Source organism: Kitasatospora sp. NPDC022856, from assembly GCF_055561235.1.
The window spans coordinates 1-52,332 of the sequence record NZ_JBVHHE010000040.1 but is presented as its reverse complement, the minus strand read 5'-3'; the positions used below and the strand labels follow the sequence as shown (position 1 = coordinate 52,332).

The 52,332-nt window shown below is 74.7% G+C and carries 42 protein-coding genes and 2 pseudogenes; 20 read left to right on the top strand and 24 right to left on the bottom strand.

Annotation, left to right across the window (positions count from 1 at the left end; translation table 11 throughout):
* Positions 1-420 precede the first annotated feature (420 nt).
* From ACZ34W_RS32445 to ACZ34W_RS32435, 3 genes are all read left to right on the top strand, one after another.
* Positions 421-1,647 carry a PP2C family protein-serine/threonine phosphatase gene (locus ACZ34W_RS32445; protein ID WP_465609199.1) on the top strand — a complete coding sequence of 409 codons (1,227 nt, stop codon included), beginning with the start codon at positions 421-423 and terminating at the stop codon, positions 1,645-1,647.
* 320 nt (positions 1,648-1,967) lie between these two features.
* Positions 1,968-2,153, top strand: a complete 186-nt coding sequence (locus ACZ34W_RS32440) for an RICIN domain-containing protein (protein WP_465609203.1) — start codon at positions 1,968-1,970, stop codon at positions 2,151-2,153.
* A gap of 172 nt (positions 2,154-2,325) precedes the next feature.
* A complete protein-coding gene (locus ACZ34W_RS32435; RefSeq protein WP_465609197.1) occupies positions 2,326-3,738 on the top strand; it encodes a DUF2252 domain-containing protein in 1,413 nt (470 codons plus the stop codon).
* Between the two features lie 42 nt (positions 3,739-3,780).
* Here ACZ34W_RS32435 and ACZ34W_RS32430 read toward each other — a convergent pair whose 3' ends face one another.
* Complete coding sequence (locus tag ACZ34W_RS32430; protein ID WP_465609201.1) at positions 3,781-5,763, bottom strand: serine/threonine-protein kinase; 1,983 nt, start codon at positions 5,761-5,763, stop codon at positions 3,781-3,783.
* A 268-nt stretch (positions 5,764-6,031) separates the two neighbouring features.
* Here ACZ34W_RS32430 and ACZ34W_RS32425 point away from each other — a divergent pair, with 268 nt between their 5' ends.
* Positions 6,032-7,216 (top strand): cytochrome P450 family protein, encoded by a 1,185-nt coding sequence (locus ACZ34W_RS32425; RefSeq protein ID WP_465609195.1) that lies wholly within the window; start codon positions 6,032-6,034, stop codon positions 7,214-7,216.
* 209 nt (positions 7,217-7,425) lie between these two features.
* Entirely contained in the window at positions 7,426-7,803 is a 378-nt protein-coding gene (locus ACZ34W_RS32420; RefSeq protein ID WP_329485546.1) for a hypothetical protein, read from the top strand.
* Between the two features lie 201 nt (positions 7,804-8,004).
* Here the strand turns inward: ACZ34W_RS32420 and ACZ34W_RS32415 are convergent, their stop codons facing one another.
* Complete coding sequence (locus tag ACZ34W_RS32415; RefSeq protein WP_465609194.1) at positions 8,005-8,595, bottom strand: TetR/AcrR family transcriptional regulator; 591 nt, start codon at positions 8,593-8,595, stop codon at positions 8,005-8,007.
* Positions 8,596-8,732: 137 nt separating this feature from the next.
* On the opposite strand from ACZ34W_RS32415, the gene ACZ34W_RS32410 reads away from it, so the two are divergent.
* Complete coding sequence (locus ACZ34W_RS32410) at positions 8,733-9,464, top strand: SDR family oxidoreductase (RefSeq protein ID WP_465609193.1); 732 nt, start codon at positions 8,733-8,735, stop codon at positions 9,462-9,464.
* A gap of 91 nt (positions 9,465-9,555) precedes the next feature.
* Here ACZ34W_RS32410 and ACZ34W_RS32405 read toward each other — a convergent pair whose 3' ends face one another.
* Positions 9,556-10,878: an ALF repeat-containing protein gene (locus tag ACZ34W_RS32405; protein ID WP_465609192.1), complete on the bottom strand. Its 1,323-nt coding sequence runs from the start codon at positions 10,876-10,878 to the stop codon at positions 9,556-9,558.
* A 450-nt stretch (positions 10,879-11,328) separates the two neighbouring features.
* Here ACZ34W_RS32405 and ACZ34W_RS32400 point away from each other — a divergent pair, with 450 nt between their 5' ends.
* Both ACZ34W_RS32400 and ACZ34W_RS32395 read left to right on the top strand, forming a co-directional pair.
* The gene (locus tag ACZ34W_RS32400; protein WP_329485550.1) at positions 11,329-11,835 is read left to right on the top strand and encodes a carboxymuconolactone decarboxylase family protein; all 507 of its coding nucleotides are present in this window, start codon (positions 11,329-11,331) and stop codon (positions 11,833-11,835) included.
* Between the two features lie 125 nt (positions 11,836-11,960).
* Positions 11,961-12,779, top strand: a complete 819-nt coding sequence (locus ACZ34W_RS32395) for a polysaccharide deacetylase family protein (protein ID WP_465609191.1) — start codon at positions 11,961-11,963, stop codon at positions 12,777-12,779.
* 10 nt (positions 12,780-12,789) lie between these two features.
* On the opposite strand, the gene ACZ34W_RS32390 is transcribed toward ACZ34W_RS32395, so the two are convergent.
* The 6 genes from ACZ34W_RS32390 to ACZ34W_RS32365 all read right to left on the bottom strand — a co-directional run bounded on the left by ACZ34W_RS32390 (position 12,790) and on the right by ACZ34W_RS32365 (position 21,387).
* Entirely contained in the window at positions 12,790-14,862 is a 2,073-nt protein-coding gene (locus tag ACZ34W_RS32390) for an N-acetylmuramoyl-L-alanine amidase (RefSeq protein ID WP_465609190.1), read from the bottom strand.
* A gap of 5 nt (positions 14,863-14,867) precedes the next feature.
* A complete protein-coding gene (locus ACZ34W_RS32385; protein ID WP_465609189.1) occupies positions 14,868-15,938 on the bottom strand; it encodes a polysaccharide deacetylase family protein in 1,071 nt (356 codons plus the stop codon).
* A 233-nt stretch (positions 15,939-16,171) separates the two neighbouring features.
* Complete coding sequence (locus ACZ34W_RS32380; protein ID WP_465609188.1) at positions 16,172-17,137, bottom strand: hypothetical protein; 966 nt, start codon at positions 17,135-17,137, stop codon at positions 16,172-16,174.
* 416 nt (positions 17,138-17,553) lie between these two features.
* Positions 17,554-18,342: a hypothetical protein gene (locus tag ACZ34W_RS32375; protein WP_465609187.1), complete on the bottom strand. Its 789-nt coding sequence runs from the start codon at positions 18,340-18,342 to the stop codon at positions 17,554-17,556.
* Positions 18,343-18,482: 140 nt separating this feature from the next.
* The gene (locus ACZ34W_RS32370; protein WP_465609185.1) at positions 18,483-19,835 is read right to left on the bottom strand and encodes a carotenoid oxygenase family protein; all 1,353 of its coding nucleotides are present in this window, start codon (positions 19,833-19,835) and stop codon (positions 18,483-18,485) included.
* Positions 19,836-19,920: 85 nt separating this feature from the next.
* On the bottom strand, positions 19,921-21,387 hold the full coding sequence (locus ACZ34W_RS32365) for an MFS transporter (protein WP_465609183.1): 1,467 nt from the start codon (positions 21,385-21,387) through the stop codon (positions 19,921-19,923).
* 723 nt (positions 21,388-22,110) lie between these two features.
* Here ACZ34W_RS32365 and ACZ34W_RS32360 point away from each other — a divergent pair.
* The 6 genes from ACZ34W_RS32360 to ACZ34W_RS32335 all read left to right on the top strand — a co-directional run bounded on the left by ACZ34W_RS32360 (position 22,111) and on the right by ACZ34W_RS32335 (position 29,292).
* On the top strand, positions 22,111-23,088 hold the full coding sequence (locus ACZ34W_RS32360; RefSeq protein ID WP_465609181.1) for a glycosyltransferase family 2 protein: 978 nt from the start codon (positions 22,111-22,113) through the stop codon (positions 23,086-23,088).
* Positions 23,085-24,548, top strand: coding sequence for an NAD(P)/FAD-dependent oxidoreductase (locus tag ACZ34W_RS32355; RefSeq protein ID WP_465609179.1), 1,464 nt, complete (start codon positions 23,085-23,087; stop codon positions 24,546-24,548). Before ACZ34W_RS32360 ends, ACZ34W_RS32355 begins: the two co-directional genes overlap by 4 nt.
* Complete coding sequence (locus ACZ34W_RS32350; RefSeq protein WP_465609177.1) at positions 24,541-25,959, top strand: aspartate aminotransferase family protein; 1,419 nt, start codon at positions 24,541-24,543, stop codon at positions 25,957-25,959. Before ACZ34W_RS32355 ends, ACZ34W_RS32350 begins: the two co-directional genes overlap by 8 nt.
* Complete coding sequence (locus tag ACZ34W_RS32345; protein ID WP_329485564.1) at positions 25,959-26,465, top strand: hypothetical protein; 507 nt, start codon at positions 25,959-25,961, stop codon at positions 26,463-26,465. Before ACZ34W_RS32350 ends, ACZ34W_RS32345 begins: the two co-directional genes overlap by 1 nt.
* Entirely contained in the window at positions 26,462-27,958 is a 1,497-nt protein-coding gene (locus tag ACZ34W_RS32340; protein ID WP_465609175.1) for a GMC family oxidoreductase N-terminal domain-containing protein, read from the top strand. The genes ACZ34W_RS32345 and ACZ34W_RS32340 overlap by 4 nt, the downstream gene beginning before the upstream one ends.
* Before the next feature lie 107 nt (positions 27,959-28,065).
* The gene (locus tag ACZ34W_RS32335; RefSeq protein WP_465609174.1) at positions 28,066-29,292 is read left to right on the top strand and encodes an MFS transporter; all 1,227 of its coding nucleotides are present in this window, start codon (positions 28,066-28,068) and stop codon (positions 29,290-29,292) included.
* A gap of 50 nt (positions 29,293-29,342) precedes the next feature.
* Here ACZ34W_RS32335 and ACZ34W_RS32330 read toward each other — a convergent pair whose 3' ends face one another.
* From ACZ34W_RS32330 to ACZ34W_RS32305, 6 genes are all read right to left on the bottom strand, one after another.
* A complete protein-coding gene (locus ACZ34W_RS32330) occupies positions 29,343-29,468 on the bottom strand; it encodes a hypothetical protein (RefSeq protein ID WP_465609173.1) in 126 nt (41 codons plus the stop codon).
* A gap of 91 nt (positions 29,469-29,559) precedes the next feature.
* A complete protein-coding gene (locus ACZ34W_RS32325) occupies positions 29,560-31,107 on the bottom strand; it encodes an MFS transporter (RefSeq protein ID WP_465609171.1) in 1,548 nt (515 codons plus the stop codon).
* A gap of 249 nt (positions 31,108-31,356) precedes the next feature.
* On the bottom strand, positions 31,357-32,058 hold the full coding sequence (locus ACZ34W_RS32320) for a hypothetical protein (RefSeq protein WP_465609169.1): 702 nt from the start codon (positions 32,056-32,058) through the stop codon (positions 31,357-31,359).
* A gap of 141 nt (positions 32,059-32,199) precedes the next feature.
* Complete coding sequence (locus ACZ34W_RS32315; protein WP_465609167.1) at positions 32,200-32,841, bottom strand: hypothetical protein; 642 nt, start codon at positions 32,839-32,841, stop codon at positions 32,200-32,202.
* Entirely contained in the window at positions 32,838-33,440 is a 603-nt protein-coding gene (locus ACZ34W_RS32310) for a hypothetical protein (protein ID WP_465609165.1), read from the bottom strand. The genes ACZ34W_RS32315 and ACZ34W_RS32310 overlap by 4 nt, the downstream gene beginning before the upstream one ends.
* A gap of 283 nt (positions 33,441-33,723) precedes the next feature.
* A complete protein-coding gene (locus ACZ34W_RS32305) occupies positions 33,724-34,329 on the bottom strand; it encodes a hypothetical protein (RefSeq protein WP_465609163.1) in 606 nt (201 codons plus the stop codon).
* A 170-nt stretch (positions 34,330-34,499) separates the two neighbouring features.
* Here ACZ34W_RS32305 and ACZ34W_RS32300 point away from each other — a divergent pair, with 170 nt between their 5' ends.
* A complete protein-coding gene (locus ACZ34W_RS32300; protein ID WP_465609161.1) occupies positions 34,500-35,159 on the top strand; it encodes a class I SAM-dependent methyltransferase in 660 nt (219 codons plus the stop codon).
* 290 nt (positions 35,160-35,449) lie between these two features.
* A complete protein-coding gene (locus tag ACZ34W_RS32295; protein WP_465609159.1) occupies positions 35,450-36,442 on the top strand; it encodes an aldo/keto reductase in 993 nt (330 codons plus the stop codon).
* Here the strand turns inward: ACZ34W_RS32295 and ACZ34W_RS32290 are convergent.
* The 5 genes and pseudogenes from ACZ34W_RS32290 to ACZ34W_RS32270 all read right to left on the bottom strand — a co-directional run bounded on the left by ACZ34W_RS32290 (position 36,432) and on the right by ACZ34W_RS32270 (position 41,756).
* The gene (locus tag ACZ34W_RS32290; protein WP_465609157.1) at positions 36,432-37,409 is read right to left on the bottom strand and encodes a DUF916 domain-containing protein; all 978 of its coding nucleotides are present in this window, start codon (positions 37,407-37,409) and stop codon (positions 36,432-36,434) included. The two genes, ACZ34W_RS32295 and ACZ34W_RS32290, sit on opposite strands and share 11 nt — an antisense overlap.
* 62 nt (positions 37,410-37,471) lie before the next feature.
* Positions 37,472-37,987, bottom strand: a pseudogene (locus ACZ34W_RS32285) (WxL domain-containing protein); the annotation flags it as partial.
* 18 nt (positions 37,988-38,005) lie between these two features.
* A pseudogene (locus ACZ34W_RS32280) lies at positions 38,006-39,457 on the bottom strand (RICIN domain-containing protein); the annotation flags it as partial.
* Positions 39,458-39,708: 251 nt separating this feature from the next.
* Positions 39,709-41,268: a helix-turn-helix transcriptional regulator gene (locus ACZ34W_RS32275; protein ID WP_465609155.1), complete on the bottom strand. Its 1,560-nt coding sequence runs from the start codon at positions 41,266-41,268 to the stop codon at positions 39,709-39,711.
* A 107-nt stretch (positions 41,269-41,375) separates the two neighbouring features.
* Positions 41,376-41,756 carry a hypothetical protein gene (locus ACZ34W_RS32270; RefSeq protein WP_465609153.1) on the bottom strand — a complete coding sequence of 127 codons (381 nt, stop codon included), beginning with the start codon at positions 41,754-41,756 and terminating at the stop codon, positions 41,376-41,378.
* Between the two features lie 362 nt (positions 41,757-42,118).
* On the opposite strand from ACZ34W_RS32270, the gene ACZ34W_RS32265 reads away from it, so the two are divergent.
* On the top strand, positions 42,119-43,678 hold the full coding sequence (locus ACZ34W_RS32265; protein WP_465609151.1) for a peptidoglycan-binding domain-containing protein: 1,560 nt from the start codon (positions 42,119-42,121) through the stop codon (positions 43,676-43,678).
* Positions 43,679-43,708: 30 nt separating this feature from the next.
* On the opposite strand, the gene ACZ34W_RS32260 is transcribed toward ACZ34W_RS32265, so the two are convergent.
* The 3 genes from ACZ34W_RS32260 to ACZ34W_RS32250 all read right to left on the bottom strand — a co-directional run bounded on the left by ACZ34W_RS32260 (position 43,709) and on the right by ACZ34W_RS32250 (position 46,852).
* Complete coding sequence (locus ACZ34W_RS32260; RefSeq protein ID WP_465609149.1) at positions 43,709-44,845, bottom strand: heparin lyase I family protein; 1,137 nt, start codon at positions 44,843-44,845, stop codon at positions 43,709-43,711.
* Between the two features lie 177 nt (positions 44,846-45,022).
* Complete coding sequence (locus tag ACZ34W_RS32255) at positions 45,023-46,342, bottom strand: LPXTG cell wall anchor domain-containing protein (RefSeq protein WP_465609147.1); 1,320 nt, start codon at positions 46,340-46,342, stop codon at positions 45,023-45,025.
* A gap of 141 nt (positions 46,343-46,483) precedes the next feature.
* The gene (locus ACZ34W_RS32250) at positions 46,484-46,852 is read right to left on the bottom strand and encodes a winged helix-turn-helix transcriptional regulator (protein WP_442906754.1); all 369 of its coding nucleotides are present in this window, start codon (positions 46,850-46,852) and stop codon (positions 46,484-46,486) included.
* A gap of 155 nt (positions 46,853-47,007) precedes the next feature.
* On the opposite strand from ACZ34W_RS32250, the gene ACZ34W_RS32245 reads away from it, so the two are divergent.
* Both ACZ34W_RS32245 and ACZ34W_RS32240 read left to right on the top strand, forming a co-directional pair.
* Positions 47,008-47,976 carry an NADP-dependent oxidoreductase gene (locus ACZ34W_RS32245; RefSeq protein ID WP_465609145.1) on the top strand — a complete coding sequence of 323 codons (969 nt, stop codon included), beginning with the start codon at positions 47,008-47,010 and terminating at the stop codon, positions 47,974-47,976.
* 52 nt (positions 47,977-48,028) lie between these two features.
* Positions 48,029-48,349, top strand: a complete 321-nt coding sequence (locus ACZ34W_RS32240; protein WP_465609143.1) for an NIPSNAP family protein — start codon at positions 48,029-48,031, stop codon at positions 48,347-48,349.
* 42 nt (positions 48,350-48,391) lie between these two features.
* On the opposite strand, the gene ACZ34W_RS32235 is transcribed toward ACZ34W_RS32240, so the two are convergent.
* Positions 48,392-50,155 carry a sigma-70 family RNA polymerase sigma factor gene (locus tag ACZ34W_RS32235; RefSeq protein ID WP_465609141.1) on the bottom strand — a complete coding sequence of 588 codons (1,764 nt, stop codon included), beginning with the start codon at positions 50,153-50,155 and terminating at the stop codon, positions 48,392-48,394.
* 501 nt (positions 50,156-50,656) lie between these two features.
* On the opposite strand from ACZ34W_RS32235, the gene ACZ34W_RS32230 reads away from it, so the two are divergent.
* Positions 50,657-50,887, top strand: a complete 231-nt coding sequence (locus tag ACZ34W_RS32230) for a hypothetical protein (RefSeq protein WP_465609139.1) — start codon at positions 50,657-50,659, stop codon at positions 50,885-50,887.
* The last annotated feature ends 1,445 nt before the right edge of the window (positions 50,888-52,332 follow it).

Here is a 52,332-nt window from a genome sequence, read left to right as displayed (position 1 = left end):
GGTCATCGATCCGCCGGGCGACGACGGCCGGATCCACCCGCTGAGCGGCTTCAGGTCCGGGGTTCTGGTCCACATCGACTCCTCGGTGCCAGGGGTCACGCTCCGTGGTCATCAGCGACCTGGTCGCCCCCCTCGGGCGTGGGTGCCGGGCGGTTCCCCGCCCGGCCTTCCCCTCCAGCGTTGCCCCGACGGCGGGCGGCCGCCATAGGGGCCGCCCGGCCCGGCTGGCGTGGCGCGCCCGAATCACTGATGGTGGCAGGGGGAGTGCCACAGCTGTCGGAGGCGTGCGATGGACCAGGAACTCGGCCGGCGGAGCCGGCCCGTCACGGGCTGCCACGGCCGCGGCCGGTCCGTCGGAGCCCTCCTCGGACGGGTGGGCCGGGGGGCGGATGGCTCCGCACCCGGCCCCCGTGCGGAGCCATGAGCCTCCCGGCCGTCGACTACCGCGCGGTGTTCCAGGCCCTGCCCGGCATGGTCGCCCTCCTCACCCCGGACCTGGTGTACGTCGACGTCAACGAGGACTTCGTACGGATGTCCGGCCGTACCCGCGAGCAGCTCGTCGGCCGGTACCTCTTCGACGTCTTCCCCGACAATCCGAACGATCCGGACGCCACCGGCAGCCGCAACCTAGGGGTCTCCCTGCAGCGGGTCCTGGCGAGCGGCGAACGCGACACCATGGCCCTCCAGCGCTACGACGTCCAGTCCGCCGGCAGCGCCGGCGAGTGGGAGGAGCGCTACTGGAGCCCGGTCAACGCTCCCGTCCTGACCCCGGGCGGCGAAGTGGTGCTGCTCGTCCACCGGGTGGAGGAGATCACCGAACTCATCCGGGCCCACGGTCTGCCCGAGGGCAACCGCGCCCGCGTCCTGGAGGCGGAGCTCTACACCCGCGCGCGCGAACTGCAGGAGGTCAACGAACGCCTGCGCGAGGCCCACGACCGCGAACGGGAGGTCGCGCTCGCGCTCCAGGAGGCCATGCTCCCGGGCCCCCGACCGCTTGAGCACCACCTCGCCGCGGTCCGCTACCGGCCCGCCGTCGGGGCGCTGAACGTGTGCGGCGACTGGTACGACCTCGTCGAGCTGCCGGCCAACCGCGTGGCGGTCGCCGTCGGCGACGTGGTGGGCCACGGCCTCACCGCGGCGGGCGTCATGGGCCAGCTCCGCAGCGCCCTCAGCGCGGCCTCCCGGGTCGCCGTCGGGCCCGCCCAGGCGCTGGAGGTCCTGGGCCTCTACGCCCGCTTCGTCGACGGCGCCGAATCCACCACCGTCGCCACAGCCTTCATCGACTGCGACGCCCACACCGTCACCTACAGCAGCGCGGGCCACCCGCCGCCCGTCCTGCTGCACGGCGAGGGCACCGTCGAGTTCCTCGACCGGGCCACCGACCCGCCGCTCGGCGCCCGCCCCGAGCACCAGGCCCGGCCCCAGGCCGTCGCCGGCTTCACCCACGGCGACACGCTCGTCCTCTACACCGACGGCCTCGTCGAACGGCGGCGCGAGGACATCGACACCGGCCTGAACCGGCTCGCCGACGCGCTCATCCGCCACCGCCGGTTCGATCCCGACGCCCTCGCCGACCTCGTCCTCACCGAGCTGCTCCCGCCCGGCGGCGCGACCGACGACACAGCGCTCGTCATCGTCCGCCTCTGACCCCCGGCCGGCGGGGGGCGGCCTGTTCGGCCATCGGCCCGGTGAACTCCCCGCCCCGGTGGCCACCCCGGGCGACACCCTGACCACCTGGAAGACCACCACCCGTGTCGCGGGCCAGTACAACGCCGCCTACGACCTCTGGTACGCGGACACGGCCGGCGGGTGCGGTCCGACCACCTCGCACGAGCTGATGATCTGGCTCGACCGGCAGGGCGGCCCCGTCCCGCTCGGCACCGCCACCCAGCGTCACCCTCGGCGGCCGGACGTACCAGGTCTACCAGTACCAGAACGCCACCAACGGCAAGCAGGTCAGCAGCTACCTGCTCGCCGGTTCGAGCAACTACGCCACGGCGCAGCAGTGGCTGCCGTCGCCGACCGGCTACCTGCTGAACCCCGCGTCCGGGAAGTGCCTGGACGACCCGCAGTCCACCGCCGTCCAGGGCGTTCCGCTGAACCTGTGGACCTGCAACGGGACCGGCGCCCAGGTCTGGTACTCGGCGGTCTGACCCGGCCGGGCCACGCTCGGCCCGATCCGGCTCACCGCGAGCCGGATCGGGCCGGGGCGGCCATGATCGGAGCAGGGCCGCCGACGCCTGCTTCCCTCCCCCGGGGAGCGGGCCGGCGCTCCTCCGCAGGTGGGCGGCCGGGAGCGCGGCCGCGGTCGGACAGGAGGACCGGATGGGCCAGGACCAGGCGCGTCCCGTGCGGCGCGCGACCCCCGAGGAGCGGGCGGCGGCCGGTCGGGCGGCACGCCGGACGACACCGCGTTCCGCCCACGCCGAGTACCGGCCGGGCCCGGAGCGGCCCGACCCGCTCACGATCCTGGCGGCCCAGTCGGCGCTGCGCGTGCCGGAGCTGGTGCCGATCCGGTACGCCCGGATGGCCGAGTCCCCGTTCCGTTTCTACCGGGGCGCGGCCGCGGTCATGGCGTCCGACCTCGCGGGCACCTCCGACTCGGGCATCCGGGTCCAGCTCTGCGGCGACGCCCACATGCTGAACTTCCGGCTGCTCGCCTCGCCGGAGCGGCGGCTGGTCTTCGACATCAACGACTTCGACGAGACGCTGCCCGGCCCGTGGGAGTGGGACGTGAAGCGGCTGGCGTCGAGCCTGGTGATCGCGGGCCGGGCGAACGGCTTCGACGGGGCGCAGCGCGCGGACATCGTCGCCACGGCGGTCCGCTCGTACCGGGAGGCGATGCGGCGGTTCGCGGGGATGCGCAACCTGGACGTCTGGTACGCCCAGCTGGACTCGCAGCGGCTGCGGGAGCTGGCGGTGGGCCGGGTCTCCAAACGGGCCCGCCGGGGGCTCGACGAGGCGATGTCGAAGGCCCGCACCCGCGACAGCCTCCAGGCCTTCGGCAAGCTCACCGAGGTGACGGACGGCCTGGTCCGGATCGCCGCCGACCCGCCGCTGCTCGTCCCGATCGCCGACCTCCTGCCGGAGGTGGAGCGGACCGCGCTGATGGAACTGTTCCACGGCCTGGTGCGGCGTTACGCGAGCACCATGCCCGCCGACCGGCGCACCCTGCTCTCGGCTTTCCAGCTGGTGGACGCGGCCCGCAAGGTCGTCGGTGTCGGCAGCGTCGGCACCCGGTGCTGGATCTTCCTGCTCCTCGGCCGGGACGGCGAGGACCCGCTGTTCCTCCAGGCCAAGGAGGCCGGCGAATCGGTGCTGGCGCCGTACGTCGGCGCGAGCCGGTACGAGAACCAGGGCGAGCGGGTGGTCTCCGGCCAGCGGCTGATGCAGGCCACCAGCGACATCTTCCTGGGCTGGGAGCGGGTCGAGGGCATCGACGGCAGGCGGCGGGACTTCTACATCCGTCAGCTCCGCGACTGGAAGGGCATCGTCGTGCCCGAGCGGATGGTGCCGCGCGGCATGCGGGCCTTCGGCGAACTGTGCGGCGCCACGCTGGCCCGGGCGCACGCCCGGTCGGGCGACCGCATCGCCATCGCCGCCTACCTGGGGAAGCGGGACGCCTTCGACCGGGCCCTGGTGGAGTTCGCCGAGGCGTACGCGGACCGGAACGAGCGGGACCACCGGGCGCTGGTCGAGGCGGTCGCGGCGGGCCGGCTCCCGGCCGAGGCCGGCTGAGCCGTCGCGGCCCGCCGGGTCGCGCCGACCGGGGCCCGCTGATCAGCCCTCGGCCGACCGCGAACGGCCCTCGGCCCGGAGCCCCTCCCCGAGGGCGCGCAGGAGCGCCTCCCGGTCCACCGCGACCGGTTCGGGGCCCGGCCGGGCGGGATCACCGACCCGGTGGACCGGCATCCGGGCCCGGACGAGGGTCCGGCCGTCACCCGTCGGGGGGAGCTGGACGATTTCCAGCTCGGCCGCGACGACCTCCTCTCCCTCCCGCCCGGGCCGTAGTCCGACACAGAGGTGGAAGTCGAGCGACTCGTCGTCGGCGATGTCGACGGGGTACTCGGTGACCCCGGGGCCGACGGGCTGCCCGCGCTCCGACAGGTCCTCGAACTGCGGGGAGACCTGCTTGAGGTAACGCACCCCGCCACCGTCGTACGTGGTGATCCGCAGGGCGAGGTCGCGCAGCCCGGCCCGGCGGGTCCGGTCCACCAGGGAGGCCAGCTCCCGGTGGAGGCCCGGTGTCCCCGTGGGCGACGCGGGGGCGGGCACGATGTCGAGGGTGCCTCCCAACGCGGAGGTGACGGACCGGACCTGGGCCACCGACCACCGCTCGCCGATGCCCCGGGCGTGGCACGGGAAGCGGCCCGCGCAGGAGGCGAGGGCGGCGGCCAGGTCGTCGGCGCTCTCGGCCGCCGCCTCCAGGTCGGTCAGCAGGATCGCGGTGCGCGCCGCGTCGGCGTGGCCGGCGAACAGGCGGTCGGCCAGCCGGATCCAGCGGCCGAACGCCGCCGCGCCGACCGGCTCCAGCCCGGCCAGCGCCGCCCGCGCCCCGGCCTTGGCGGCCGCGGTCGCCCGGACCAGCCGCTGGGTGTCGGGGTAGAGCATCCGCGCGTACGCCGACCCCGCGACGACGGCGAAGGAGGCGTCCTCGTCCAGGCCGTCGATGACGGCCGCGACCGCCGCCCCGACCGCTCGGAAGTCCGCCTCGGGCAGCTCCGGCGACAGTCCGACCAGGAGGACGAGCGCGCGGGGCACGCCGGCCGCCGCACGGTCGGCGGCCCCGCTCGGGCCGGTCACCGTCAGGATCGTGTGCGCCTCCGTGGCGCCCGGGGCGAGGAACTCGTTGCGGTGCAGCTCCAGCCCGAGACCGCCGGAGTGCACCACGGCGGGAACAGCGGCCGGAACGGCGGGCGTCCGCGGCTCCGGCGCGGACCGGCGGCGGCCGACCGCCCGGCGCCGCGCCACGACGGCTCCCGCGTCGGCCGGGCGGTCCGCCGGATCCTTGGCGAGCAGCTCCGCGACCAGCTCGTCGAGCTCGTCGGGGACCTCGGGCCGCAGCGGGGCGAGACGCGGGGCCGGGGTCTGGAGGTGCTGGACCATCAGGGTCCAGAGGCCGCCGCGCGCCGGGAACGGCGGCCGTCCGGTGAGCAGCGCGAAGAGCACACAGCCCAGCGCGTAGAGATCGGCCCGTCCGTCGACCCGGGGACTGCGCCACTGCTCGGGGGCCATGTACTCGGGCGTGCCCATCACGCTGCCCTCCCGGGTGAGACCCGAGTCGGCCCGGACGTACCCGGCGAGTCCGAAGTCGCACACCTTGAGCGTGCCGTCGGGGAGCAGCATGAGGTTGGCGGGTTTGACGTCCCGGTGGACGATGCCCAGCCGGTGCGCGTAGGACAGGGCGCCCGCGAGTTGCGCGGTCAGCTCCACCGCCTCGTCGACGGGCAGCCCCGACGGCCGCCCGTGCAGGACCTCCCCGAGGTCGCGGCCCCGGAGCAGTTCCATCACCAGGTAGAGCCGGCCGCCCTGTTCGCCGCTGTCGAAGATCTGGGTGATGCCCGGGTGCTGGAACCGCGCTGTGACCTGCGCCTCGCGATGGAACCGCTGCGCGGCCACCGCGCCGACCGCCGACTGCGGGGCGAGGAACTTGATCGCGACCCCGCGGTCCAGCCGGGGATCGTGGGCCCGCCAGACCTCGCCCATCCCGCCGCGCCCGAGCAGTACCTCCAACCGGTACCGGTCGGCGATCCGCGTCCCCACAGCGTTCAAGGCGCCTCGCAATCCCCCGTGTCGCACGGCCCCCGCCGCTTCCGCCACTCTACGAGACCGGTCCGACGGCTGTGCATCGCGCGGGGCCCCGCGTCTGGGCCGTCCCGACCGGCGGCCGACCGGCGGCGCCCGCGCGGGTAGCATCCGAGCCGAGGCCGTCCGGCCACGACCGGTAGCCCAGCAGTGCGCCACCTCCGACACCGTCCGCTCCGTCGCCGCCGCCCGGCGGCGGCCCGCTCGACACCGCCCAGGGACCGACATGGCCTCCCCCTTCGCCGATCCGGCGTTCTACCGCGACCGCTACCCCGCCTACGCCGCCCTGCGCGAGGCCGCACCGGTCCTGCGCATCCCGATGGAGGGCGGCGGCCCCGGCACCGCGACCGTCGTCACCGGCTACCACGCGGCCCGCCAGGCCCTCACCGCCCCGCTGTCGAAGGACACCGGCGCGTACTTCGCCGACAAGCCGTCCAAGCGGTCCCTGCACCCGGCCGTCGCCCGCACCATGCTCGCCACCGATCCCCCGGAGCACACCCGGCTCCGCCGCCTGGTCACCAGGGCGTTCACCACCGCCGTGGTCGACGGACTCCGCCCGTACGTCCGCTCACTCGCCGAAGAACTCGTCGACCGCTGGGCACCCGGTAGCGAGGTCGACCTCGTCGAGGACCTCGCCGGGCCCCTCCCGGTCACCGTCATCTGCCAACTCCTGGGCGTCCCGCCGGAGGACCGCCCGGCCGTCCGCGGCTGGTCCACCGACCTGTTCGCCACCGGCGACCACGAGCGGATCGACTCGGCCTCGCACGCGCTGGCCGACTACCTGGCGGAGCTGATCGCCACCAAGCGGTCCGGGCCGGACGGTTCGCTGCTCTCCGAGCTGATCGCGGTCCGCGACAGCGACGCCGGCCGCCTCGGCGAGGAGGAGTTGCTGTCGCTGGCCGTGCTGCTGCTGGTGGCCGGGCACGAGACCACCACCGCGGCGATCGGCAACGCCGTCCTCGCGCTGCTCCGGCACCCGGACGACCTGCGACGCCTCGTGGCCGACCCGCACCGCATCCCGGCCGCGGTCGACGAACTGCTGCGCTACGACGCGCCGGTGAGCATCGCGACCTGGCGCTGGGCCCCCGAGGCGGTGCGCCTGGGCGACAGCGAGGTCCCCGCCGGCTCCCCGGTGTTCGTCTGCCCCGGCGCGGCCAACCGCGACCCAGCGCGGTTCGCCGACCCCGACCGGCTCGACCTCGACCGGCCCGACGCGGCCGGCCACCTGGCCTTCGGGCACGGGATCCACCGCTGCGTCGGCGCACCGCTCGCCCACGCCGAGATCGAGGTCGTCCTGCGGGTCCTCCTGGAGCGATTCCCGACCCTGCGGCTGGCCGTCCCGCCCGACCGAATCACCTGGCGCCACTCCCGGCTGGTGCGCGGCCTCGTCGCCCTGCCGGTCCGCCTGTAGGCGCCGCCGCGCTGTCCGCCGCTGCGGTGTGCCGGGGGCGCACGGCACCGCGCACGGCGGGGCACCGGCGCGGGGCCGGGAAGTCGCGAACGCTCTGTGTTCATCCCAAGGTGGGGTTTGGCTCAACTCCCCTGCCCGGTAGGACCGATAGCCCTGGTGGCGAAGGTTCCGCCGCCGGCGGGCCCGCCACCACCGAAGGGGAGACGACCATGGTGCGTAGGACGCACGTGCTGGGAGCCGGACTGCTGGCGGTCGCGCTGGCGGCGGGCACGGGGTGGGTCGCGCAGGCGAACGACGACGGCGCCGCCGGGCAGGAGCGCCAGGCATCGGTGAAGGCCGTCGACGCCATCGACGGCTACCAGGTGGTCAAGCTGGGCAACGCCAACGTCGGCAACTTCCAGCGCCGGACGGTCAATTGTCCCGCCGGCAAGCGGGCGATCGGCGGTGGCGCGGAGGCCCAGGGCAACGAGGCGGTCCTGGTCGGCAGCTTCCCGACGGACGGCGCCAACGGCTGGGTAGGCATCGGCCGCCAGCCCGGCAGCAGCAGCGTGGGCATCAGCGTCTACGTGATCTGCGCGAACGGCTGACCTGCGGCACCCGACAGCTGGACCGGCGGACCGGCCGGTCCGCTGCGGCACGTGGCTCCGGTCCCCGGGAATCGTCCCGGGGACCGGAGCCACGTCGTCGGTGCCGGCCGGTACACCGGCGGGCGTCAGCCACGGGGCACCCGTCCGTCGGACCGCCGGGGATGAACCCCGTTGCGAGCCCGGGGCGTTGGGAGTTCGCCGTCAGTCGCCGGACGGCGGAGCCGGGGCCGCCTTCAGTCCGTCCAGGGTGAGATCGAGGAGGCGTTCGGCCTGCTCGCGCTGGTCCGGTCCGGCGGAGGTGAGGGCGATCCCGGCGAGCGCGGCGAACATGTCGCTCGCGCTGATGTCGGCCCGGATCGTTCCGGCCGCGCGGGCGGCGTCCATCAGGGCAACGAGGGCGCCCTGGATCAGCTCGCGGCTGTCGGCATAGGGATTGCCGCCCGAAGCGACGACCGCCCGCAGGGCGTCGGCCATGCCGAACTTGGCGGTGGCGTAGTCGATGAAGCGGCGGGTCCACGCGCGCAGGGCCTCGGCGGGCGGCATGGTCGCCAGGAGCCCGGGGACGGCGTCGCAGAGCCGGGCCACCTCGTTGCGGTAGGCCGCCTCGACCAGCGCCTCCCTGGTCGGGAAGTTGCGGTACAGGGTGCCGGTTCCGACCCCCGCCTCGGCGGCGATTCGCTCGAAGGTCGCGTCGAGCCCCTCCTCGGTGAACATGCGCACGGCGGTGGCCAGGATCCTGTCCCGGTTCCGCTGCGCGTCGGCCCTCAGCGGGCGCCCTGAAGCTCGGGTCATCGGCGGCCCTCTCCCTCCTCCGTTGCTAAGCGGAGGATCCTCCGCTTAGTCTGAGCGAAGTGGCGGACCCTCCACTTTCAACTCTAGGGCACGGCCCGGCCTGCCCCCACTCACCTGTTCCGGAAGGACGGCCCCGTATGTCGGGAATCGAAGGCAAAGTCGTGGCGATCACTGGCGCCGGCAGCGGCATCGGCGAGGCGACCGCACTCCTGCTGGCCGCGCGCGGCGGGAAGGTCGTCCTCGGGGCACGCCGCACAGAGCGCCTGGAGGCCCTGGCCGCCCGTATCGAACAGGCCGGCGGCGAGGCCGCCTGGGTCCACACCGACGTGACGCGGCGCGACGACCTCGTCGGCCTCGTCCGGCTGGCCCGCGACCGGTACGGCAGGCTCGACGTCCTCGTCGGCAACGCCGGGGTCGGGCTGATCTCCCGCCTGGACGACCTGCGCGTCGAGGACTGGGAGCAGATGATCGACGTCAACCTCAAAGGCGTCCTGTACGGGATCGCCGCAGCCCTGCCGGTCTTCCGGGAGCAGGGCTCCGGACACTTCGTCAACACCGTGTCCACCGCCGGCCTGCGCATCGTGCCGCTCCAGTCGGTGTACGCGGCGACGAAGAACGCCGTACGGACCGTCTCGGAGGGCCTGCGCCAGGAGGCCGGCGACAGCCTGCGCGTCACCGTCGTCTCCCCCGGCGCCGTCCGCACGGACTTCGCGGAGCACATGGACCCGTCGGTGAAGCCGCAGGTCGACAAGCTGATGGAGATCGCCCTCCCGCCGGACGCGGTGGCCCGCGCCATCGCCTTCGCCATCGAGCAGCCGGACGGGGTCGATGTGGGCGACATCGTCGTCCGCCCCACCGCCCAGGGGTAGGTCCGCGTAACCGGTGCGGCCGGCCCGGTCGGGGCCCGGGAAACACCTCGCCGACCGGTGCGAGCGGCGCACCGGTCGGCGAGGGGGTGGATCAGGCCTGCGAGCGGCGGCGCGAGGCGACGACCGCGCCGGCGCCCAGGAGGACGGCCGCGCCGGCGGCGGCGGTGAGCTCCCCGAGCGGAGCGGTCGAGCCGGTGGCGGCCAGCGTGCCGGTACCGGTGCCCCGGACGGCCGCGGTGGGGACGGTGGCCGAGGTGGCCGTCGTGGCCGTCGTACCGGAGGTGACCGCGGCGGGAACCACCGCGGGGGCCGGCTGGGTGGTGCCGGACGTGCTCTGCACCGCCCCGGTGGCGGGCTTCGCGGCAGCCTCGGCGGCGGCCTTCGCGGCAGCCTCGTCCTTGGCACGAGCCGTGAACCGGCCCTCGGCCAGGAAGGCCCGGACGTCCGCGGCGGTGCCTTCGAGCGCGGCGAGGCCGGCCTTCCGGACCTCGGGCGTCCCGGTCTCGACGATCTGGGAGACGCGGATCCGGTCGTCGCTCTCCCGCAGCGGCTCCAGCTGCGCCTTCAGGAAGCGCTCGACGTCCGCCGCGCTGCCGGCGAGCGCCTTCTCGGCCGCCTCCCGGACGTGACGGCCGGTACCCGCGTCGTCGAGGATCCGCCGGACCTCGGCGCGGTTCTCGTCCTCGGCCCGGGCGACGAACTGGCCGACCTTGAGGAAGGCACGGACGTCGTCGATGGTGCCGTCGAGCGCGGCGCCGGCGGCGGCCCGCACCGCCGGGCCACCGACGGACATGATCTGGCCGAGCAGGACCCGGTCGTCGTCCTCGCCGGCCTTCTTGAGGCCTACCGTGAGGAACTGCTCGACATCCGCGGCCGTCCCCGCGAGCGCCTTCCGGGCGCCCTCGCGCACACCCGGCCCACTCTTCGGGTCGTCGAGGATCCGCTGCACCTCGGCGCGATTCTCGTCCTCGGCCCGCGCCTCGTACTGGCCGTGGTTCAGGAAGGCGCGGTACGCCTCGATGTCGTCCAGGGGGAACACGGCGTTGGCGGCCTTCTGCACGACCGGACCGCCGGCGCTCATGATCCGCGAGATCGCGATCCGCGCGTCGTCCCGGCGGATGCGGTCCACCTCCGACGCGAGGAAGCGCGCCCGGTCCTCGGGGGTGCCCGCGAGGGCCGCCGCCGCGTGCTCGCGCAGGTACTCGCTCGGCGCCGTGAGCAGGTAGCTGTTCGGGTAGACGAGCAGCTTCTCGATCGCCGCCCGGTTCTCGTCGTCCGTCTTCGTCCCCGCCGGGTCCGTCTGCTCCTGCCCCGCCGGGGCGCTGTCGGCGAACGCCGGGGTGCTGCCCAGGGCGACGGGCGCGGCGGCCGTGGCGAGGAGGACGGCGGTAGCGAGCGAACGACGGATCTTCAACGGTCACCCCAGGATCTGAAGACGGACGACCCCGACGCGGCTGCGCGGTGGTCGGCCGGGTGATCGTATCCCGACACCACCCCTCACACGCGAACACATTTCCGTCACGTCCCGGTCATTGGGTTTCCGACGACCCGGACCTTGGGTCTCCGACGACCCGGGCCGAGAGCACCGACCGCCTCCGCTCCGGCAGCTGACGGAGGGGGAGGCCCGGAGCGGCCGTGGACCGGTTCTCCGGGTCTCCCCGCCGGATCAGGACGTGCCGGTCCCGGCCGCGGGGGCGTTCGCCGGAACATCTCCTGTCCGGCCGCGGGAGGCGGCAGCAGCGCCTGGCCGCTCCGCCCGGGAGCCGGACGACTCCGGCGAACTTGGCGTCCGGCCGCTGTCACATCTTCCCGCCGCCGTCCGTCGAAGCAGCAGTGACCGTGTGAAAGCCCCGAGGAGGCACTTATGGAAACGCGATCGATCACGGCGGAGGTCCCGATGGCGCCGCGGATGACCGAGGACCCGGCGCAGCTCGTGCCCGAGCTGGCGGAGGTGTCGGCCGCGCTGTTCAGGGCCACCGGCAACGGTTCGGTGCCGCGCTCCACCATCAGCCTGGTCCAGCTGCGGGCCGGCCAGATCGTCGGCAGCACCTACCTGACCGTGCTGCACACCGGCTTCCTGCGCAAGGCCGGGGAGTCCGAGGAGCGCATCACCTCGGTGGCGTCCTGGGCCGACTCGCCGTACTTCACCGGTGCGGAGCGGGCCGCGCTGGCGCTGGTGGAGGCGGTGCTCCAGCCGTCCGTCCACGGCGAGCGGGTCTCCGACGAGCTGTACGGCCGGGCGACCGAGCACTACGACGCCCGGGCGCTCGCCACCCTGATGTTCGCGATCGGCCAGGTGAACTTCTTCATCGCGGTGGCGCTCATCGCCAAGCCGGTACCCGGGCGGTCGTTCACCGACCCGTGGCAGTAGGCCCACCGGGGCGCCCGGCCACGCGTGCGGCGTGGATCCGGGCGCCCTGCCCCGCCGTTCACCGCGCAAGCGCCGCCCGGGCGTGCCCCACCCGGCGCCGGGGCGCCGACGCCGATACTGCGGCCATGACGGTTCACCGCGGACAGCTCGCACGACGCCCCCTGCTCAGGGCCGCCGCCCTGGCGTTCGCCACGGCCTGCGGCGCGGGCGCCACCGTCGGCGCGGCGGGGCCGCGTCCGCCCCGGTCGCCCGGCGCGGAGACCGCGACCACAGGCGGGGCCCCGGGCGCGAGCACGGACGAGGCCACGGGCGCCCCCTCCGGGCCGCAGGAGTACGTGGACGCCGGACCGATGACCATGGCGCTGACCTTCGACGACGGCCCCGGCCCCTACGCCACGGCCGAACTCCTCACCGTCCTCCGGCAGTACGGTGTCACCGCGACCTTCTTCGTGATCGGCGCCAACGTCGAGAAGTACCCCCGTCTGGCCCGCCGAGTCGCCGAGGAGGGCCACGTCCTGGGCAACCACACCTGGTCCCATCCCCGCCTCGACGATCTGTCCGAGCCGCAGATCCGGGCGGAGATCGAGCGCACCACCGAGCTCGCCGTCGGCGTCACCGGCCGACGGCCGACGCTGTTCCGGGCCCCCGGCGGCCACTTCACCCCCGCCACCATGGCCGTCTGCGCGGACCTCGGACTGCGGCCGGTCTCCTGGTCGGTGGACCCGGAGGACTGGTCGAACCCCGGTGCCGACGTCATCGTGGACCGGGTGCTCGCCGGGGCCCGGACCGGTTCGATCGTCCTCAACCACGACGGCTGCCTCACCCCCGAGTTCCTGCCCGCCCGGGGCGGGCCGGCCGACCGCTCGCAGACCGTCGCCGCCGTCCGGCACTACCTGCCCCGGCTCGTCGACGCCGGGTACCGGTTCACCGTCCCGACCGCATGACCGGCGGCCGTCACCCCGACTCCGCCGTGGGCGGGACGACGCGCACGTCGCCCGACCGCACGAAGGCGAGCCGGTGGTCGAAGCGGATCGCGTAGTAGGTGTCCCGGCCGACCACCAGGATCCGGCTGTCGGGCGTGTCGGTACGGATCGTCCGCTGCTGGAAGAAGTCGGCCGGCCGGGGTGACTCGTCCGCCGCGACGTACACCTGGCCCGCCGGGAGGGTGGCCCGCAGGGCGACCACCGGCGGCGGGTCGACGGCCGGGTGGTCGGTGTAGGCGGAGGCCTCCGGATAGGCGCGGCCGTACACCGGGACCGAGGCCGGTCCGGGGCGCGGGGTGAGCAGCGTAAGGCCGGCCGCTCCCACGCGGCGGGTGCTCAGGCCCGCGGGATCGGGGAACCAGCACTTCTGCCCGTCGTACCAGATCGCCGTCCAGTCGCCCTCGCGCCCGGCCACCACGTAGCGGGCGCCGGTGACGGCGGTGTCGCTCCAGTCGTCGGGCCTGGTGGACCCGTCGTTGACGAGCGGCGCGTCGGCGGCCGGACCGGTGCGCAGCAGGACGGCGTTGCGCGCCTGCAGCTCCCGGGCCTGCGGCGGCAGCGGCCCGGTCGCCACGAGCGGCGCGACGACGGCCACCGTGTCACCCGGCCGCGGCGGACCGTCGGCCGGCCCGGGCGGCGCCCCCAGCAGTTCGAAGTAGTGCTCCCAGTCCCAGTACGGGCCCGGGTCCCAGTGCATGTCGGACACCGCCGCCTGGGTCGGCGCCGGGACTTCGTCGTGGCCGATGACGTGCTCGCGGTCCAGCGGCACCGCGAACCGGGCCGCGAGGTGGCGCACCAGCTCCGCGGAGGACCGGTACAACTGCTCGGAGTACCAGGTGGGCCGGTCGGTGGGGAGCGCGAAGCCCTCGTGCTCGATCCCGATGCTGTGCATGTTGACGGTCTTGTTGCCGGAGTGCCAGGCGATGTCGTGCGTGGCCACCAGCTGGGTGACGTGGCCGTCGGAGGCACGGACGAGGTAGTGCGCGCTGGCCTGGGCCCGGGGGTCCTGGAAGTACTCGATCGCCCCGTCGAAGCCGCCCTCGGTGTCGTGCAGCACGAGGGTGCGGATCCGCAGGCCGTCGGCGGGGCGGTCGGCCGGGTTGTAGTTCCCCCATGACGTCGGGTCCGCGGCGTCGGCCAGGGCGTACGCGGCGGGCACGAAGTCGCACCCGAGCTCGTCCGGGCACTCGGCGACCGGCCCGTCGGCCCGGCGCGAAGGCTGCTCGGCGGGCCGGTGCGGCCGGGCGGTGGGCGGCACGAGGTCCGGTTCGGCGGCGAGCCTCACCCGCGCCCCCTCGGAGGTGGTCCGCTCCGCGCCCACGCGCAGGGTCTCGAAGACCCGGTCCGCGAACCGACGGCCCGGCTCGTCCTCACCCGCCCCGCGCCCGAAGCGCGTCACCGCTTCGTACCAGCCGCCGGCGCCGTCGCGGACCGGTCCCGGCAGCGCGTTCCGGTATCCCGCCAACAGGGCCGCGCCGCCGCGGAGGTTCTGCAGCGTGTCCCGCTTCACCTCCTCGGCCGGGCGGTGGATCAGGGCGGCCGCCGCACGGAGCGTGTGGAGCGCCGGGGAGTCCGTGACCCGGGGTTTCGCGGCGCCCGCCGCGCCGCGCCGGGCCGGGTGGTCGGCGTTGACGGCGTTGACGGCGCTGACGGCGTTGACGGCGGCGACGTCGACGTCGGTCAGCCCCAGCACGCCGTGGTTCCCGGTGGTACTCGGCCTGCCCTGGTGGGACTCCCAGCGGCTCTCCTGGTAGGCGAGTGCCAGGAGTACTCCGACCGGCACGCCGAACTCCCGTGCGGCCGAGGTGAATTGCCACTGCAGGAGGCGCTCCCGCGCGGGCCCGCCGTCGGCGCGGGCGGCGGCCGGACAGACCACGCAGGCCGCGGTGGCCAGGGCGGTCAGCACGGCCGCGCCCCGGCGCCGGGCCGGGCCGCCGGAGCGCGAAGGACGGCCCGGTGGCACCGGGGCGGCGGACCCGGCCGTGGCCGCCCACCGGCCGGTCGCGAGCGCCACCAGCCGCCGGTGGAAGGAGTCGTGGCCCATCGGGCTCAGAGGACCCGGACGCTGTACAGCTCGCCGACGATCTCCTCACCCGGGGTGACGGTCCCGGTCCGACGGGTGCAGTCCGGCCGGTCGTGCAGCTCGATGTCGTGACCGGTGAGATTGCGCACGGCGTACGCGGGCGGACCGGGCGACACGAGGGTGCGGCACTCGCCGGGGCGCAGGCCGCTCTCCACGGTCTCCGCCTCGGCCGCTCCGTCCGGCGCGCCGGTGGGGTGCTGCCAGACGAGGGTGCCGGCGACCGCGTCGGCGGAGTCCTGTTCCCTGCTCGCCGGTGCGGTGTCCCAGGGCTGCGGGTGCTCGACGGGGCGGACGGCGGAGGCCCGGTCGCGGTAGGCGCCGCCGGGCACGAGCGTGGCCGGGGCGAAGAGTTCGGGCACGGTGACCAGGGTGTAGCCGGCCCCGCGCAGACGGCGGACGAGCTCGGGCACCACGGCGAGCGTCTCGCGCTGGTTCTCGGTGTCGTGCATCAGGATGACCGACCCCGGTCGCACACCGGCCTCGACCCGGGCGAGGACCTGCGCCGGATCGTGGTGGTCCCAGTCCCGCGTGTCGATGTCCCACAGCACCAGCGGGTGCCCGAACCTGCGGACCTCGGCGCTGAAGGAGCCGTACGGCGGTCGCACCAACTCCGGCCGCTCACCGAGTACTTCGGCGATCGCCTGCTCGCCGCCCGCCAGTTCGGCGCGCACCTGCGCGGGCGTCGACGCCCCGAGACGCGGATGGGTCAGGCTGTGGTTGCCGATCACATGGCCCTCCGCCGCCTCACGCCTCAACCGGTCGGGCCACCACCGCACTTGATCCCCGACGGCGAAGAACGTCGCCTTCACCCGGGCGGCGGCCAGATCGTCGAGCAGCTCCGCCGTCGCCGCGGAGGGCCCGTCGTCGAAGGTCAGCGCCACACAGGCCAGGCGCTCGCAGTCCGGCCCCGCCGGCGCCGAACCACCGGTCGGCGCGGGCGTCGCGGGTGTCGCCGGTGTCGCGGACACCGGCCCCGGCGCCAGCAGCGCCGCACACACCCCCAGAACCACCGGCCACATCCGCACGCCTCGTCGCATGCGCTCACCGTAGCCAGCACCACTCGCGCAGCGGCGCAGCGCGGACGAACCGCCATCCGATCGGCTCAACCACCGGAGCCGCCCCGCAGGGGGTGCGTCGCGGCATGGGCCGGCTCTCCGTCGACCGGCTCGGGGCGAGTGACCCGACAGGCGTGCGGGCGGCCCTCCCGGGCGGCCCCGGTCCGCGGCCGCCCGTTCGGGCCACCAGCCCGTGGCTACGGGGCCGCGGCCCGCTACTCCTCGGGGTCGGCGACGTTCAGCGTCAGCTCCGCGGTGTGGAGTTGCCCGGCGGTCTGGAACTGCAGGAAGACCCGCCAGTTCCCGGGCGCCCCGAGCAGGGCCATGAAGGTCAGCGTCGGACCGCCGTGCTCGCCGTCGACCCGGTCCGTCGGGTGGAGGTGGGCCAGCGCCCGGTCGCCCTGGTGGAAGGCGGTGAGGTGGGCGTAGCTGTCCAGGTACGGCTGGAGGTCGGTGACTGGTTGGCCGTCCCGGCTGATGGTGGCGGTCAGCCGGTGCGCACCGGCCATCGGCTCGCTCCGGAGGTCGACGGTGTAGCCGTCCACGGTGGTGCCGCCCGCCGGAGCGGGCAACGGCACCGTCGAGGCCGCGCCGGGCACGGTCACGGTGCGGCTGAGCACGAGTTCGCCGGCGCGCGGGCCGGTGTTCGGCAGGAACGACGTGTACAGCCGCCAGTCGCCGGGGGCGAGGGCGGACAGGTCGGCGGTCCAGGTGCCGTCGGCGGCCATCGTCGGGTGCAGGTGCTGGAAGCCGGTGAGGTCGGAGCGGATCGCGTAGAAGTGCAGCTTCTTGCTCTGGTGCTCGGCGAAGTCGGTGACCGGCCCGCCGTCCGGGCCGGTGATGGTGAACGAGCAGGCCGTCGCCCGGCCGGCGGGCAGCTCCGCGCTCCTGAGGTCCAGGCGGTAGCCGTCCTGTTCGGCGGCGAGGCCCCGTGCGGGCGCGGGCGTCCCGGGCACCCCCGGCATCGCGGTGGGCCCGGCGGTCATCGCTCCGTGGTCCATCCCGAACATCCCGGGCATCCCGGACTTCCCCGCTGTGCCCGAGGTGCCGGAGGCCACCGCCGGCCCGGCCTGCGCGGAGGGGCCGCACGCGACGAGCCCGACGAGCCCGGCGACCAGCAGCGCGGGCACGCAGGACGCCAGTGCCCAACCAGGGGAGAACGAACGAACGGCAGCGGACATCGGCGGGTCTTTCCGGGTGAGCGCGGGACGGCGCTTGGACGAGCGGGTGCGGGGCGGGTTCGGTCAGGCCTGGGCGGCGGACACCGGGGCGTCCGGGTCGCGCTCCGCGCCGCCGAGTGCGGCCTCTCACGGGGCGCTCCCCCCTCCTCTCCGGCCGACGGCACGGTGCCGTGCGAGCCGAGGGAACCGGCCGCACTGAACAGGAGACCGGCGAGGGGCGCCGGGATAACCGAAAGTTCGGCTCGGGCGCGGAGGCCGGCCGGGGCGAGCGGGCAGGCTCGTAGGGCCACGCAGCGCGCGAGCCCGACAGCACCGCGGGCCGTACCCGCCGATCGGCGGGTACGGCCCGGGTCCCGGACTGCATGCCCTCTCACTCGTGGTCACGGTGGCCCGGCGCGCGGGGGCGGCGTCGGCGGCTAACCCGCGTTCCCGGCCCGGCGGCCGACGAGGCCGGTCAGCGCGCCGACGGTCCTGCGCGGCGCCTGCCGCAGGTCGCGGTCCGGGTGGAGCACCGTGCGGAACGCGGCCCAGGCGAGCGCCCCCAGGACGAAGCCGTAGGCGGAGACCAGCCCGTGGCCGTTCTCCTGGGCGAACCACATCGCCAGCCCGAGCGCGGGCACACCGAAGGCGAGCAGCCGGTTGACGCGGACCGCCTTGCCGTCCGCGGCCCCGTCGCCCTCGCCACCGGCCCGGCCGAGGCGCTGGTCGGCCCCGCCGTGCAGCAGCAGGGCCGCGGCCAGCGTCGCGCCGAGGAAGTAGGTGGCGCCCGAGCTGCCGGCGAAGTTGCGCGGGTCGGTGCTGTGCGAGGTCTGGCCCCACAGCTTGTCGATCTGCTCGGGCAGCAGGATGCCCGCGGCGAACAGGCCGAGCGTCAGCGGCGCGCCCCAGAACCAGTCGGCGAAGGCCGCGACGACGGCGAGGGTGGCGATGTTCCAGGCCGCGCCGCCGATGCCGCCGTTCTGCATGAAGACCGAGGTGACCACGCGCCACCAGCCGGACTTCGCCGGGTCGGCGTCGAACGCTCCCATCGCCCCCGACCAGCAGAGCTGGAGGGCCACGCCACCGAGCGCGATCGCGGTCAGCGCGACCGCCGCCCAGGGGATCCGCCGCGCGGTCAGCGTGTTCTGGCCGACCAGGGCGAGACCGCCCTTGAACATCAGCACCATCAGTGCCGCCGTGGTCACGTTGAACAGAACGATGTCCATCGTCACCACCCCCCTCCGAGCCGTGTGCGATTTACTGATCATGACAGTAGCGCGGCCCAGGCCATTTTCAAACACTGTTTGAAACCGGCGGCCCGGGCAACGGATGACCGTTGCCCGGGCCGCCGCAGTCGCCGCCGAGGTCACCCCTCGATCGCGTCCGGGATCCACGAGCCGTGCAGCCCGGCGCTCACCCGCTGCGGCAGGTGGACGGTGGCGATCCGGTCCAGGCCGGAGGCGTCCAGGACCAGCAGCTGGGACGCGTCCTGCTTGAGGTCGGACACGACCGTCAGCAGGTAGCCGTCGTCCTCGCGGGTGGCACCGCCGGCGGGCACGAAGACCGCCTCGCTCGGCAGCCGGGCGTCACCGACCTGGTGGATCCGCCGGGCACCGGTGGTGCGGTCGTACTTGACGACGCCGTAGCCGCCGAAGCCCTGCTCGTCGGGGAAGGAGATGGCGTACTGGTAGCGGTTCTCGGCGCCGAGGTACCGCTCGTTGAGGGTGGGGAACTCCACCGCGAGGTCGTCGATGATCTGCTCGTCGACCGTACCGGCGGCGAGGTCGACCACCCAGCGGCGGGTGAGCGAGCGGGCGACCGGCTCGGTGCCGCGCCCGGGCGCGCCCACCCACCAGTTCCAGGAGAGCCGGAAGCCCTCGCGGTCCACCGTGGGGCCCTCCAGGACGACGCGGCCCTGGCCGTCCTCGTAGGCGTTGCCGACGTGCAGCATGTTGCCCGGCTCGATGGAGAACCAGCGGACGTGGCGGGCCCCGTCGGCGCCGCGCGGCATGATGCCGATGCGGGAGAGCTGGGTGTCGCTCCAGCTGTAGGGGATGCCGGAGTGCTCGGCGGGGTCGAAGGTGACGTTGCCCTCGACGAAGACCACATGGCCGCTGGTGAGCGCGAAATCGTGCTTGAGCGCGGCACTCGCGCCCGGGACCTCGGCGGTGTGGACGATCTCGCCCTTGGCGTCGGCGACGTGGTACGTCAGGAACGGCGGGAACGGCGAGGAGCCGAAGAAGTGCAGTTCCCCGGTGACCGGGTCCTCCTTGGGGTGCGCGGTCATCGCGGAGGTCAGCTTGCCGCCGAAGTCGTAGGCGCCCACGGTGTCGAGCTCCGGGGTGAGTTCGAAGGGCAGGTTGGCCTCGCAGAGCGCGAGGAGGCGCCCGGCGTGCTCGATGACGTGGGTGCCGGCGGCGCTGGCGGTCAGGTCCGGGCCGTGCTCCGTCATGTAGGGGGCACCGTCCAGGGCGGGGGTGCGCACCCAGCGGTTGCGGTACCACTCGGCGCGGCCGTCCCGCAGCCGGATGCCGTGCACCATGCCGCTGCCCTTGAACCAGTGGGTGGGGGTGACGCCGGGCTTGGGGTTGTGGCCGTTGCGGAGCAGCCGGCCGGTCAGCTCGGGCGGCAGGTGGCCCTCCACGGTCAGGCCGGTGGCGGTGACCTCGTCGACGACGGGGGTGAAGTGACCGGTCAGGTAGGGCTTCTCGGTGCTCATGGCGGGGTTCCTTCTCGGTGGTGACGGGTGGTCGGGGGTGTGGCGGTCGGGGGGGGTGTGGTGGACGGGGGGTGTGGTCCTCGGGTCAGCGGCCGGTCAGCGGGAGCGGGACGGCCGTCGCCGCCGGCGCTCGGACCGGGCGGCGGGCCAGGTACCCGGCGAGCGCCGCGCTGACGACGAGGACGAGGGCGGAGACGAGGAAGGCGGCCCGGTACCCGCTGGTGAGGGCTGCCGCGTGCGACGCGTGGCCGGCGGCGCCGGCGGTGACCGAACCGGCCAGGGTGGCCAGGGCGGCGAGGCCGATCGCGCCGCCGACCTGTCGGGTGGTGTTCACCAGGCCGCCGGCCAGGCCCGCGTCCTGCGGCGGGACGCCGTCCACGGCGAGCGCGGTGAGCTGGACGAAGGCGACGCTCAGACCGAGGCCGACCAGGACGCTCGGGCCGAGGATGTCGGCGAGGTAGCTTCCGTCCGCATCGATCCGTGACAGCCACAGCAGCCCGGCGGCCTCGGTGAGCAGCGCCGCGGTGACGGTCGCGGTGGCGCCGAGCCGCCGGGCGATCCGGGGCGCCAATGACGCACCGATCATATTGGCTGCCGCGAGCGGGAGTTGGCCCGCGCCGGTGGCCAGTGGCCCGGATCCGAGCACCTGTTGCTGGTAGAGCGGCAGGAAGAAGAACAGCGCGATCCACACGGATCCCAGCAGCGCCATCAGCAGGTTGCCCGCGGCGACCCGGCCGGTGGTGAGCAGTCGGCGCGGCACCAGCGCGTCGGGGCGGCCGCGTTCGACCACGACGAAGGCCGCGAACAGCGCCGCGGCCGCGCCGAGCGCGCCCAGCACCCGGGCGTCCGTCCAGCCGGCGCCGCGTGCGGTGGTCAGGCCCCAGACGAGACAGGTCAGCGAGAGGGTGACGGTGGCGGTGCCCAGCAGGTCGAACCGCCCCGTCCGCGCGCCGGTCTCCGGCGGCACGAGCACCGCCACGGCGGCCAGGACCAGCGCCGTGCCGAGCGCGACCGAGTGGAAGATCCAGGGCCAGCCCCAGGCCTGGGTGAGGACACCGCCCAGCAGGACGCCGCCCGCTCCCCCCGCGCCGGAGACCGCGCCCCACACGCCCAGCGCCCGGCCGCGCCCGGGTCCGGAGGGGAACTGGCCCATCACCAGGGCGAGCGCGGCCGGCGCGATCGCGGCGGCGGCGAGGCCCTGCGCCGCGCGGGCGGCGATCAGTACGCCCGGGGTGGTGGCCAGGCCGGCCGCCAGCGAGGCCGCCACGAACAGCCCGAGGCCGGACATCAGCACCCGGCGGCGGCCGAGGAGGTCGCCCGCCCGGCCGCCGGCCAGGAGCAGCGCCCCGAAGGCCAGGCCGTAGGCGTTGACCACCCAGGTGGTCCCGCCGTCCGACAGGCCGACGCCGGTGCGGATCTGCGGGAGGGCCACGTTCACGATCGAGGTGGCGAGCATGACGGTGAACTGGGCCGCCGCGAGCGCCGCGAGGGCGGCTCCCGGCCGGGTGGCCCGGGGTCCGGCCCGGTCGGTGTGCGTGTGTGCATCGGTCATGGGCACAGACTCGTGCGGAGCGTTGTCCACTCTCCAGGGCCGGCGGGGACGGGGACTGTTCACTCCTGTCCACCGCTGTCCACCCGGGCCGAGCCGCGGCCGGGCCCGACCCGGGGGGCACAGGGGCGCAGGCGGGGGTGCGCCCTGCGCGGGGACGCGGTAACGCGCGGGCGCGGGGATGGCGTCGGACACCGCGACGGACGGCGGGTATCCGCCAAGCTGTCCAGCCCCGGCGGCGGTTTCCGGTCCTGATGGCGGGCCCCCGCGGTGGCGCCCACGCCGCACCTCCCGCCCGCGCCGCCCCGTCCGAAGCACCACCGCCGCTCCGGCGCGCGGCCGGAGCCGCCGGCCGAGGGGGCGCCGACGTGCCTGTTCGCGGCGGCTCCCGTGATTCCGGTCCGGGCGGGCGGCGGTGCGGGGGCACGGAGCGGACCCGGGTGGGCGGTCCGGCCGGAGGATGGCCGATTCCCGTCGGTGCGGGCCGATGTGATGATGATTCAACTCTGGAATCCGTGCGGTTGCGTTCGATTGTGTTTACTGTTGGCGCATCGGGCTGCGGGTGTTCGGAACCCCCGCTGCAGTGCCGCAGCGGAGCCCCCGTCATGACCTTCCAGGATGACCGAACCCGTCAGCGGTTCCGGCCCTGAGACGAACCCAGACCTGAGCGAACAGCGCCACCTTGTTCGAGCGAAATCAAACAGACTCGCACAGAGGAGATGTCGCATGTCCACCCGTCATATCTCACCGAGGACGGCGACCACGGCCCTGGTGACCGTCGTCCTGCCCTGCTTCAACGAGGAATCGGTGCTCCGCGCGACCCACGCCCGGTTGACCCGCGCGCTGCGGCCGGGCCGCCGCGTGACGTACGAGATCGTCTACGTCGACGACGGCAGCACCGACGGCACCTGGTCGCTGCTGGAGGAGTTCGCGGCCGCCTCCGACGGCGTCCGGGCCCTGCGGCTGAGCCGGAACTTCGGCCACCAGGCCGGCTGCCTGGCAGGGCTGCGGGAGGCGGCCGGGGACGCGGTCGTGCTCATCGACGCGGACCTCCAGGACCCGCCCGAGCTCATCCCCGAACTGGTCTCCCGCTGGTGGGACGGTTGGTCGGTGGTCTCGGCCCGGCGCACCGGCCGGCTGGGCGAGGGGGTCGCCAAGCGGGCCTCGGCGTTCGCCTACTACCGCCTGCTGCAGGGCATCTCCGGCCATCCGGTGGCCCTGGACACCGGTGACTTCCGGCTGCTCGACCGCGCCGTGGTCGACCTGCTCGACGGCATGGCCGACCACGAGCTCTTCCTGCGCGGGGCGGTCAGCTGGACCGGCCTGCCGGAGACCTCGGTCGAGTACCGCCGCGACCCGCGGGCCTCGGGCGAGTCCAAGTACACGCTGCGCAAGATGCTCGAACTCTCCCGTCGCGGCATCATCTCCGGTTCGGCCGTGCCGGTCCGGGCGACCACCGCGGTCGGCCTCACCGCGATGACCTCCGGCGCCGGTCTCGGCCTGCTCCGGCGCGACCCGAGGACCGCGTGGTCGGCCTTCGCCTTCGGAGCCCAGGCGATCGCCCTCGGCATCCTCGGCGAGTACGTGAACGCCACGCTGCGGCACGTCCAGGACCGCCCGCCCTACGTCGTCCGGGAACGCATCGACCCCGTGCCGAGGGCCCACCTGCCCGCGGCGGCGGCCGTCTCGGGGGTGGCCCGATGACCACCACCGTCGACACCACGCCCGCCCCGGCGGCGCTCGGCCCCGAGGAGCCGGTCGACACCGTGATCGTCGGCGCCGGCTTCACCGGCCTGTCCGCCGCGCTGGAGCTCGCCGCCCGGGGGCACCGCGTCCGCGTCCTGGAGGCGGAGGACGAAGTCGGCGGCCTCGCGGCCTCGTTCGACGTCGGCGGCCGCGACCTGGAGCGCTTCTACCACCACTGGTTCTCCTCCGACACCGACATCCTGCGGCTCTGCGAGGAGCTGGGCATCGCCGACGCCGTGGAGCCGCACCTGACCCGTACCGGCCTGTACTACGCCAACTCCATCTTCAAGCTCTCCAAGCCGATCGACGTGCTGCGGTTCACCCCGCTCGCCCTCGGCGACCGGATCCGGCTCGGCCTGCTGGCCCTGCGCGCCGGCCGGGTGCGCAACTGGCGGGAGCTGGAGCACCGCACGGCCGAGGAGTGGCTGATCTCGCTGGGCGGCCGCCGGGTCTACGAGGTGGTCTGGCGCCCGCTGCTGGAGGGCAAGTTCGGCGCCCACGCGTCGCAGGTCGGCGCCACCTGGATGTGGACCAAGCTGCACCTGCGCGGCGGCAGCCGCACCAAGTCCGGCAGCGAGACGCTGTACTACCTGCGGGGCGGCAGCAAGGCGCTGCTCTCCGCCCTGGTCGACCGCCTGACCGCGCTCGGGGTGGACCTGCGCACCGGCGTCCCGGTCGACGCCCTGCACGCGGACGGGCGCGGCCTGACCGCGGTGTCGGCCGGCGGCCGGCTGCACCCGGCCCGCCAGGTGCTGGTCACCACCGCCCCCGAACAGACCGCCCGCCTGCTGGCGACGCCCGGGGCCGACCATCCGGCCGTCCCGGCGCTGACCAGGCAGCTGCGGCAGATCCGGTACCTGGCCAACGTCTGCCTGGTGCTGGAGAACAACCGCCGGCTCTCCGACACCTACTGGCTGAACGTCAACGACCCGGCCTTCCCGTACGTCGGGGTCATCGAGCACACCAACATGGACGACCCCGGGCGCTACGGCGGCCGCCACGTCGTCTACCTGTCCAAGTACCTGCCCGCCGACGCGGAGCTCTACCGGATGAGCGACCGGGAGGTCTTCGAGTACAGCCTGCCGCACCTGCGGCGGATGTTCCCCGGCTTCGACCGGAGCTGGGTCGAGGGCTACCACGTCTGGCGCGCCGAGTACGCCCAGCCGGTCGTCACCCCCGGCTACACCCGCACCATGCCGCCGCTGCGGACCCGCGTCCCCGGTCTCTACCTCGCCGGGATGGCCCAGGTCTTCCCCGAGGACCGGGGCACCAACTACGCCGTCCGCGGCGGGCGGCAGGCCGCCCTCCTGATGGCCGAACACCTCGAACACGCCGTCCGCGAGCGGCCGCAGCCCTCACCGGAACCCGGCCGGCGCCAGGAGACGAACCCGAACACCGACGGAGCAGCCCATGAGTGACCTCATCACCTTCGACGAGTGCGCCACCCTCGGGATCGAGCGGATCCACGAGCTGTACGGCGCGCACGTCAGCCGCAGCCAGGTCGCGCTGATCGGCTCCTTCGGCTTCGGCCGCGACCTGGTGGACCACGCCGAGGGGGCCTGGATCCACCTGGTCGGCGGGCGGCGGATCCTGGACTTCACCGGCGGCGTCGGCGTCCTGAACCACGGCCACAACCACCCCCGGATCCTCGCCGTCCGCGACCGCTTCCGGCAGGAGGGCCGGATGGAGGTGCACAAGAACTACTTCTCCCCGTACGTGGCCGCGCTCGGCCACAACCTGGCCGCCCTGCTGCCCGGTGACCTGAACGTGAGCTACTTCCCCAACTCCGGTGCGGAGGCGGTGGAGGGCGCCGTCAAGCTCGCCTACAAGTACCACGGCGGGCGGCGCGGGACGGTGCTGCACACCGACATCGCCTTCCACGGCAAGCTCCTGGGCGCCGGCAGCCTGACCGCCTCCCCGGAGATCCACTTCCCGTTCCCGGAGATCCCCGGCACCGACTCCTTCGCCTTCGGCGACCTGGACTCCTTCACCGCGGCCCTGGACCGGCACCGCGGGTCCGACGGCGGCTGCGACGTCTACGCGGTGGTCCTGGAGCCGTTCAGCGCGTCCAGCCTGCGCGAGTGCTCCCCGGAGTTCCTGCGCGAGGTGCGCCGGATCTGCACCGAACTCGACGTCGTGCTGGTCTTCGACGAGGTCTACACGGGCTGGGGCCGGACCGGGGAGCTGTTCCACTTCATGCACCACCCCGGCCTGGTGCCGGACGTCCTGGCGATGTCCAAGTCCTTCGGCGGCGGCAAGGCCTCGATCTCCTGCTACGTCGCACGCGAGCCGGTGTTCCGCAAGGCCTACGACAACCTCGCCGACGCGACCCTGCACAGCACCACGTACTACGGCTTCGGCGAGGAGACCGCCACCGCCCTGGAGGCCGTCGCGGTCGCCGTCGACGAGGACTTCCCCGGCCGGGCCGGCCGGATAGGCGCCCAACTGGGCGCCGGATTAGCCGAGTTGGTCGAGCGCCACCCCCGGCTGGTGGCCGGCACCCGCGGCCGGGGCGCCCTGCACGGCCTCCTCCTGCGCGGCGGGCCGCAGATCCCCGACCGGATCCGGGCCGCACTGCCCGGCTCCTTCGCCAAGGACCCCCGGGCGCTGCCCAAACTGCTCACCGCGGCGGTGATCGCCGCGCTCTACCGCGACCACGGCGTGCTGACCTACTACGGCTCCAACCGGGAGATCGCCCTGATCGCCTCGCCCCCACTGGTCGCGGGGCCGGAGGAGGTCGACCTCTTCCTGACCGCCCTGGACCAGGTCCTCGCCCAGGGCGCGAGCCGCCTGCTGGCGGGATTCGTCAAGGAGAAGGTGACCGCCTGATGGACCGGACCACCGCCCCGACCACCGCCCCGACCACCGGCCCTGCCCGGCGCCCCGAACCGCTCCGGGGCTCCGAAACGCGGTGGGGCCCCGAACCGCGACGGGGCTCCGACCGGCACGTCGACCGCGCGCTGCGGGCCAGTGCCCTGCCCGCGTACTGGGCGCGCCACTACGCCTGCCTGCGGGATCCGGCCGCCGGCGCGGCGGCCGAGCGGCACGTCCGGGGCAGCGTCGCGCTCCTCCCGCTGCCCTACCGACTCGGGTACGCCGCCGCCCTGCGCGCCCTGCCCGCGCTGTTCCGCTGCGCGACCGGCCACAGCCTCCGACTGGCGCCGGCGAGCGCCGACCGCACCGGGATGGCCCGGCTCGGCCGCCTCCCCGGGGTGGCCGAGGTCATCCGGGCGAGCACCGCGCTGGCCCTGTACGGCGCCCTCGACGGACACCCCGGCGGGCCCGGCGCCCCCGGTTCCGCTGTCCGGCGCGCGCCCCGGGTGGCCGCCCCGTGACGGCCGCCCTGCCGAGCCTCCCCCTCCCCCGCACGGTCCACGACGCCGACGTCCTGGTGATCGGCTCCGGTGCCGGCGGCGGCACCGTCGCCCGGGACCTCGCGGAGGCGGGTCACCACGTCACCGTGATCGAGGAGGGCCCCCGGGTCGGCACCGCGGAACTCGCCGCCGCCACACCGGCCGAGAACATGCGCAGGCTCTACCGCCAGGGCGGTCTGACACCGGTCTTCGGCCGGCCGACCATCGCGTACGGCGAGGGCCGGTGCGTCGGCGGGACGACGGTGGTCAACGGCGGGCTGCTGTGGGAGCCGCCCGCCGCCCTGCTCAACCGCTGGGCCGCCGTCTCGGGCGTCTCCGGCTACCGGGCCGCCGACCTCTCGCCCCACCTGCGGCGGATCACCGAGCGGCTGCGGGTCGGCCCCCAGTTGCCGGACGGCGGCGACCGCGACTCCGTGCTGCTCGCGATCGGGGCCGACCGGCTGGGCTGGCGCTGGCAGCACGCCCACCGCGCCCTGCACGGCTGCCGCCGGAGCAACCGCTGCACCACCGGCTGCACCACGGGCGCCAAGCAGAGCATGGCGCTGACGTACCTGCCGCAGGCCGAGGCGCTCGGCGCCCGGATCGTCGCCGGTACCCGGGCGCTGCGGATCCGCCACGACGGACGCGAGGTCCACGGCGTCCTCACCGTCGACGAGGACGGCCGGCGGGCGTACCACCGGGCCCGGACGGTGTTCCTCGCCGCGGGGCCGATCGGCACCCCCGCCCTGCTGCAGCGCAGCGGGATCCACCCCCGCCTGGCCGGCCGCGAGCTGGCCCTGCACGTGAACCTGCGGACGGTGGCCCGCTTCGACGAACCGGTGTCCGCCCTCGACGGGACCATCTTCACCACCCAGGTCCAGGAGTTCAGCGACCGCGGCACGCTCGTCATGCCGTCCAACCTGAGCCCCGGCAGCCTGGCCGCCGCCCTCGCCGGGCACGCCCCCGAGCTGGTCGAACGCGTCCTCGGCGGGCTGGACCGGACGGCCGTCTACACCACCCAGGTCAGGCTGCGCGGTCGGGCCCGGGTCACGGCCACCCCGCTCGGCGGGGTCCTCCTGCGGCACGGCATGACCGACGAGGACCACCGCGCCCTGCGCACCGCCTTCCACGACACCGCGCGGCTGCTGCTGGCCGCCGGCGCCGTGGAACTGCTCCCCCCGGTCGCCGCCGCCGCGCCGCTGCGCGACCTGGCCGCGGTGGAGGCCTTCTGCGCCGGGGTCGGGCCCGGCGACTGGCAGTTGGTCTCCGTCCACTCGATGGCCTCCTGCCGGATGGGCCGACCGGACCGGGGCGGTGTGTGCGACGAACTCGGCCGCCCGCACGGCTTCCGGAACCTGTACGTCAGCGACGCCGCCGTCCTCCCGGGCGTCACCGGCATCAGCCCGCAGGGAACGATCATGGCCTTCGCCCACGAGATCGCCGCCCGCTTCCTGAACGGCCCGCCCGCGGTCTGACCCACCGCCCGACCCGGTCCCGACTGCCGGGCCGGCCCCCGCCCTCACCGGCCGGGGGCCGGCCCGGCAGCTCCCGTCCCGTACCGTCCCACCCACCGGAGACCCGTGTGCACACCCTCCCCACCCCGCCCGGCACGGCCCTGCGGCCCGACCGGGCGTTCAGCACCCCGGCGGTCGTCGCGTCCTGCGTCGGCTTCGTCCTCATCGGCGCCCTCCAGTCCCTCTACGGACCGGCCCTGCCCGCGCTCCGGCAGGAGTTCGGGCTCTCCCCCTCGGGCGCCGGACTCGCCCTGAGCGCCCACTTCATCGGTGGAGTCACCGGCGTCCTCGCCTTCGACCGGGCCTTCGGCCGGATCGGCAACCGCGCCCTGCTCCGCGCCTCCTACGCCCTGATGGCACTCGGGAGCGTCGCCTTCGCGTTCTCCCCGAGCTGGCCGCTCGCCCTGCTCGGCGCCCTGGTCACCGGCCTCGGCTTCGGCGGCCTCGACTACGGCCTCAACCAGCTCTTCGCCACCGGCTTCGGCCGGCGCAGCCCGGCCATGCTCAACATCCTCAACGCCCACTTCGGCATCGGCGCGATCGCCGGCCCCGCCCTGATCGGCCTGCTCGGCGCCGACCGCTACCCCGCTGTCTTCACGGGCTGCGCCGTCCTGGCCGCCGCACTGCTGATCCCGCTCACGGGAGTGCGCGACCGGACCACCGGGACGGACCACGACCCGGCCGAGCAGACCACCGACCGGTCCACGGGCCCACGCGGACGCCGGACCGCCGCCCTGCTCACCGCGTTCGTGGTCCTCTACGTCCTGCACGTCGCGGTGGAGGCCGGCGTCGGCGGCTGGGAGCCCACCCACCTGGAGACCGTCGGCTACAGCGCCGCACTCGCCGCCTCCGCGACCTCCGTCTACTGGCTGATGCTCACCCTGGGCCGCTTCCTGGTCGCGCCGCTGACCCTGCGCTGGCGGGAGCCGGCCATCATCGCCGTCAGCTGCGCCGGCATGGCGCTCTGCCTGCTGGCGGCCGTGGTGCCGGGCCTCGCCCCGTACGCGTACGCGGGCGTGGGCCTGTTCATCGCGCCCATCTTCCCCACCGGGCTGCCGTGGCTGCGGCGCGCCGTACCGGCCGCGCGGCGGGCCGGCGCGCTGGTGATCGCCGCGTCCATGGTCGGCGGGGTGGCGGCCGGACCGGCGCTGGGCAGGACCATCGAGCTCTTCGAGGTCCGGATGGTGCCGGTCGTCCTGTTCGTCCTGGCCGCGATCTGCCTGGCCGCCACCTGGTGGCTGACCCGGGCGACCGGTAAGGCCTCCGACCGGAGCGCTACCGGATCGTCGTCCTGACGGCGGGTGACAGGACCCGGCGGGGTCCTGTCACCCGGACTCGCGGCGGCCTACAGCAGGGCCTCCGAACCGTGCGGCTCCACGAACCCGACGACCTGCCGCGGCCGGTCGAGCTCGTGACGCCGTTCCCGATCAGCCGCACCGAGGCCGGCCGGCCCTGGCGCCTCGATCAGCATGCGGGTCGCTCCCCCGCCCCGGTCGCCGTGCCTGCCGGTCGACCCGTCCGCGCATGGCGGCCCGGCCGCGCCCGCGCCCTCGGAGCAGCCGCTACCCGGCCGTCGCTTCGGCGGCGGACGTGCCCGTGCCCCGGTCCGCGACCCGGGCCCGGCGGATTCCCCAGCCCACGAGCAGCGCGGCCACGGCGGTCAGCACGAGACCGGCGCAGCCGACCGCGTCCAGGAACTCCGCGCTCCGGTGGGCGTCCCGGTCCGGGGCGGCGAGGTCACCGGTGACGAGCGCCGCGAGGACGGTGCCGCCGGCCGCGACGCCGACCGCGGCGGCGACCTCACCGGCACTGTCCACCAGCGCCGCACCGACCGTCGTCCGGTTCCGGGGGAGGCCGCGCATCACGTTGGTCCCGGCGACGACACCGACCACGCGCATGCCGGCCGAGGCGAGGGCGAGCGCGACGGCGACCCACGGGTACCCGAAGCGGCCCAGCAGCCCGTAGACGGCCAGTCCGCACACCACCGCTCCGGCGCTCAGCCAGGCGGCCCGGTCGAGACCGACGCGCTTGATCAGCGGGCCGACGAGGGCACCGCCGGCGATGAGGACGACGACCTGCGGCAGCATCCCGAGCGCCGCCCGCGCCGGCGTCCAGCCCAGGTCGAGCTGCAGGTGCAGCGTCACCAGGTAGCCGAGCCCGGCGGTCGCGAGCCCGGCCGCGCCCTTGAAGGCCAGGCCGCTCGACACCAGTGGGCGGGCGACCAGCCCGAGGTCGAGGAGCGGGTGGCGGGCCGACCGCTCGCGGACCACGAAGAGGACCGCCGCCGCGGCCGCCACCGCCGAGGTCAGCCACGGAAGGGGCGAGCGGGCGCCCAGCTCGACGAAGAGCGTCGGTGCGACCAGCGCCAGCACGACCGTCGCCGTGCCGAGCAGCGCGCCGGCGGCGTCGACCGGGTCGCGGTGCAGGTCGTCCGCCCGGTCCGCCGGGATGCCGCGCCGGATGCCGAGGTACGCGAGCGCGGCGATCGGCACGTTGACCAGCAGCAGGGTCTGCCACGGGGCGAAGGCGAGGACGAGACCGCCCGCCGTGGGTCCGATCGCGAGCCCGACCAGCCCCACCGTCGAGATGAGCGTCGTCGCACGGACGCGCAGGCCGTCCTCGTCGAACAGACGGAACGCCAGGGCGAGCGAGCCCGGCGTCGTCATCGCGGCCGCGATCCCCATCGCCGAGCGGACGGCGATCAGCTGCTCCACCGTGGTGACGAACGCGGTGGCCAGGCTCGCCGCACCGAGCAGCACCAGCCCGACCAGCATGACCCTGCGCCGGCCGACCCGGTCGGCCAGCGCCCCGAGGGCGAGCATGAGCCCGCCGAACACCACGGCGTACGCACTGGTGACCCACTGCAGGGCCGTCGCCGAGGCGGACAGCTCGCGCCCGATGGTGGGCAGGGCGACGTTGAGGACCGAGTTGTCGAGCATCTCGAAGAGGAACACGGCGGAGAGCCCGGCGAGGGCGGTCCAGGCCTCGCGGAGGGAGCGCGGCGAGCGGGAACGTTCGGCGGGGGCAGCAGGGCTCTCGACGGCTTCACAGAGACGTTCGGCGGGGGCAGCGAGGCTCTCGACGGCTTCACGGGGACGGCGGGTGGGCACGGCGCACTCCTTCGAGGTGAAGAAGTGGCGGCTCGTCGGAGACCGCTTATGCGCGCGAGTGGCTCGCGTTTCTACTCCCGGTGCCGCCACCGTAGCACGCGGCCCGGCGCACCCGGCACGCTCGTCCGGCGCCCCCGGGAGGCGGTCGGTCAGGTCAGCGCGAGCAGGCTGACGGCGGCACCCCCGACCGCCGGGAGAGCCGGCCGGTCCGGGGCACCGTCGGGACGTCCCGGGCGGGGCGCCCGCGTGTCACGTGACCGTCGGCTGCGGGCTCATCGCACGCTCGTACAGTGCCTCCCGCGCCCGCTTGAGCAGTTCGGCGGCCTTCTTCCGTGACGCCTCCTCCGCCTTGTCGAGCGCGCTCGGGTAGTCCGCGGACATCTCCGAGCCCGCGCTGTAGTCGACGGTGACCGTCAGACGTAGATTGCCGTCGCAGAAGGCCGACCTGAAGCCCAGTTGGTCGACCGGCCCCGGGATCGTGTCGGTGAGCGGGTGCCGGACCGACGACTGGTAGCCCTCCTGGCCGAGCCCCCCGCCGTCGGTCGTCTCGAACTTCCGGGTCTCGGTCGGCTTCGGTCCGCCGAGCGGGGACTTCGCGATGTCCGCCTCGACCTCCAGCCAGTGGCAGCCGCGGGCCGCCTCGAAGACCGTCGCGTCGACGCTCACCCGCCAGTCCTCGGTCGCCGGACCGCCGTCGTAGCCGCAGCTGAGCGACTTGGACGGGTCGCTCGCGATCCCGGCGCTCGTCACCGGTATGGAACTCCTCAGCTGCCCCGGCAGGCCGGGATCGCCCAGCACGGCGCAGAGGTCGCCGACCGTGCGGTACCAACCGACTTGCTTCGCCTTGCTTTCACCACTGCCGCCCCCGCCGCCGCACGCGCTGAGGAGAACGAGGCCGGCGGCCACCAGGGCGGCCGCGCCGGTACGGGAGACTGGGTTTCGACTCGTCATCGCGCCAGGTTAGAGCCCCCGTCGGAGTCGCGGGCCGGAAAGCGTCAGCAGCACCCGTACCGGCTCCCATCGACTCTCCAACCCTGCGCCCGGGCCGAACAGCGGCGGGCGCCCTCGACGGGAGGGCGCCCGCCGGGCGGCTCAGACGATCCGGAACGCCAGGGCGTTGTCGGCGGACAGCTTCAGGGTGTAGATCCACTCCGTCCCGTAGACCTCGTCCTGGTAGGTGGTCCGGACGGCGTCCAGGTAGTAGCCCCAGCGCTCGTCCTGGAGCACCGACCAGCCCGCGTCATTGGTGTGGATACGGAACTTGAGCCCCTGGCTCTGGTTCTCGACACACCCGTTGACGGTGACTTCGGCGTTGGGGTACCTCACCGGATCGGAGACGGTCAGGCAGTCGGAGTTCGGCCAGGTGGTGAGGTAGACGGACGGCCCCTCACCCCGGCAGATGTTCCAGTAGGTGGCCCCTCCCCAGTCGTCGGTCAGCAGTTCGGCCTGGTAGCGGCGGAAGGGCCGGTCCGGGTCGAAGACCTTGTAGGGGTGGGTGGAGAGGTAGGTCGGACCGTACGTCCTGATGGGCTGCGGGAAGCTGCCCCGGGGGTCCGGCGGTTTGCCCCAGTCGGTGTAGGGGCTCTGGAGCCGGACCGGGGTCGGGTCGCACATCGTGCCGTAAGGACCCGGGAGGGGACCGGCCGCCGAGGCCTGCGGGGCGGCGGACAGCAGCAGCGCGCCGACGAAGGCGAGCACCAGTACGGCGCGGGTGGGGCGGGCCGCCGTACTCACGGGCAGGTCAGCTGGCGCCGGGCCAGCTCCTGGACGCTGCCGGGGACGACGGGGCTGTCGCAGGCGATGGTGCCCTGGATCTCGACGTCGAACGTCACGTAGGACCCCGTGCCGCCGGTCATGGTGTTCACCCAGACGCCGGTGTTCGCACCGGTCCGGGCACACTGGTAGCGGACGAACTCGCCCTCGACCTTGTGGGTGCCCTTGAACAGCCCGTACTCACCGGGGCGGTTGAAGTTCATGGTGACCGTCCGCGACCAGGTACTGGTGCTCGCCTTGGTCTTCTGCACCGAGAAGCCGACCTTGGCCGAGACCTTGGCGAACAGGACGCTCGCCTGCGCGGTGATCTCCACCGAGGTGTTGTAGGTGGTGCTGACGCTGTCGACCTCGGAGAGCGTCTCCGTGGAACTGCCGGTGGTGCCGGGCGCGATGGAGATGCCGGTCCAATGGGTGATCTTGGGGGTGACCCGAGCGGTGGCGACGTCCTGCCAGATCGTCTCCAGGTTCGGGTTGCAGGCGTCGGACGGCGGCCGGGGCAGCGGGTCGGCGTGCGCCGCACCCGCGGCGATGCCACCGAGCCCGGCGAGCGTCACGGTCAAGGTGGCCAATGTGCCCAGACGCCGGCGAAGTTGACGCCGCGGGACGGTTTCCACAGGGATCCTCCTGATGGTCGGTCTGCCGGGCCCTGACGGTGCGCACCCGGCTCGGCGCAGGATTCTTCCTCGCGTACGAATGACATTTCCATCCCAGGAAGTTGGGATTTCCATGACCCGGGAAGCGTCCTGGGCGAGCGGTTCCGATCCTGGGCGGTGGCCGCCGGCGACCAGCTCCGGCGCAGCGCCCTGAAGCAGCGATTGGCCCGAGATCACGTGGGGAGCACGCTCAGCGGGTCACCGTGGAGGGGGTGACGTTCGGCTGCGGGGGGATGGTCATCGGGGGGAGGGTGATCACCGGGCCGATCGGGTGGCAGCCGTCCCAGCTGGGGAGTTGGAGGGCCGGGCAACTGGTCGGGGGCTTCGGGAGGGTCGGGGTGGGTCGCGGGCCGGGGCTCCACGCGGCGGGCGGGTTCTCCTGGTCCAGGGTCGGCGACGGGGCGGGCACGCGGGTCGGCGCCGGCTTCGGGGCGGCCGCGGTCTTCGAGGGGCGCGGCGGTGCGGCGACCGTGGACCGGGCCGGCGCCGGGGCTGCCGGAGGCTCGGTGGGCACGGGGGTCCCGACCGGCGGCGTGCTCGTGGCGGCGAGGACGACCTCCGCCGGCGGGGCGGGCTCCGAGGGCGCGGGGCTCGCCGAAGCGGTCGGGCTCGGCGAGGTGTCGGCCGAGGCGCCGGAACCCACCGAGGACCCGACCGGGACCGGATCGTGCGACCCCCGCAGCGCCAGGCCCCCGGCACCGGCCAGGCCCAGGACACACACCCCGGCGGCTATTCCGCCGACGAGCCTCCGCCGGTTCACCGGCTTCGCGTCGCGCTCGTCCCTCTCGCCCTGCATTTCCGGCCCCACCTCTGTCTGATACAGCGTCTGAACTGCGCGGATCGTAGCAGCGGGCCCCGCAGCCGGAGAGGACCGGGACGGTGCCCCCAGACGAGGGCCTCCCGCGCGGTTTGCCGGATCGGCAACAGAACTGGCCCACCCGGTGGGCAGCGGGCGAGCGTGGGGGCATGACCGACGACATCGCAGCAACCTCGCCCGCGGGCGAGTACCTCGGGGACCCCGCCGTGCGGGCCGAGTGGGACGGCCGGTACGCCGACCGGCGGCAACTGTGGAGCGGCCGCCCGAACGGCGCGCTCGTGGCCGAGGTCGAAGGGCTCGCCCCCGGGCGGGTGCTGGACGTCGGCTGCGGCGAGGGCGCGGACGCCGTCTGGCTGGCGCGCGGAGGGTGGGACGTGACCGCGCTGGAGGTCTCCGGCGTGGCGTTGGAGCGGGCGGCCGGGCACGCCCGGGACGCCGGCGTCACCGTTCGCTGGGTGCACGCGGAACTGGTCGGGGCGGCCCTCCCGCCGGCCTCCTTCGACCTGGTCTCCGCGCAGTACCCGGCCCTACTGCGCACCCCCGGCGCCGCGGCCGAGCGGGCGCTGCTCGCGGCCGTCGCGCCCGGCGGCGTGCTCCTGCTCGTGCACCACGCGGGCATGGACACCCGGGAGGCACGGGCGGGCGAGTTCGACCCCGCCGACTACGTGTGGCCCGCGATGGTCACCGCGCTCCTCGACGAGGACTGGCAGGTCGAGGTGGACGAGCAGCGGCCGCGCGTGGCTCCGGAGGGCGGCGCCGGCGCCCACCACTCCGACGACCTGGTGCTCCGCGCCCGCCGACTGCGCTGAGCCCTCCCGACGCGAGCGCTCCCGGCCGTGGCACGACCGGCGGGAGGGGGACGCCCGCGTCGCGGCGTCTGTGCCGGGGGCGACCACCCGGTCACCCGGCGCCATGAGTCCTTCGTGTGCGATATTTCGTGGTGGCGAGATTCGTCCGGCGAGGAGGCGGGAGACCATGGTGAGCTGCTGCTCCGCCAAGATCTCGCCTGGAGGCCTTGCCTCCATCCCTTTTCGACAACGTCCTTTTCAGGCGCGGATGTTGGTTCCCTCCACCGGCCTCCGCCTGAAAGGATGTCGGTATGACCTACCACCCCGCGGAGACCCGCTACACGTCCATGTCCTACCGGCGGGCCGGCCGCAGCGGTGTGCTGCTCCCCGCCGTGTCGCTCGGCCTGTGGCACAACTTCGGCGACACCCAGCCACTGGAGGTGCAGCGCGCGGTGCTGCGCCGGGCCTTCGACCGCGGTGTGACGCACTTCGACCTGGCGAACAACTACGGCCCGCCGTACGGCAGCGCGGAACGCAACTTCGGTCTTCTCTTCGCCCGGGACTTCAAGCCGTACCGGGACGAGCTGTTCATCGCGTCGAAGGCGGGCTACGACATGTGGCCGGGCCCGTACGGCGTCGGCGGGTCGCGCAAGTACCTGCTGGCGAGCCTGGACCAGTCGCTGGAGCGGACGGGTCTGGACTACGTCGACGTCTTCTACTCGCACCGCTACGACCCCGCGACGCCGCTGGAGGAGACGATGGGGGCGCTCGACCGGGCGGTGCGCTCCGGCCGTGCCCTGTACGCGGCGGTCTCCAACTACCCCGCCGCGCAGCACCGCGAGGCCGTGGAGATCCTGCGCGACCTGGGCACCCCGATGCTGATGAACCAGGTCCGGTACTCGATCCTGGACCGCGCCGCCGCCGAGGACGGCCTGCTGGACGCGGTCGGCGAGACGCGGACCAGTCTGATCGCGTTCTCCCCGCTGGCGCAGGGCCTGCTGACGGACCGCTACCTGTCCGGTGAGGTGCCGGCCGGCTCGCGGATGTCGGTCGGCCGCTTCCTCCGCGCGGAGGCGCTGACCGGGGAGAAGCTGGAGCAGCTGCGCGCGCTGAACAAGATCGCCGAGCGGCGCGGCCAGACCCTGGCCCAGCTGGCGCTGTCCTGGGTGCTGCGGGACGAGCGGGTGGTCTCGGTGATCATCGGCGCGTCCAGCACCGCCCAGCTCGACCAGAACCTCGACGCGCTCGACGGCGGTCCGTTGACCGCCGAGGAGCTCGCCGAGATCGACCGGCTCAGTCGCTGACGCCCGCCTCCGGCCGTCCGCGGTGCCGGGCGGCCGGCCGCCGGCGGCGGCGGCGCCGGGTGACCGCCGCGGCGGTGCCGGCGGCGGCGAGGAGGATCAGGGCGCCGGCGAGCAGCCACGGCACCTGGGTGAAGTCGTCGGAGCCGGTGGCGGTGACGCCGTTCGCGGTGGCGGTGACGGTGACGTCGCCCCAGCCGGTGGGGGCGCCGGACCAGGCCTCGGTGACCTCGACCTGTTGCCCCGGGAGCAACTCGGCCGGCACGTTGGTCAGTTGCCGGGTAGTGGGACCGCCCGCGAACACCCCGCCGACGTGCAGGTCGGCGCGGGGGTCGAGCTTCACGTTCCCGGTGTTGTGCAGGGTGTAGGAGACGGTCGAGTCGGTGCGGCCGGTCCAGGGCACCTGCGGGTTGTGCGCGGCGAACCGGACGTTCTCGACGGCGAGCGCCGGCCGCTCCGCGCCGTCGACGCGCAGGTAGATCCGGGCGCCGACGCCGCGCTGGATGCCGATGAAGGAGCCGGCCGCGGTCGGCACGCGATCGTCGACGGCGACCAGGGCGCCCACGTGGTCCCCGGGCGAGGCGTCGGCGGGCACGGTCAGGGTGAGGCCGACCGGCAGGGCGGAGCGGGCCGGGACGGTGACGACGTCCTGCTCCGGCTTCCCCCAGGCCCCGACGTCGTGCTGGGCCTCCTCGCGGCCGCGCACCGCCAGACCGCCGTCGCGCTCGGTGTTGTAGGCGTCGGCGACGTAGAGGTGCAGGGTCAGCGGGCCGTCGGTGGTGTTGGTGACGACGGCGCGGTCGGTGAAGGTCGCGCCGGGCTGCGCCGAGAGCTGGAACGCCGCGCGCGGTGTGATCACCGAGTCCGCCGGCTTGACCGACCATTCGCCGTTGTCGGCGGCGTGGGCCTGGGTGGGGAAGAGGGCCAGCAGGCCGAGGAGGAGAACGGTGACGACGGGTGCTCTGCGCATGGCGGACCAGCTTTCGGGGTGCCGCGGGCCGGACGCCTCAGGCGTCCGGCCCGCGAGCACGGTCACAGGAGGGTGAGGGTGAGCGTTCCGGAGTAGTTGCCGACGGGGGTGAACTTCGCGATGTCCAGGGACACGGCGGCCCCCGCGGTGAACTCGCCACCGGTCAGCGCGGCGTCGGTGACGGACGCCAGGGTGGCGCCGGCCTTGCCGATGGTCCCGGGGCTGCCCGCCTGGCAGGAGCTCGGGCTGTCGGCCTTGGTGGTGCAGCTGGGGGTCCAGCTCAGCCGTTCGGCGTCGATCCTGCCGCGCGGCCCGGTGAAGTCGGTGACCTTGCCGGTGAGGGACCAGCCGGCGGTGCCGCCGCGGAAGTCCTTCACGGTCACGGTGTTCAGGGAGCCGGTCGAGGGCGCGCCCGAGCCGAAGGCCACCGCCGGGAGGCGGACGGCGTCGGTCGCGGCGGCCATCGAGAGCACGCCGGCGTCGACCGAGGTGCTGATCTGCTGGTCCACCGTGCCGGGGGTGCCGGTACCGGGGTCGGTCGGGTGGGTGGGGTCGGTGGGGTCGGTCGGGTGGGTCGGGTCGGTCGGAGCGCCGGCGACGGCGACCTTCCAGTCCTGGCCGGGGCTGCCGTCGCAGTCCGACTGGACCAGCTTGGCACCGGCCGCCAGGGATCCGCCCTGGAGGTCCAGGCACTTGTTGCTGTGCTTCACGATGATGCGGACCGGGCCCTCGGCAGGGCCCTCGAAGCGCCAGCGCTGGTTGTTGCCCGAGCCGCAGTCGTACTGCTTGACCTCGGCGCCGTCGGCGGTCGAGTTGTCCGCCACGTCGAGGCACTTGCCGCTGTGCTGGGCGAGCACCCGGACGTAGCCGTTGTCGTTGTTGGTGAACCGCCACTCGCTGTTCAGTCCGCCGTCACAGGCGCCCTGGACCACCGGCACGTTGTTGTCGGAGAGGCTGTCGCTCACGCTCGCGCAGAGGCCGCTGGCCTTGTTGGTGAGCGTGTTGAGGGGGTCGCCGCCGGAGCCGGCCACCCGGCCGGTCGCCGTGTCGATCGAGACCTCGGGGTACCACGGGAGGTCCATCGTGGTGGCGGTCGGGAACTGCAGCGGCAGCCAGACGTAGGTGGAGTCGTTGACCCGCTTCGGGTCGGCCCCCTTGCCCGCCCACCGGTCGCCCAGGTAGAGGAAGGATGTGGTCTCACTGCCCTCGACCGGCAGCACGAACGCCGTCTGCGAGCCGTGGCCGTAGTTGTCGCCGGCGTCCTTCATCTCCGTCCACGGCCCGGTCGGGCTCGGGGCGGTGGCGTACTTCTGCTGGTTCGGGTCCCAGTAGCTGGTGCCGGAGGTCAGCATGAAGTACGTGTCCCCGCGCTTGAACATCGCCGGAGACTCGCGGTGCTGGCCCGGCCAGGGGTTCGCCGGGACGCCCGTCACCTGGGTGTAGTCCTCGGTGAGCTGATAGATCATCAGGTCGGCGTTGTTGTTCGCCGAGGAGATCATGTACGCCTTGCCCGTGCCCGGATCCTCGAAGGCGGTGATGTCCCGCGACATGTACTCGTTGCCCTGGGCGTCCTTCGGACGGAACGAGCCCTTCCACTGGTACTGGCCGTCCACCGTCGAGGAGACCGCAACGGCTGCCCGGGCCTCGGCGTAGGAGTCGTCGGCCTCCTTGTGCATCCACATCACGAACTGCTTCGTCTTGGCGTTGTACAGGACCTTCGGACGCTCGATCAGCGCGTCCTTCAGCTCCGGGTCGGTCTCCTGGGTGAGCACGTGGCCCCGGGGCTCCCAGGTCTTCAGGTCCGTGGACCGGTACGCCGACACGTAGCGGAACTTGTTGTCCTCGCCGCGGTCCTCGCCGAACCAGTAGTAGTAGGCGTCGACCTTGATCACGCCACCACCGTGTGCCTGCACCCCCGCTCCGGTGGTGTCCGGGAACTGGGTGCCTGCGGTGGCGGTGACCGGCGCGGCCTGGGCCGGTGACGGCCCCGCGATCACAGCCAGGAGCAGGCCGAGAAGGCCTGCGAGAACGGATCCCACTCTTTTCATACGGGTTCCTCGACGTCGTCCGCGCTCGTCCTGACCTCCGGGTCCAGCCACCGGAGCTCCGTTCACTAATGAACAGAAACAAACGTGATTACGCGGAATTCAACAGATGGGGGACCCTCAGGCTTGCCGAGCGCGCCCGACAAGTCAACACGTCGAAACATTACTGATACCTGGCGGCCATACTTCGGTTACTCCGGCGGCAGCGATCACCAGCTCTCGCCGGCCGTGTCCGCCCCGGGCATCGCGGCAGCTCAGTCGCGGCGAAGGGGCCCGTCCACCGGCCCGGCGTCGGCACCGGTGAGTGCCGCGCGGGTGGCGCCGAGCTTCTTCAGGACGCTGGCGACGTGGTGTTCGACCGTGCGCGGTGAGAGGAACAGCGCGGCGGCGATGTCGTTGTTGCCGGCCCCTTCGGCGAGCAGCCCGGCGACCTGCCGCTCGCGCGGCGAGAGCGCGCCGCCGTAGCCGGCCCGGCCGCGGGGATTGCTGCGGCGGTGATGCGGTTGGCCTCGACGATCGCCCGGGCACCCCGGTCGGTGCTGTTCGCCATCAGCGCCCGGGCCCGGTCGGCCCAGGGCGCGGCTGTGGTGGGCGATCTGCGCCAGCGGTGGCGGGCTCTGCCGTTGGAGCACCGCCAGTGCGCTGCGGTGCCCGCGCGAGCGCAGGGGGCCGGGCATCCCCTCGTACACCGCCTGGCACGCCAGGACGTGGGCGAACCCGTTGGAGTCGGCGCCGACCTCGCGCAGCACCGAGGCCCCGAGCGCCTCCAGCAGCGCCTGCTGCCCGGCGTCCCGGTCGAGCCCGGCGGACGCGGTCAGCAGTTCCTCGCCCGCCGGGACGGCCAGCACCGCGGCCGCGTTCACCAGTGCGACCGCCGTGGGCGAGAGCCGCACCACCCGTTCGGCCAGCACCTCGCGCAGACTGCGCGGCACGGTCATCGTCCTGCGCAGCCGGGCGGCCTCCTCGCCGCCGGCCGCGCCCGCCGGCGCCGGCGCACCCGCGTCCGGGTGCTCGACCCGGGCGCTGAGGGTGATCAGGTCCTCCTCGATGATCAGCGGCAGGCTCGCGCTCCGCTCGAACAGCATGCTGGTGACGGCCGCCGTGGCGGCGGTGCCCAGGACGGCGGCCGCCAGCTCCCGCAGGTCGGACTCGGTGAGCGGCTTGAGGGCGAGGTCGGTGCCGCCCGTCCCCAGCGGTCGCCGGTAGGCCGCTCCCAGCACGGGCGTCGACACCGGCAGGTCCTCGCCGCGGTGGGTCAGTACCAGCGCAACGTCCGGCGGCAGGTCCCTGGCCAGCAGGAACAGCAGCTCGCGGGTCGGCTCGTCGGCCCAGTGCAGGTCCTCCACCACCAGCACGGCCGGACCGATCGCGCCCAGCAGTGTCCGGACGCCGTCCAGCACCCGGTGGCTCAGCGGTGCGGCGGGGGCGCCGTCGTCCGGCGGTGGTGCGGGCAGCCGGTCGGCCAGGTTCGGCAGCAGGGTGGCCAGCGCGGCGGCGGCCGCGCCGATCTCCTCCGGCGGCGGCAGCCAGGGGCCGACCTTGCGCAGCGCGTCGACCACCGGCCCGTACGGGAGCGGCTCCCGCAGCGGGTGGCAGGCGCCGACGATCACCCGCACGCCGTCGGCCTCCAGCAGTGCGCCGACCTCCATGATCGGCCGGGACTTCCCGATGCCCGCCTCGCCCTCCACCAGCACCACGGCGGGCCGCGACGAGACGGCCGACAGCAGCCCGGTCAGCTCGCGCCGGCGGCCCACGAACGTGTAGCCCCACCGGCCGGCCGGCCCCTGGCCCCCGCCGTGTTCCGTCTCCGCCATGCCGTACTCCCGGCGCCGCTGACCGCCCCACCGGGTCGGTGACGACGGTCGGGCCGCTGAACACCTCCAAAGTACAGCCGCCGCCGGACGCGGTCGCTCCTACTCCGTCAGGGGACGGCGACCGGCTCGGGGGCCTCGTTCCAGAACGAGGGGCGCGGCATCTGGACGACCCGGCACCCGGCCTCCTCCAGCCTGCGGACCGCCGCGCCGGCCTCCGCGTCGTCCAGGGAGAACACGAAGGGGCCGGGGATCAGCACGGTGGCGCACAGACCCTCCTCGACGGCGCGGGTCAGATCGGCCAGCGCCGTCAGGTCGTCGGTCGAGCGCCGGCCGTTGTCCATGAAGACGGTCGCGTCGCCCAGCCCGGATTCGGCGGAGTAGCGGGCGAGGATCCGCCAGTAGTCCAGCAGGTACACCGTGTCGTACGGGTAGCAGCGCAGGTAGATGGCGGTGGAGCGGCTCGCGACCGGCCGGATGCGGTTGGTCATCTGTTCTTCCCTCTCGGACGTCGCCCGCTCACTGCGCGGGCGGTACTCCTGGATCCAGCAAAGGTCGGGGGCGGGGGCGGGGTCCAGCGACGAGGCCACCCAACTTCCCTCGAACGCGCCGAACCGTAGGTACCCGCCCCCGGAGTCATGGGTAGTCGGGGGCGTCCCGGGCCCGCGGGTCCGTACGTCCGTGACCGGGTGCGCGGGGGCGGCGGAGCCGCCTCCTCCCGCGTCGGATCACGATCGGGTAACAGGGCGGGACGGCGGCGCCGATCCCGACTCCAAGGTTCACAACGCCTCCGGGAGCGGCGGGCTCGCGGGCCGTCCGCGACCGCCGCCGGTCGACCTCACCGAGGACCCTCATGTCACCTTCCCTCGCCTCACTCACCGACGCGGAGCTCGGCGAGCTCCTGCTCTCCGGCTCCGCCCGGCGGACCGCCACCCGGGAGCTGACGCGCCGCTACGGCGACCTGGTGCTCGCCTACGCGGACACGCTGTGCGCGACCCCCCGGGAGGCGCACGGCCTCGCGGCGGAGGTCCTCGACCGGGCGCTCGACGCCTCGCACCGGGACCGGCTCCCCGGCGGCTCGTGGAGTTTCCTGCTGCTCGGCGAGGCGCGCCTGGTCGCCGCCGGGTGGGCCGCCGCGGGGCGGGGCGACGACCTGTCACCGGGCTTCCTCGGCTGGCTGTCGGTGCGCCGGGCGCCGCAGCAGGACCCCCGTGACGTCGTGGCCACCGTCGAGGGGACGAGTCCCCTGCTGGCTGCACTGGGGCAGCTCCCGGACCTCCCCGCCATGGAGCTGTGGCGGGCCCTCGCGGCGGACCCGGCCACGGTCCCGGCTCCCCCGCCGGCGGCCCGCCGGAGGCTCGCCGACGCGTACATCCGGGCGCACGCCCTCGGGGCGCCCGAGCGGCAGTGCCGGCACCTCGCGGCCCTGCTGGGGGAGACGGCCGCCACCGACGCGCCGACTCCCGCCGAACTCGCCGCCCATCTGCCGCTCTGCGACCGCTGTCACCGGGCGATGACCGACCTGCGGGCCGTCCACCGCTGGGAGGCCGGTCGCCTGAGCGAGGGCCTGCTGGCCCGGTTCCGCCCGGTGCCCGCCGATCACCGGCCGGCCACCGCCCCGGCGGGCCCCGGGCCGCGCCACGCGCGGGTGGCGCCCCGGGAGGAGCCGTCGGTGGAGATCGTCATCGGCCCGGCCCACCGCCGGCCCGGACCGACCCGCCGCCTCGCCCGCCGCCGCCTCGCGATCGGCGCCGCGGGCATCGGCACGGTCGCGCTGGCCTTCGGGCTGGCGGTGGCCGAGCCGCCGTCGAGCCGGGTCACCGGGTCGCCGACGCCCGAAGGGACCTCGGCCACCGTCCTGGACACGATCGCGCCGGACCCGACGGTGCCGAGTGCCGCACCGGTACCCCCCGCGCGCGAGTCGCCGTCGGCCCGGCCCACCGCGACACCGACACCGAGCAGGTCCAGGACCGTACCGGCGACGCCCTCGTCCGCCCCCACCCCCGCTCCCTCGACGGCCGTCCCCGGACCGACGACGGCCGGCGCACCGGCCACGGTGAGCGCGCCCAGCACACCGGCCGCGGCGCCGACGCCACCGGTCGCCCCGGCCCCGACCGCCTCGCCGTCCGCGCCGATACCACCGCCCGCCCGGCCGCTCCGACGGGGCGACAGCGGGCCGGAGGTGACGGCTCTGCAGCAGCTGCTGATCAGGGCCGGGTGCATGCCGGAGCAGGGATTCGTGCAGGGGCGCTTCGACGCCGTCACCGAGCGCATGCTGACCGGATTCCAGCAGGCCGCCGGCATCCGCGGCGACGAGCGCAGCTTCTCCGTCTTCGGCGATCGGACCAGGGCCGCCCTCGAACAGCCGACCGCCGGGCCACGGTGCCGGCCCGGGCCGACGGCCCAGGGGTGACGGCGGCCCAAGGCCCGGCGCAGGCGGCGCTCACCGCCGCCTGCGCCGGCCGGTCCCCCGGTGACGGCGGCGGAGCACCCCGCCGACGCACGCGAGGGCGGTGAACGCGGTCGCGCCGCCGATCCACGCGGCGGTGGGCGACGGCTCCTCGGCCGGGGCGGCCGTCGTCCCGACGGAGACCGGCAGCGCGGCCTCGGCCTCGGCGCGGGTCATCGCGTCGTCCGGCTCCGGCGACGACTGCGAGGCGGGGGCCGCCGTTTCGCCGGTGGGCGTCGGGCTCGGGGTCGCCGTCGGAGCGGCGGTGGCCGAGGGCTTCGGCGAGGCCGTCGGAGCGGGTGCGGACGCGGCCGGTGTGCCGGTGGCGGACTGCGACGGCGGTGGCGTGCTCCTCGCCGCCGGGGAGGGCGGCGCGGCGGGAGCGCCCGCGGTCACGTCCGTGATCGAGACGTCGTCGACGTACAGGACGGCGTCGGGGCCGCCGACGGAGTGCGCCACCTTCTTCTCCGGCCGCCAGGTCGGGCGGTAGATCCCGATCCGGAAGTGCGGTGCCTCCCCTCGGTGGTAGTTGTTCTCCCCGGTGTGCGATCCGACCTTCACGCCGTCCCGGACCACCACGATGGAACCGGGCGACGACGGGGTCGACCAGGTGATGTCGACGACCCACCGGTTCCAGTGGCCGAACTGCACCGTCCCGAGCGGGACGACCGTCTCCCGGACCTCCGCCCCCTCCAGCCAGTGCACCTTCAGCAGCCAGGCCTGGCCGTTCAGCGAGAGTGCGACGACGGGCTTCACCCCGTCGTTGTCGTCCCCCTGCGTGCTGAACCACTGGGCGACGATGGTGCCGAAGTCCTCACGGGGCCAGTCGTTCGGCAGGTAGTTGCCGAAGGAGAAGCGATGACTTCCCGCACCGAGGTTCTTCATCACCAGCTCGGTCTTGAACGAGCGCCCGTCGTTGGGCACGTTGAACCGCGCGGCCCGTCCCGAGCCGCCGGCCGGCGCGGGGACGGCGGAGACCCGGCCGAAGCCGTTGAGCGCCATGTAGGGCCAGCCGTCGGAGGATTCGAAATCGTAGGCCACCGACGCGGCGGCGGCCTCCGGCGCACCGACGAGGCCGACGGCCACCAGGGCCGTGAGCACGGCACCGGCCAGATTCGGACGAGATAGCACGATGATTCCTGTCCTGTCAGGGCGTTCGACGTTGTCCGTCCCCGGGACGACTCGGGGCCGTCCTCGGGCGGGCCTCCCCGTGGGCGGGTACGGCACGGCCGGGCCGGCGGCGCGCGCGGGAGGGCGCCGCCGGCCCGGGTTCCACGGCGTCACACCGTGGATGCCGCGACCGCGCCGCTAGCCGTGCCGGGCCGCCCGCCGGCGGCGCAGGAGCACCAGGACACCGGTGCCCGCGGCGAGGGTGGCGACACCGGCCCCGGTGATCAGCGCCTGGTGGTCACCGCCGCCCGTCTGGGCCAGGTTCCGCTCCACGGCGTCCGCCGTGGTCTTCGCCTGGACGACCGCCGCCGGCTGGATCCTCAGCGGCGCGATGGTCGGGTTGTCGATGGGCACCGGAAGCGGCAGCGGGCCGTCGCCCACCGGATCGGCGGACGCGGACGGCGCTGACGCGGACGCGGACGGCGCGGGCGCCGGGGCGGAGGACGAGGTGGACGGCGTCGTGGGACGGGCCGTCACCGCGGGAGCGGTGGCCGGGGCGGTGACGGTCGGGACTGCGACGGTCGGCGTGGGCGAGGGCGCGTGGGTCGGCGAGGCGGTCGGGCGACTGACGGTGGCCGAGGGCGTCGCGGACGTGGTGGGCGTCGCCACGGGGGTGGCGGCGGGAGCCGGGGCGGTGGGCGCCGCACTCCTGGGCGCCGAGGTGGCCGTCTGCGACGGCGTGACCGCGGGAGCGGCGGGCGGCGCCGTGGCGAGGCGCGACGCCGTCGCGGTGGGCGACGGCACCCGGGTGGGGGACGCCGTGGCGACCGGCGCCGGGGCCTTGATCCGGAATCCCGCGCACCCCACCCCACAGGCACAGCCGTAACTGCCGCGGTCCACCGGCTGCCCGGTCGCGTCGTCGAGCTGCGCGGCGAAGAGCACCGGAGCCACGCCGGCCCTGCCGACCGGCGCCTGGGCGGAGAAGGAGACCCGGACCTTGAGGGCGAGGGACTTGCCCTTCCGGACCGCCACGAGCGCGTCGTCCGCGACGTTGTCGCCGTCCCTGCCGCCGAGCACCACCAGCACGCCGTCGTCCACGCCCTCGCTGCCCGGGGCCTGTGAGCCCCTGAGCCAGCCGGTGCTCCCCGGCAGCTGGTACTCGACCCTGAGGTCGGCCGTGCGGAGGTCACCGGTCACGTTCTTGAACTTCAGCAGCGGGAAGGCCACGAAGTCGTGCGCCGACGGGTTCGCGATCGTGTAGCCGAACTCTTCTGCCGCACCGCCGACTTCGAAGTCCTTCGGGACACCGGACACCGACGGCTCCAGTCCTCGTTGCAGCGAGCCGTCGAGGCGCGGGGCGGCGGCCGACGGACCTGCCGGGGAGGCACTCGCCGAGGCCGCCCCGGGCGACGGCGTGCCGGGCGCTGCCGTACCGGCGGCGCCCGCTGTCGCGAGCGGGAGCGTGGAGATGACGAGTGTGGTGGTACCGGCGAGGATCAGACTGCGGCGGGTGGACAAGTGATCACCTTCTGGCGAGCGCGGAGGAACCTGACACCGTGTCGATGTCTGCCGGTATGGAGACGGGGGCGGCGAACCCGTCCCGCGGGTATGCCGATCCGTTACCTCGCACCCGGCCCGGGCGCCTCCGCCCGCCGGTGATCAGGCCTTGGACAGCCGGCCCGGGCGGGTCCGCGGCTGCGCGGTGTTCTCCTCGACCCAGGCGCGCAGCATGCTCAGCGGGACGGCGGCGCTGCGGCCCAGCTCGGTGAGCGCGTACTCCACGTGCAGCGGTACCGCCGGGTAGACGGTCCGGGTCAGCAGTGCGGCGTCCTCCAGCCGGCGCAGGGTCTGGGTGAGCACCTTGGGGCTGACCCCCTGGAGGCGCCGCTGCAGCTCGCCGAAGCGCTGCGGTCCCTGGCCGAGCGCTCCGATCGCCAGCGCCGACCACTTGTTCGCCAGCAGGTCGAGCATGGCCCGGCAGGGGCACTGCGCCGCGTAGACGTCATGCCGGTCGTGCTGTCCGGTCACGCATTCCGACACCTTGAACCACTCCTCACCAGGACACTTCCCATCGGGAAGCAGTAGGCCTTGCGGGTAACTATATGCCATTGGATAGCCTCGAGGACATCAGCAGGGAGGGCCCGCCGAGGGCCTCCCGCCGTTCTCTTCCTACGGAGTCGATCATGTCCGTGAACTCGATGCGCGCGGTGACCCAGGACCGCTTCGGCGGCCCGGAGGTGCTGAAGGTCGAGCGGCTGCCGCGCCCCGAACCGCTGCCGACGGAGGTGCTCGTTCGGGTCCGGGCCGCCGGCGTCAACCCGGTGGACTGGAAGACCCGCGCCGGCGGCGGGATGGCCGGGGTGCTGGGCGAGCCCCCCTTCGTCCTCGGCTGGGACGTGTCCGGTGTGGTGGAGGAGGTCGGCTTCGGGGTGAGCACGCTGCGGCCCGGCGACGAGGTCTACGGGATGCCGTGGTTCCCCCGGGCCGCCGGCGGCTACGCGGAGTTCGTCACCGCGCCGGCCCGCCAGTTCGCCCGCAAGCCCGCGACGCTGAGCCACGTCCAGGCCGCGGCCGTCCCGCTGGCGGCCCTCACCGCCTGGCAGGCCCTGGTGGACACCGCCGGGGTCCGGCCCGGTCAGCGGGTCCTGGTCCACGCCGCCGCCGGCGGGGTCGGGCACTTCGCGGTGCAGATCGCCAAGCACCTGGGCGCCGAGGTGATCGGCACCGCCCGCGGCGGACGGCACGAGTGGCTGACCGAGCTGGGAGCGGACCGGCTCGTCGACTACACCACCACCCGGTTCGAGGACGTCCTGACCGACGTCGACGTGGTCCTCGACCTGATCGGTGACGAGCACGACGGCACCAGCACGCGCTCGTTGCGGACGCTTCGCCGCGGCGGCCTGCTGGTCGCCGTCCCCTCCGGGGTCTCCGCCGACCTGCACGCCGCCGCGGCGAATCTCGGGGTCCGCAGCAGTGCCTTCCTGGTCGAGCCCGACGGCACGGGCCTGGCCCTGCTCGCCGAACTCGTCGACGGCGGCGCGCTGGCCGTCGAGGTCGAGCAGGTCTTCGGCCTGGCGGAGGCCGCCCTGGCCCACGCCCACGGCGAGACCGGCCGCACCCGCGGCAAGCTCGTCCTGGACCTCAGCTCCTGAGCCGTCGCCGTTCCCGCCGTCCACCGACCCCCCTTTCCGAGGAGCACCCGCGATGTTCTACGAGATCCGCCACTACGTCACCAAGCCCGGCCGACGGGAGGAGTGGCTGCGCTTCATGGAGCGGACCGTCATCCCCTTCCAGACCTCGAAGGGCATGGTGATCACCGCGTCCTTCGTCGACGAGGAGCACCCCGACGGCTACGTCTGGATCCGCCGCTTCGAGGACGAGGCGCACCGCGTCGAGGCGTACGCGGCCGTCTACGAGAGCGACCGCTGGGTCGCCGAGCTCGGCCCGGCCGTGGCCGACCTGCTCTTCCTCGACAAGTCCGTGGTCACCCGGGTCGTGCCGACGCCCGGGTCGCTGCTGCGCTGACGGATGTCCCCCGGGCGTGCTGCCCGAACGCCCGGGGGACGGTCACAGCTGGAACGCCACCTTGCCGTTGCACGCGGCGTCCGCGCCGCACGACTGGGGGTAGAGGCGGAACAGGTCCTCGGCGGCCCCGGTGCCCGCGGCGCCGACGAGCTGACCGGACTGGCGCTGCTGGAGGCCCGTCCCGCCGCCGGGCAGGCTCACCGTCTGCCAGACCTGGCCGGGGCCGCTGCCGCACGGGTGCTGCACGACCTGCGCGGCGGCGCCACCGGTCGAGTCGAGGCAGCCGCCGTTCCCGGCGCTGATCACGGAGTACCCGGTGCCCGACGGCTGGGGCCGCAGGTACCAGCTCTGGGTGTTCCCGGCGGCACAGGCGTCGCGGTACGGCAGTTCTTCGTCGACCGTGTCGACGTCCTCGGCGTCCACGCAGCTGTTCAGTGCCGGCAGCCGAAGCCGCACCACCCGGTCCCCCGGCGCGGGGGCCGGGTCGCCGGCGTCGGTGTAGACCCCGGCCGACAGCCCGCCGCCCGTGCCCTTCGGCGCCTTCGACGCCGTGGACTTCGCGGCCGGCGCGGAGGCCTGGGCGGTGGCGCTCGCCCGCCCCGCCGCCGACGGCGTGCCGGCGGACGCGGGACCGGGCCGCGGCGCGGCCGGGCCCGAGGCCGGGGTGACCGGGGTCGGCGTCGGGCCGGCTGGTGTCGGGGCGACGTCGGCGGTCGGCGGCGCCTCGGCGGCGGTGCCGATCGGGGCGGCCGCCCCGATCCGCGTCTGCGGCGGCGAGGACGCGCCCGGCCGGGAGCCGGCCGGGCCGGAGCCGGTGGCGATGGTGACCAGCACCGCGGTCGCGGCGACCCCGGCCACCGCCGCACCGATCGCCGCCTTCGCCCCGGCACCCACCCCGGTACCCACCCCGTGCCCGTGCCCGGCGACGGCCAGGGCCCCGCCGCCGGCGCCCAGCGGGTGACCGCCGTCCCACAGGACGAAGAAGCCGAGCCCCACCGCCCGCAGGCGCCCGTTGACGTCCCGCATCTCGGCCAGGCACGAGCGGCAGTCGGCGCACTCGTCGAGATGGCGGGCCAACCTCTTGGTGGTCCGCTTCGACGGGCGCTGGACCAGACCCGCGATCTCCTGGGAGTGCGCCGCGCAGTCGGGGGACGCGGCGCGGCGGACGTGCGCCACCAGGTAGGCCTCCCGCAGCCCCTCACGGGCGCGGAAGGCCAGCGAGGAGACGCCACTGGGGGTGAGACCGAGCAGCGGTGCGATCTCCTCCGGCGGCCGCTGTTCGATGACGGTGTGCCAGAGCACCGTGCGCCAGCGCTCCGGCAGCGACCGGTACGCCTCGGCGACCAACTGCCGCTCGGCGGTGGCCGCGAAGAGCTCGTCGGGCGAGAGCACCTGCTCCTGCCGGTCGGCCCAGTCGCCGAAGTCCGAGGTGAGCAGGGTGCGCCGGTCCGCCGTCGACCAGGCCATCGCCGTGTTGCGGACCACGGCCAGCAGGTACGGGCGCCAGTTCTCGACCGGCCCCGCCCCCGCCCGCACCGCCGCGAGGGTCCGGGCGAAGGCCTCGCTCGCCAGGTCCTCCGCGCTCTCGGCGCGACCGGTGACGATCCGCGCGTAGTGCAGGGCCGCCCGGTGGTGGCGCTCGTAGAGTTCCGCGACCACCCGGTCGTCGCCGTTCCGCAGCCGCGCCGTCAGCCGCGCGTCGCTCTCGGCGGCCGGGTCGTCCGCGCCGGGCTCCCCCGCTGGGCCGTGTTCGGACGTCGGCGGCTGGTCCGCGAGTGCGGCGAGCGGGCTTGATCGGCGTGGCATGAGGGTCCCTTCGGGGTGAGCATGGCGGTTCCCGGCACCGGGGAGGGGGCGGCCCCCGGGGCCTGTTTCGCTCCCGGTCGCCCACCGGGGCCGCGGCGACGGAGCGGGTGCGTGCGGAGTCGGTTACGGGGTCGGATCGGTCACGGGCGGATCGGTCACGGACGCGCGTCCGCGCCGAGGAGTACAGCGCGCGACAGTGCACCCGCTCACGGGGGCTCGGCACGGCGCGACAGTCGAGGAGGCCGCACGAAGGCGAGCGTCGGTGGGCCGCCGAAGGCCCGGGCGGAAGCGTCCGCGATCACGGACAACCCACAGCGGAATCGTATACCTGAAGCCTCCTCGGAGCCGCAGAACCCCACCAGGGGGCCAAGCTACCGAAAGACCGAGCAGAATCGTATACCTGACGCCTCTTCGGAACTGCGCCACCCACACCCCCCGGCGACCCCACGTCACCGTGCCTCCGTGGCGGTGGGACTGCCCGCCGGAGGCTCCGGAGTCGACGTGGGTGTGCCGACCGGACCGGGCGGGGCCGACGACGGTACCACCACCGGCACGGAAGGGCTCGCCGACACCGGGGCGGTCGGCAGCGTGGGCGGCGGCTCCGAGGCCGCCCGGCGCGTCGCGGTGGGAGTCGGCCCGGACGAGGTCCGGCCCGCCCGGGGCTCGGCCGGGCCACCGGACGCCGGACCGCCGGGCGCGGAGCCGGTGGGTGCCCCGGGTCTGGACGCCTGAGGCCCCGTGGCCACCGGGGCCGCGGAGGTCTGCCCGGTCGCGGACGGCTTCGGGCTGCCGGGCCCGGTCGGCCCGGCACCGGCGAGCCCCTTCGCCGGCCCCGCCGTCCCGCTCCCTCCCGTGCCACTCCCCGTGCCGCCGCCCGCTGTGCTCCTCGCCACGGGACCGGCCGGATTCGCCGTCGGGCCGGGCGAGGCCTCCGAGGTGGTGGCACCGGGCACCGAGGCCGTACCCGGCCCGGATGCCTCCCGGCCCACCTGCTGGATGGCCGCGGTACCGCCGACCAGCGCGGCGGCCGAGAGCGCCAGGCTCCACCACAGGACGCGGCGCGAGCGCCGGCCCGGGCCGACGACCGGGGCCGGTGACAGGGCCGGCCGTTCGGCGCGGGCCACGGTGCGGACTCGTTCGAGGACGACGGTGGGTTCGTCGTCGCCTCCGTACATCGCCCCCGGCCGCGGTGGGCGACTCCCGACGGAACAGGAGGGACAGGACGGCGCGGGTACCCCGGGCCGCGGGGAGGACGGCCCGTCCCCGCCGTCCTGCCAGGCGGCCAGGTACCGACAGGTCCGGACCGCGACGGCGACGGCGCGGGCGCGGCGGACGTCCGCGGAGTCGTCCCGGGGCGCGGTCCCGACGGCGGCCGCCGAGGACGGCAGCTCCCGCTGTCCGGCGGCCCGCACCACGGCCCGCAGGATCTCCCGCCGGCACTTCTCGGGCAGCGACGGCAGCGCGTCCGCGGCCGCCCGTTCGCCCGACTGGGGCAGCCGGCCACGGGGCTCGAAGGCGGTCCAGGGCGCTGAGGGCTCTCTCACTGTTCTCCTTGCGTGCGGCTCGGCAGGCGACCGTCCACCTGCGCCGGTCGTGAGGGTTGGAGCGCCGTGGCCCCCGACCGTCCCGCGGGTTTACCCAAGCGTTACCGCCGGCATTCGGACCGGGCGACCGGGCGCGACCGGTCCGGATCCGGGCTCGCCCGGTGAACCCCCAGCTGGGCCGCGGGGCTTGCCACCCGGCTGCCCGTCCCGTCCGCCCCGCCACCGGTCGCACGTCACAAGCTGGTCTCGACCCCGCCGCACCCTTGACGTGGTTTCCGAAACAGAGGTGTCATATCCCCATCGCGTTCGGAAGTGTTTGTTTCTGGCAGTCTACGTTCGATTGACTGGCCAAGGCGGGGCTCCCGGCCTCAAACCACCACCGGTCGGCGCACCGCCGCACTCCACCGCTCGCATTCCACCAGCATGTGCACCACTGCCCGACTCCCTCGCACCCGTTCCGTCCCTGCGGCTGGTGCGCCCTCGAAGGAGCTCCCCCATGTTCCGTCCCACCAGCCGCGCCGCCGCCGCAGCCGGCCTTCTCCTCACCCTGGGCCTGGCCACCGCCTGTTCGACCGGTCAGGAGTCCGTGAAGTCGGGCGACGCCTCGGTGGCGCCGGTCTCCGGGAAGATCTC

What these genes read in the sequence shown, in the direction of transcription:
- ACZ34W_RS32445 (WP_465609199.1), top strand. Translation starts at nt 421, where the DNA reads ATGAGCCTCCCGGCCGTCGACTACCGCGCGGTGTTCCAGGCCCTGCCC.
- ACZ34W_RS32435 (WP_465609197.1), top strand. Translation starts at nt 2,326, where the DNA reads ATGGGCCAGGACCAGGCGCGTCCCGTGCGGCGCGCGACCCCCGAGGAG.
- ACZ34W_RS32425 (WP_465609195.1), top strand. Translation starts at nt 6,032, where the DNA reads ATGGCCTCCCCCTTCGCCGATCCGGCGTTCTACCGCGACCGCTACCCC.
- ACZ34W_RS32420 (WP_329485546.1), top strand. Translation starts at nt 7,426, where the DNA reads ATGGTGCGTAGGACGCACGTGCTGGGAGCCGGACTGCTGGCGGTCGCG.
- ACZ34W_RS32415 (WP_465609194.1), bottom strand. Translation starts at nt 8,595, where the DNA reads ATGACCCGAGCTTCAGGGCGCCCGCTGAGGGCCGACGCGCAGCGGAAC.
- ACZ34W_RS32410 (WP_465609193.1), top strand. Translation starts at nt 8,733, where the DNA reads ATGTCGGGAATCGAAGGCAAAGTCGTGGCGATCACTGGCGCCGGCAGC.
- ACZ34W_RS32400 (WP_329485550.1), top strand. Translation starts at nt 11,329, where the DNA reads ATGGAAACGCGATCGATCACGGCGGAGGTCCCGATGGCGCCGCGGATG.
- ACZ34W_RS32395 (WP_465609191.1), top strand. Translation starts at nt 11,961, where the DNA reads ATGACGGTTCACCGCGGACAGCTCGCACGACGCCCCCTGCTCAGGGCC.
- ACZ34W_RS32390 (WP_465609190.1), bottom strand. Translation starts at nt 14,862, where the DNA reads ATGGGCCACGACTCCTTCCACCGGCGGCTGGTGGCGCTCGCGACCGGC.
- ACZ34W_RS32385 (WP_465609189.1), bottom strand. Translation starts at nt 15,938, where the DNA reads ATGCGACGAGGCGTGCGGATGTGGCCGGTGGTTCTGGGGGTGTGTGCG.
- ACZ34W_RS32380 (WP_465609188.1), bottom strand. Translation starts at nt 17,137, where the DNA reads ATGTCCGCTGCCGTTCGTTCGTTCTCCCCTGGTTGGGCACTGGCGTCC.
- ACZ34W_RS32375 (WP_465609187.1), bottom strand. Translation starts at nt 18,342, where the DNA reads ATGGACATCGTTCTGTTCAACGTGACCACGGCGGCACTGATGGTGCTG.
- ACZ34W_RS32370 (WP_465609185.1), bottom strand. Translation starts at nt 19,835, where the DNA reads ATGAGCACCGAGAAGCCCTACCTGACCGGTCACTTCACCCCCGTCGTC.
- ACZ34W_RS32365 (WP_465609183.1), bottom strand. Translation starts at nt 21,387, where the DNA reads ATGACCGATGCACACACGCACACCGACCGGGCCGGACCCCGGGCCACC.
- ACZ34W_RS32360 (WP_465609181.1), top strand. Translation starts at nt 22,111, where the DNA reads ATGTCCACCCGTCATATCTCACCGAGGACGGCGACCACGGCCCTGGTG.
- ACZ34W_RS32355 (WP_465609179.1), top strand. Translation starts at nt 23,085, where the DNA reads ATGACCACCACCGTCGACACCACGCCCGCCCCGGCGGCGCTCGGCCCC.
- ACZ34W_RS32350 (WP_465609177.1), top strand. Translation starts at nt 24,541, where the DNA reads ATGAGTGACCTCATCACCTTCGACGAGTGCGCCACCCTCGGGATCGAG.
- ACZ34W_RS32345 (WP_329485564.1), top strand. Translation starts at nt 25,959, where the DNA reads ATGGACCGGACCACCGCCCCGACCACCGCCCCGACCACCGGCCCTGCC.
- ACZ34W_RS32330 (WP_465609173.1), bottom strand. Translation starts at nt 29,468, where the DNA reads ATGCTGATCGAGGCGCCAGGGCCGGCCGGCCTCGGTGCGGCTGATCGG.
- ACZ34W_RS32320 (WP_465609169.1), bottom strand. Translation starts at nt 32,058, where the DNA reads ATGACGAGTCGAAACCCAGTCTCCCGTACCGGCGCGGCCGCCCTGGTG.
- ACZ34W_RS32305 (WP_465609163.1), bottom strand. Translation starts at nt 34,329, where the DNA reads ATGCAGGGCGAGAGGGACGAGCGCGACGCGAAGCCGGTGAACCGGCGG.
- ACZ34W_RS32300 (WP_465609161.1), top strand. Translation starts at nt 34,500, where the DNA reads ATGACCGACGACATCGCAGCAACCTCGCCCGCGGGCGAGTACCTCGGG.
- ACZ34W_RS32295 (WP_465609159.1), top strand. Translation starts at nt 35,450, where the DNA reads ATGACCTACCACCCCGCGGAGACCCGCTACACGTCCATGTCCTACCGG.
- ACZ34W_RS32290 (WP_465609157.1), bottom strand. Translation starts at nt 37,409, where the DNA reads ATGCGCAGAGCACCCGTCGTCACCGTTCTCCTCCTCGGCCTGCTGGCC.
- ACZ34W_RS32275 (WP_465609155.1), bottom strand. Translation starts at nt 41,268, where the DNA reads ATGGCGGAGACGGAACACGGCGGGGGCCAGGGGCCGGCCGGCCGGTGG.
- ACZ34W_RS32270 (WP_465609153.1), bottom strand. Translation starts at nt 41,756, where the DNA reads ATGACCAACCGCATCCGGCCGGTCGCGAGCCGCTCCACCGCCATCTAC.
- ACZ34W_RS32265 (WP_465609151.1), top strand. Translation starts at nt 42,119, where the DNA reads ATGTCACCTTCCCTCGCCTCACTCACCGACGCGGAGCTCGGCGAGCTC.
- ACZ34W_RS32245 (WP_465609145.1), top strand. Translation starts at nt 47,008, where the DNA reads ATGTCCGTGAACTCGATGCGCGCGGTGACCCAGGACCGCTTCGGCGGC.
- ACZ34W_RS32240 (WP_465609143.1), top strand. Translation starts at nt 48,029, where the DNA reads ATGTTCTACGAGATCCGCCACTACGTCACCAAGCCCGGCCGACGGGAG.
- ACZ34W_RS32235 (WP_465609141.1), bottom strand. Translation starts at nt 50,155, where the DNA reads ATGCCACGCCGATCAAGCCCGCTCGCCGCACTCGCGGACCAGCCGCCG.